General features: G+C 59.3%; 40 protein-coding genes and 1 pseudogene (1 of these 41 running past the window's edge). 22 read left to right on the forward strand and 19 right to left on the reverse strand.

The genetic code is table 11. The features are described 5' to 3' along the window. Together acnB and PMI35_RS13495 are read right to left on the reverse strand one after the other, a co-directional pair. On the reverse strand, positions 1-2410 hold a 2410-nt coding region (gene acnB, locus PMI35_RS13500; protein ID WP_008060908.1), incomplete at its 3' end, for a bifunctional aconitate hydratase 2/2-methylisocitrate dehydratase. 142 nt (positions 2411-2552) lie between these two features. Continuing rightward, positions 2553-3128 (reverse strand): DUF2889 domain-containing protein, encoded by a 576-nt coding sequence (locus tag PMI35_RS13495; protein ID WP_008060909.1) that lies wholly within the window; start codon positions 3126-3128, stop codon positions 2553-2555. A gap of 172 nt (positions 3129-3300) precedes the next feature. Here PMI35_RS13495 and PMI35_RS13490 point away from each other — a divergent pair, with 172 nt between their 5' ends. Further along, entirely contained in the window at positions 3301-4398 is a 1098-nt protein-coding gene (locus PMI35_RS13490; protein ID WP_008060910.1) for a CaiB/BaiF CoA transferase family protein, read from the forward strand. Beyond that, a complete protein-coding gene (locus PMI35_RS13485) occupies positions 4389-5288 on the forward strand; it encodes an MBL fold metallo-hydrolase (RefSeq protein ID WP_050562624.1) in 900 nt (299 codons plus the stop codon). The genes PMI35_RS13490 and PMI35_RS13485 overlap by 10 nt, the downstream gene beginning before the upstream one ends. Before the next feature lie 61 nt (positions 5289-5349). On the opposite strand, the gene PMI35_RS13480 is transcribed toward PMI35_RS13485, so the two are convergent. From PMI35_RS13480 to PMI35_RS13440, 9 genes are all read right to left on the reverse strand, one after another. Then, a complete protein-coding gene (locus tag PMI35_RS13480) occupies positions 5350-6498 on the reverse strand; it encodes an acyl-CoA dehydrogenase family protein (RefSeq protein WP_008060912.1) in 1149 nt (382 codons plus the stop codon). 33 nt (positions 6499-6531) lie between these two features. Continuing rightward, positions 6532-7347, reverse strand: coding sequence for an enoyl-CoA hydratase/isomerase family protein (locus PMI35_RS13475; protein ID WP_008060913.1), 816 nt, complete (start codon positions 7345-7347; stop codon positions 6532-6534). A gap of 108 nt (positions 7348-7455) precedes the next feature. Then, positions 7456-8895, reverse strand: a complete 1440-nt coding sequence (locus PMI35_RS13470) for a DUF1254 domain-containing protein (RefSeq protein ID WP_008060914.1) — start codon at positions 8893-8895, stop codon at positions 7456-7458. 68 nt (positions 8896-8963) lie between these two features. Then, the gene (locus PMI35_RS13465; protein ID WP_008060916.1) at positions 8964-10532 is read right to left on the reverse strand and encodes a long-chain-fatty-acid--CoA ligase; all 1569 of its coding nucleotides are present in this window, start codon (positions 10530-10532) and stop codon (positions 8964-8966) included. A 104-nt stretch (positions 10533-10636) separates the two neighbouring features. Next, positions 10637-11782 carry an acyl-CoA dehydrogenase family protein gene (locus PMI35_RS13460; protein WP_008060917.1) on the reverse strand — a complete coding sequence of 382 codons (1146 nt, stop codon included), beginning with the start codon at positions 11780-11782 and terminating at the stop codon, positions 10637-10639. 80 nt (positions 11783-11862) lie between these two features. Then, a complete protein-coding gene (locus PMI35_RS13455) occupies positions 11863-12693 on the reverse strand; it encodes an SDR family NAD(P)-dependent oxidoreductase (RefSeq protein WP_008060918.1) in 831 nt (276 codons plus the stop codon). Between the two features lie 39 nt (positions 12694-12732). Further along, positions 12733-13152 carry a MaoC family dehydratase gene (locus PMI35_RS13450; protein ID WP_008060919.1) on the reverse strand — a complete coding sequence of 140 codons (420 nt, stop codon included), beginning with the start codon at positions 13150-13152 and terminating at the stop codon, positions 12733-12735. A 10-nt stretch (positions 13153-13162) separates the two neighbouring features. Next, the gene (locus PMI35_RS13445) at positions 13163-13600 is read right to left on the reverse strand and encodes a MaoC family dehydratase N-terminal domain-containing protein (RefSeq protein ID WP_008060920.1); all 438 of its coding nucleotides are present in this window, start codon (positions 13598-13600) and stop codon (positions 13163-13165) included. A gap of 60 nt (positions 13601-13660) precedes the next feature. Further along, positions 13661-14848 (reverse strand): lipid-transfer protein, encoded by a 1188-nt coding sequence (locus tag PMI35_RS13440; protein ID WP_008060921.1) that lies wholly within the window; start codon positions 14846-14848, stop codon positions 13661-13663. Positions 14849-15102: 254 nt separating this feature from the next. On the opposite strand from PMI35_RS13440, the gene PMI35_RS13435 reads away from it, so the two are divergent. The 3 genes from PMI35_RS13435 to PMI35_RS13425 are packed head-to-tail and all read left to right on the forward strand — an operon-like array spanning position 15103 to position 17484. Continuing rightward, entirely contained in the window at positions 15103-15873 is a 771-nt protein-coding gene (locus PMI35_RS13435) for an SDR family NAD(P)-dependent oxidoreductase (RefSeq protein WP_008060922.1), read from the forward strand. Positions 15874-15916: 43 nt separating this feature from the next. Further along, on the forward strand, positions 15917-16672 hold the full coding sequence (locus PMI35_RS13430; RefSeq protein WP_008060923.1) for an SDR family NAD(P)-dependent oxidoreductase: 756 nt from the start codon (positions 15917-15919) through the stop codon (positions 16670-16672). 23 nt (positions 16673-16695) lie between these two features. After that, positions 16696-17484, forward strand: coding sequence for an enoyl-CoA hydratase/isomerase family protein (locus tag PMI35_RS13425; RefSeq protein WP_008060930.1), 789 nt, complete (start codon positions 16696-16698; stop codon positions 17482-17484). A gap of 268 nt (positions 17485-17752) precedes the next feature. On the opposite strand, the gene PMI35_RS13420 is transcribed toward PMI35_RS13425, so the two are convergent. Further along, positions 17753-20455: a LuxR C-terminal-related transcriptional regulator gene (locus PMI35_RS13420; protein ID WP_008060932.1), complete on the reverse strand. Its 2703-nt coding sequence runs from the start codon at positions 20453-20455 to the stop codon at positions 17753-17755. A 138-nt stretch (positions 20456-20593) separates the two neighbouring features. Between PMI35_RS13420 and PMI35_RS13415 the strand changes: the two genes are divergently transcribed. The 6 genes from PMI35_RS13415 (at position 20594) to PMI35_RS13390 (ending at position 30341) form a co-directional block, all read left to right on the forward strand. Continuing rightward, positions 20594-21688 carry an acyl-CoA dehydrogenase family protein gene (locus tag PMI35_RS13415; protein WP_008060934.1) on the forward strand — a complete coding sequence of 365 codons (1095 nt, stop codon included), beginning with the start codon at positions 20594-20596 and terminating at the stop codon, positions 21686-21688. 354 nt (positions 21689-22042) lie between these two features. After that, positions 22043-23710 (forward strand): DUF1302 domain-containing protein, encoded by a 1668-nt coding sequence (locus tag PMI35_RS13410; RefSeq protein ID WP_008060935.1) that lies wholly within the window; start codon positions 22043-22045, stop codon positions 23708-23710. A 15-nt stretch (positions 23711-23725) separates the two neighbouring features. Further along, positions 23726-25069, forward strand: coding sequence for a DUF1329 domain-containing protein (locus PMI35_RS13405; RefSeq protein WP_008060937.1), 1344 nt, complete (start codon positions 23726-23728; stop codon positions 25067-25069). 77 nt (positions 25070-25146) lie between these two features. Continuing rightward, complete coding sequence (locus tag PMI35_RS13400; RefSeq protein WP_008060939.1) at positions 25147-26163, forward strand: WD40/YVTN/BNR-like repeat-containing protein; 1017 nt, start codon at positions 25147-25149, stop codon at positions 26161-26163. A 50-nt stretch (positions 26164-26213) separates the two neighbouring features. Continuing rightward, positions 26214-28640 carry an efflux RND transporter permease subunit gene (locus PMI35_RS13395; protein ID WP_032831709.1) on the forward strand — a complete coding sequence of 809 codons (2427 nt, stop codon included), beginning with the start codon at positions 26214-26216 and terminating at the stop codon, positions 28638-28640. 36 nt (positions 28641-28676) lie between these two features. Beyond that, positions 28677-30341, forward strand: a complete 1665-nt coding sequence (locus tag PMI35_RS13390) for a hypothetical protein (protein WP_008060944.1) — start codon at positions 28677-28679, stop codon at positions 30339-30341. A 63-nt stretch (positions 30342-30404) separates the two neighbouring features. On the opposite strand, the gene PMI35_RS13385 is transcribed toward PMI35_RS13390, so the two are convergent. The 3 genes from PMI35_RS13385 to PMI35_RS33340 all read right to left on the reverse strand — a co-directional run bounded on the left by PMI35_RS13385 (position 30405) and on the right by PMI35_RS33340 (position 36779). Further along, the gene (locus PMI35_RS13385) at positions 30405-30629 is read right to left on the reverse strand and encodes a hypothetical protein (protein WP_008060946.1); all 225 of its coding nucleotides are present in this window, start codon (positions 30627-30629) and stop codon (positions 30405-30407) included. A gap of 382 nt (positions 30630-31011) precedes the next feature. Then, a complete protein-coding gene (locus PMI35_RS13380) occupies positions 31012-34962 on the reverse strand; it encodes an autotransporter outer membrane beta-barrel domain-containing protein (protein WP_008060948.1) in 3951 nt (1316 codons plus the stop codon). 113 nt (positions 34963-35075) lie between these two features. Further along, a complete protein-coding gene (locus PMI35_RS33340; RefSeq protein ID WP_008060950.1) occupies positions 35076-36779 on the reverse strand; it encodes a response regulator in 1704 nt (567 codons plus the stop codon). Positions 36780-36895: 116 nt separating this feature from the next. On the opposite strand from PMI35_RS33340, the gene PMI35_RS13375 reads away from it, so the two are divergent. Further along, the gene (locus tag PMI35_RS13375; RefSeq protein ID WP_008060952.1) at positions 36896-37969 is read left to right on the forward strand and encodes an NAD(P)-dependent alcohol dehydrogenase; all 1074 of its coding nucleotides are present in this window, start codon (positions 36896-36898) and stop codon (positions 37967-37969) included. 537 nt (positions 37970-38506) lie between these two features. Beyond that, a complete protein-coding gene (locus PMI35_RS13370; protein WP_008060954.1) occupies positions 38507-39361 on the forward strand; it encodes a DNA-binding protein in 855 nt (284 codons plus the stop codon). Between the two features lie 838 nt (positions 39362-40199). Here PMI35_RS13370 and PMI35_RS35370 read toward each other — a convergent pair. The 3 genes from PMI35_RS35370 to PMI35_RS13365 form a co-directional block, all read right to left on the reverse strand. After that, positions 40200-42434 carry a hypothetical protein gene (locus tag PMI35_RS35370; RefSeq protein WP_008060962.1) on the reverse strand — a complete coding sequence of 745 codons (2235 nt, stop codon included), beginning with the start codon at positions 42432-42434 and terminating at the stop codon, positions 40200-40202. A 99-nt stretch (positions 42435-42533) separates the two neighbouring features. Continuing rightward, positions 42534-44423 carry a hypothetical protein gene (locus PMI35_RS35375; RefSeq protein ID WP_008060964.1) on the reverse strand — a complete coding sequence of 630 codons (1890 nt, stop codon included), beginning with the start codon at positions 44421-44423 and terminating at the stop codon, positions 42534-42536. 369 nt (positions 44424-44792) lie between these two features. Next, complete coding sequence (locus PMI35_RS13365) at positions 44793-45719, reverse strand: hypothetical protein (protein WP_008060965.1); 927 nt, start codon at positions 45717-45719, stop codon at positions 44793-44795. Here PMI35_RS13365 and PMI35_RS35940 point away from each other — a divergent pair. Continuing rightward, positions 45705-45809 (forward strand): annotated as a pseudogene (locus PMI35_RS35940) (diguanylate cyclase domain-containing protein); the annotation flags it as partial. The gene PMI35_RS13365 and the pseudogene PMI35_RS35940 sit on opposite strands and share 15 nt — an antisense overlap. Positions 45810-46038: 229 nt before the next feature. Beyond that, on the forward strand, positions 46039-46230 hold the full coding sequence (locus tag PMI35_RS34675; protein WP_008155394.1) for a hypothetical protein: 192 nt from the start codon (positions 46039-46041) through the stop codon (positions 46228-46230). 307 nt (positions 46231-46537) lie between these two features. Here PMI35_RS34675 and PMI35_RS13355 read toward each other — a convergent pair whose 3' ends face one another. Beyond that, positions 46538-46918 (reverse strand): DUF1302 domain-containing protein, encoded by a 381-nt coding sequence (locus tag PMI35_RS13355; protein WP_274517855.1) that lies wholly within the window; start codon positions 46916-46918, stop codon positions 46538-46540. Between the two features lie 819 nt (positions 46919-47737). Here PMI35_RS13355 and PMI35_RS13350 point away from each other — a divergent pair. The 7 genes from PMI35_RS13350 to PMI35_RS13320 form a co-directional block, all read left to right on the forward strand. After that, positions 47738-49978, forward strand: a complete 2241-nt coding sequence (locus PMI35_RS13350) for a putative bifunctional diguanylate cyclase/phosphodiesterase (protein WP_008060970.1) — start codon at positions 47738-47740, stop codon at positions 49976-49978. Positions 49979-50110: 132 nt separating this feature from the next. Then, complete coding sequence (locus PMI35_RS13345; protein ID WP_008060972.1) at positions 50111-53110, forward strand: xanthine dehydrogenase family protein molybdopterin-binding subunit; 3000 nt, start codon at positions 50111-50113, stop codon at positions 53108-53110. Continuing rightward, positions 53107-53913 carry an FAD binding domain-containing protein gene (locus PMI35_RS13340; protein WP_008060974.1) on the forward strand — a complete coding sequence of 269 codons (807 nt, stop codon included), beginning with the start codon at positions 53107-53109 and terminating at the stop codon, positions 53911-53913. Before PMI35_RS13345 ends, PMI35_RS13340 begins: the two co-directional genes overlap by 4 nt. 2 nt (positions 53914-53915) lie before the next feature. Further along, positions 53916-54416: a (2Fe-2S)-binding protein gene (locus PMI35_RS13335; protein WP_008060977.1), complete on the forward strand. Its 501-nt coding sequence runs from the start codon at positions 53916-53918 to the stop codon at positions 54414-54416. 5 nt (positions 54417-54421) lie between these two features. Further along, positions 54422-55960 (forward strand): AMP-binding protein, encoded by a 1539-nt coding sequence (locus tag PMI35_RS13330; RefSeq protein WP_008060979.1) that lies wholly within the window; start codon positions 54422-54424, stop codon positions 55958-55960. A gap of 19 nt (positions 55961-55979) precedes the next feature. Next, positions 55980-56783 carry an enoyl-CoA hydratase/isomerase family protein gene (locus tag PMI35_RS13325; protein WP_008060981.1) on the forward strand — a complete coding sequence of 268 codons (804 nt, stop codon included), beginning with the start codon at positions 55980-55982 and terminating at the stop codon, positions 56781-56783. A 101-nt stretch (positions 56784-56884) separates the two neighbouring features. Continuing rightward, positions 56885-57671 carry the 5' portion of an MFS transporter gene (locus PMI35_RS13320; protein ID WP_008060983.1) on the forward strand. It continues 566 nt past the right edge of the window, so 787 of the gene's 1353 nt are visible here — the first part of the coding sequence; the start codon lies at positions 56885-56887; the stop codon falls past the right edge of the window.

A 57671-nucleotide genomic window follows, 5' to 3' on the forward strand; every position in this document is an offset into this window, starting at 1 on the left:
AGACGTTCGCGCCGTCACCCAGGCGGTTCGGGAAATTACGGGTCGACGTCGACACCACGGTCGAGTTTGGCGCAACACGGGCCTGGTTGCCCATGCACAGCGAACACCCCGGCATTTCCAGGCGCGCACCGGCTCTGCCGTAAATGCCGTAGTAACCTTCTTCGGTCAGCTGGTGAGCGTCCATCTTGGTCGGCGGCGACAGCCACAGACGGGTTGGCAGCTGACCCTTGACCTGCTCCAGCAACTTGCCGGCAGCGCGGAAGTGACCGATGTTGGTCATGCACGAACCGATGAACACTTCGTCGATCTGCTGGCCTTGAACGGACGAAAGCAGACAGGCATCGTCCGGGTCGTTTGGCGCACACAAGACCGGTTGCGTGATTTCGTCGAGGTTGATTTCAAGGACTTCGGCGTATTCGGCATCCTTGTCCGCTTCCAGCAGCTCGGGGTTGGTCAGCCAGGCTTCCATTGCTTGAGCACGACGCTCCAGCGCACGCGCGTCGCCGTAGCCTTCACCGATCATCCAGCGCAGCAAGGTGATGTTCGACTTCAAGTAATCAGCGATCGACTCTTTGGAGAGCTTGATGGTGCAACCGGCAGCTGAACGCTCGGCCGAGGCGTCGGACAGTTCGAACGCCTGCTCGACAGTCAGGGTTTCCAGACCTTCGATTTCCAGGATTCGGCCGGAGAAGGCGTTTTTCTTGCCTTTCTTCTCGACAGTCAGCAGACCTTTCTGGATGGCGTAGTAAGGGATGGCGTGAACCAGGTCGCGCAGGGTGACGCCCGGTTGCAGCTTGCCCTTGAATCGCACAAGAATCGATTCGGGCATGTCCAGCGGCATGACACCGGTGGCAGCGGCGAACGCAACCAGACCGGAGCCGGCCGGGAACGAGATGCCGATCGGAAAACGGGTGTGCGAGTCACCACCGGTGCCGACGGTATCCGGCAAAACCATGCGATTGATCCAGCTGTGGATGATGCCGTCGCCAGCCTTGAGCGACACGCCGCCGCGATTGCGCATGAAGTCCGGCAGGGTGTGATGGGTCTTGACGTCCACGGGTTTTGGATAGGCCGCGGTGTGGCAGAACGACTGCATCACCAGGTCAGCAGAGAAACCCAGGCACGCCAGGTCTTTCAGTTCGTCACGGGTCATCGGACCGGTGGTGTCCTGGGAACCCACGGTGGTCATCTTCGGTTCGCAGTAGGTGCCCGGACGGATGCCGGTCACGCCGCAAGCCTTGCCGACCATTTTCTGCGCCAGGGTGTAGCCCTTGGTGCTTTCAGCCGGTGCTTCAGGCTTCTTGAACAGGTCCGCAGGTGGCAGACCCAGCTCGGCGCGCGCCTTCTCGGTCAGGCCACGGCCGATGATCAGCGGAATACGGCCGCCAGCGCGAACTTCGTCCAGCAGGACCGGCGTCTTCATTTCGAAGGTGGTCAGGACTTCGTCGGTGCCGTGCTTGCAGACTTTGCCGGCATGCGGGTACAGGTCGATCACGTCGCCCATGTGCATGTTGGATACGTCGAATTCGATTGGCAGTGCGCCGGCATCTTCCATGGTGTTGTAGAAGATCGGAGCGATCTTGCTGCCGAAGCAGAAACCGCCGGCACGCTTGTTCGGCACGTAAGGAACGTCGTCGCCGAAGAACCACAGGACCGAATTGGTCGCCGATTTACGCGAAGAACCGGTACCGACCACGTCACCGACGTAGGCGATCGGGAAGCCGGAATTGCGCATTTCTTCGATCTGCTTCATCGGGCCGGTGACGCCTTGTGCGTCAGGCACGATGCCGTCGCGCGCCATTTTCAGCATGGCCAGGGCGTGCAGCGGGATGTCCGGGCGGGACCAGGCGTCCGGAGCAGGGGACAGGTCGTCGGTGTTGGTTTCGCCAGTCACCTTGAACACGCGCAGGCTGATCTTGTCGGCCAGGGTCGGGCGCTTGACGAACCACTCGCCGTCAGCCCAGGACTGCAGCACGCCTTTGGCGTGAACATTGCCGTTCTTGGCTTTTTCAGCCACGTCGTGGAAGGCGTCGAACATCAGCAGGGTGTGCTTGAGTTCTTCGGCCGCTACTGGTGCCAGTTCGGCATCGTCCAGCAGGTTGACCAGGGTCACAATGTTGTAGCCGCCCTGCATGGTGCCGAGCAATTCAACAGCGCGCTTCTTGTCGATCAGGGGGGATTTGGCTTCGCCCTTGGCGATGGCAGACAGGAAACCGGCCTTTACATAGGCTGCTTCGTCCACTCCTGGCGGAACGCGATGGGTGATCAGGTCAACGAGGAAAGCTTCTTCTCCAGCCGGGGGATTTTTCAGCAGCTCGACCAGGTCGACGGTTTGATCAGTATTCAGCGCCAGCGGTGGAAGGCCTTCCTCGGCGCGTGCGTTTACGTGTCGAACATAGGTTTCGAGCATAGGGGTTCTCCTGTTGAGATGGAGGGCGCAAAGTCCGCTCTGGAATAAAAAAGTAGGAGCAGTATTTTCAGCCGAGGAGGGTGACCGCCCACACCGCTAGAAAATCCGACCTGCTCCTACGAAAACTGTAAATCACCGAGAATCAGCCAACCGGTGAAGAAAGTGTCTGCGGCCAGATCAGACGCACGGCCTCTCCCTCTGCGCGATAGGCATGGCAGGTACCAATGACCCAAGGCCTGGGCATCTGATATGCAGGGTCATCGTTGCACTTTTTCTTCTGGGCGTCCCGCTGCAGGAAAAAAGTGGTCTGGAAGGCCGTGGTCGCCATCGGACCCAAAAGTTCGGTCAGATGCGTGCAGCCCAGGCTGCCGCCCACCCGCTCCAACACACGTTTTTTGAAACCCGAGCCAATCTTCATGCCCACCAACTTGGCGTACACCGGGTTGATTTCGGCACAGTAGGGCGTAGGGCCAACGTCGGTATGGGCGGTGAGCGCGTGAATCACCAGGTCCAGGTCGATCGTCATGGTCAGACGCATCTGGTGGAAAGGCTCACCAGCCTGGACATATTTGAAAAACATGTCGGAGTCATCGACCTTGGTGTCCACTAACGTTCCCACGATGTCATACAGGCCATCACTGCGCTCATAACCGCTGCATACCACGTTGCGGGTATGCAGGAGCCTGCGTGTCGCGCGTTCGTTTATCTGCACTGTCATTACCGAAACCTTGTCATCGTTGTGAAAGCGCCAAACCGGCATTCGCGTTCAATTATTGGCTGTCGTCAGGATGAAAAAAACCACCTCTAGTGGGTTGGGGTCAGGATGCTCCATATCACTTAACCTGCGTTCCCAATGCCTGAATCACGCCAAAAACAAGAGGAGAGTTCTCATGCTGTCGGGTATCAAGGTGGTTGAAATCTGTGGGATCGGTCCCGGTCCTTTTTGTGCGATGCACCTGGCCGATCTCGGTGCGGACGTCATTGCGGTTGAGCGCGTCGATCAGGGTGGCGGTCGGACGAACCTCGTCAACCGCGGCAAGCGATCCGTTGCCGCCGACCTGAAGACGGTCGAAGGTCGAGAACTGGTGTTGAAGCTGATCGAAGACGCGGACGTATTGATTGAGGGCATGCGCCCGGGAGTTATGGAGCGTCTGGGCCTTGGACCTGACGTGTGCCGCGCGCGTAATCCGCGCCTGGTATTTGGCCGCATGACCGGCTGGGGTCAAGGTGGCCCGATGGCGCAGGCCGCGGGGCACGACAACAATTACATCTCGTTATCCGGCGCGCTGTACCACAACGGCACCGCTGCTGAGCCACCGAGTACGGCAATCACCCTGCTCGGCGACATCGGCGGTGGCGCGCTTTATCTGGCTGTCGGTCTGTTGGCCGGTGTGCTCAATGCACGGCAGACTGGACAGGGGACGGTCGTCGACGCGGCGATCCTCGATGGTTCCGCGCACATGATGCAGTTGATGCTGTCGACCCGTAATGCCGGCTTCTTCGGCGAAGGTTTCAATCGCGGCAACAACCTGCATGACAGCTCGCATTTCTACTCGACCTATCGCTGCGCTGATGATGAATTCATCACCCTGGGTTCGATTGAGCCGCAGTTCTATGCGTTGTTGCTGCAGAAACTGGGTTTGCAAGACGACCCGCGTTTCGCTCGCCAATGGGACGGCAAGCGCTGGGGCGAAATGCATCAACATTTCACCGAACTGTTTCAGACCCGCACCCGCGACCAATGGTGTGAATTACTGGAATACACCGACGTTTGCTTCTCGCCGGTATTGAGTCCGGATGAAGCTGCAAAACACCCCCATAACGTGGCCCGTCAAGTGTATTTCGTGCGGGACAATATGCTACAAACAGTGGCCGCGCCGCGCTTTGATGACCAGGTTGTAGTACCTGGTCCGATTCCGCGATTTGGTGAGCACACCGATCAGGTAGTGGCCGCGCTCGACGACGCTGCTACATCGGTATGGCGTTGAATCTTGCACAGAAGGGGAGTGTCGCTTTGCAGCGACAACTCTCCAGTATCAACGGCGCGCCGCGCACAATTGATGGTGGCGTATTGTTTGGCAATACGCCTCGTCGTTTGTGGTCTCAGTGGATGCAACCCGATCAGGACAACCTGGTCAAGTTGGCTTCGCGCGTCCTGCTGGTTCAAGAGCAAAAGCGAAATATCCTGGTCATGGCGGGTAGCGAATCTCTGCTGGCGCCACTGCCACGCACCTGCAACTGCCAGCCTAATGCTCCCAGCCTTTTGCATAATCTGGCCCGTCTGGGCTTGGGCGAAAACGATATCGATGTCGTGTTTTTGACCCATCTGCACACATGGCCTTCCCAGGACCTGTTGCGGGTTATCGAAGATGGTTTGGTGCAGCGCGTGCTGTTTCCTCGTGCCCATTACTTGACGGGCAAGAATCATTGGCGTCGGGCGCAACATCCTCACCCACATGACCGCAACCTATTCGTTCGCTGGATTGTGCGCCAACTGGAGCACAGCGGGCGCTTGAAGCTGCTTCAAGCAGGGACGAATGCGGAGCTCGGCGCTGGGTGGCACTTGCATGCGAGTGACGGATACACCCTCGGCCAATTACTGCCGGAGATCAGCATGCCGGGTGGGCCGGTGTTGTTCGCTGGCGACCTGATCCCCGCGATCCGCTGGCTGGATCTATCCCTCACCGGTGGTTACGACCGTAATCCGGAATGCCTGATCGGCGAGAAAGAGCGCTTGCTTGATCATGTGATCGACCGTGGCGGTCGCTTGTTTCTGGCTCGCGACCAACAGGCTGCAGCGGTCAGGATTTTTCGTGATCGCCAATCGCGCTATTCCCCGTATGACCAACAATCTGCGTTGAGCCGCGAAGAGGTTTGACCGTCGAGGCCATCGGGTCGAAATCGTTCGACCCGATGGCCTCTCTGGACCGGCGCATCGCTTACAGCGCGCGCGCAATAATCTCTTTCATGATTTCACTGGTGCCGGCATAGATCCGCTGGACGCGGGCGTCGGCATACATGCGGGCGATCGGGTACTCCATCATGTAGCCGTAACCGCCGAACAGTTGCAGGCACTCGTCGATGACCTTGCCTTGGGTTTCGGTCGTCCACAACTTGGCCTTCGAGGCGGCGACCGTGTCCATGGTGCCGTCGAGCATGCGCTGGATGCAGTTGTCGGTGAAAACCCGGGCGAGGGTGGCCTGGGTATCGGCTTCGGCCAGTTTGAAGCGGGTGTTCTGCAGGTCCAGCAAGGGTTTGCCAAACGCTTTGCGTTCACGCACGTATTCCACGGTCAGGCGCACCGCTCGCTCAATGGCCGCCGTGGAGCCAACTGCGCAACCGACGCGCTCATAGGCCAGGTCGGACATCAACTGGCGCATGCCCAAACCTTCTTCACCGCCGAGCAGGTTGGTCACGGGCACCCGTACACCGGCGAACGACAATTCGGCGGTATCGGCGTTGTGCTGGCCGAGTTTCTCCAGGCGTCGACCGACACTGAAGCCTGCCTTATCCCGGGTCTCGACAATGATCAGCGACATGCCTTTGCTACCTGCATTCGGATCGGTCTTGGTCACGACCACCACCAGGTCTGCCATCGAGCCATTGGAGATAAACGTTTTGGCACCGTCAATCACGTACTCGTTGCCTTCGCGTATGGCACGGGTGCGGATGCCCTGTAAGTCGGAACCGGCACCCGGTTCGGTCATGGCGATGGCACCGATCATCTCGCCCGAGGCCATTTTGGGCAGGTACAGGCGTTTCTGGTCTTCGGTGCCGTGATTGAGAATGTAGTGAGAGACGATGTGGTGCACCTGCACGCCAAAACCCCAGTCACCGACCGCTGCCTGCTCTTCGAAAAACACCGCCAGGTGTGCAAAGGTGCCGCCGCTGCCGCCGTATTCCTCAGGCATGTCCAGAGCCAGCAAGCCCAGTTCACCGGCCTTGTACCAGAGCTCGCGGTCGACGTGATGTTGCTTGTACCAGAGCTCTTGATGGGGCACCACTTCTTCGGCGAAGAAGCGCCGCACGTTGTCGCGGAACAATTGCAGTTCAGGGTTCATCCAGGGAGAGGTATAGGTATGGCTCATTTAAAGGTCACCTGAGTGTGTTGTGGGGAGGAGTTACCGGCGCTTGCTGGCCTGTTCTTCGCTGAATCTGGCGAAAACCGTCTGCATCTCTTCCGAGCGCGCCGCCAGCGCCTGGGTCCGGTTTTCAAGTTCGATGGCGGCGTGCAGGGAGGTTGCGTCGACGTTCGTCTGCAATCCCTGTTTGGTCAGGCGCATGGCAAACGCCGAGTTGCGGGCAATTTCCCGAGCCAGCTGATAAGCGCTGTCGATCAGTTCATCGGCCGTCATTACGTGGTTGACCAGGCCGATGCGCGCGGCCGCCTGCGCGTCGATGATGCGTCCGGTGAGCATGAGTTCACTGGCGGCCCCCAGGCCAACGATACGAGGCAGCAGCCACGACATGCCGACATCGCACGAAGACAGCCCGAGACGAGTGAATGCCACGCCCATACGTGCCTGCTCGTTGGCCAGGCGGATATCGGCCACCAGTGCCAGGGCGAGTCCGCCGCCGGTTGCCGCGCCATTCACCGCCGCAATCAGCGGCTTGGGCATCAAGCGCAAGGCAGCGATCGTGCTGCCGGCCAACTCCTGGATATGCATGTACTGCTCAATGCTCAAGCCCGAGAGTTGTCCGGCTACCTCCAGGTCCAGACCCGCGCAGAATCCGCGGCCTGCTCCGGTCAGAATCATTACGCGGACCTGTGGATCCGCCTCGGCAACCACAGCCAGGCGCTTGAGTTCGGTGAACATTTCCAGGTCGATGCTGTTCAGGCTATCCGGGCGGGCCAGGGTGACGAGGGCAACGCCATCCACGTCCGGGCCGGTTATCTGCAGGCGTGTGAATAGCGTCCGGGCGAGTGATTCGCTCATGGCAGGTGTCTCCAATGGGATGATCGGCAGCGCAAAAAAAAGCATCGGCGGCGATCGCACACCGATGCAAAAGGGAACTCAGTGGGTTGTCAGCCCTTTGCCCGAGGTTTAGTCAATTTTGTCCACATCATTGAGCACCCAGCTGCGGTCAATCATTGCCTGCTGGGGACCGTAGATGCGGAAGAGGGTGAAGAAACGCTGACCCGTCTGGGTGCTGATCCAGTTGTTCTCATGGCCGGGCGGGGCTTCAGGCGCGAAGTACAGGTCCACCGAGCCATCGACGTTGCGCTTGAGTTGCTGGTCGTAGGAGTCGAGACCGACCACTCGGGCCTGGCGGATGAACCCACCGGTGCTGACGTCATAGGCATCCACCGACCAGAAATCATTCGCGGGTACATCGGCCGGCACCCGCAGGCGGTAGCTGTGATTGCCGTCCAGTGGTTGCCCGGTCGATGTCGCGTAGGACTTCATATAGACCTGGACACCCGGTGGCACGATGGGCCCGAACATCGCGAACCAGGCGTAGGCACGCTCATCGAGCAGGACGCTCTGCCCGGGCTGGACGAAACTCAGCCTGGTACCCAGCGTGGTTTTCGGATCGGCCAATGACCGCCATTTACGTTGCTCCCCCCAGATCGGCACCCCCGACTGCTCGTAACCGCTCATGAGGTAAAACTGCGCCTGTTTTGCTTGCTGACTGAGCAGTTGGCGCCGTTGGCTATCGGGGTTGTAAGACAGCCCTTTGCCAATGTCCAGGGAACGCAACTGCCCCATGATCGCCAGGTCTCGCTCCTGAACTGGCTCTTCGGCGACCATTCTGGCAATGGCGTCATAGAAGCTGTCGTCAAATTTGGCGATGCCTTCATAAACCTTGTCCGCCATGTCGATGTAGCGATTCGCCGGTTCATTCCCGGCGCTCGCCAATGGGTAGACTTTCAAGTTCTTGAGGTAGTCCACACCTTCAGCCAGGTCCTGTTTATCGGTGGTTTTGGTGATCACCCGAAGCAGGCTGTAGTTGTTGAAGGTATTGCTTTGCACAGGGATGTAGCCTGCGGGGACTTGCCCCTGGTAGCCCGGTGGCAGCATCAGGTATTTGCCGCCTTTTCCCTGGTCCTGGCCCTTGTTGCCAACATTCAGCAGGGGCGTCGTCCAGGCGTCGATTAATGTCCCGTACAGCCCCGCCTGACGGGTGGCCGGGATGTCTACGACCACCGGCCCGTCCTTGAGGTTGACAAAGAACATCACGTACAGCGTGGAATGGTTGGGCGTGGTGGTCTGGTTGCGCCAATCCGAAGGACGGGACCAGAACATGATGTCGTTGTACTGTGCACCGGCATCGCGGAAATAGGCCTGGCGCATGGCATCGAAATTCACCAGTGGCATGCCCCAGACCGCTGCTTCAAAGGCCCGCCCTGCAACGAACTGTGCCTCCAGTTGCTGCTTGTCGGAGGCTGGTGCCGTCTGCAATACGGCGATCAACAAGGCGCTCAACAACACCGCGGCACACAGCTTCACTTTGTTTGTTTCAGGCGTGTTTATTCTTGTCATGATTGGCATCGACCCAAAGATGATTGCATCTGCGATGAGCTGCCCCTTGGCGCGCCAGGGGCAGGGGATCAGGCGATGTTGCGCTTGCGGTCGCCCCAGAAAGGTTTGCGCAATTCGGTCTTGAGCACTTTGCCCACGCTGGACAGCGGCAGGGCATCACGGAACTCGACGCTGCGCGGGCATTTGTAGCCGGCGATGCGTTCGCGACAGTGGGCGATGATGTCTTCGCCGGTGGCAGCTTCACCTGGTTTGAGCACGATCACTGCATGCACCGTTTCGCCCCATTTGGAGCAGGGGATACCGATGGCGGCGATCTGCGCGACAGCGGGATGGCTGGCGATGGCGGTTTCGACTTCGGCCGAATAGATGTTTTCACCGCCGCTGACAATCATGTCCTTCAGGCGATCGCACACGTAGATGAAGCCGTCTTCGTCCATGTAGCCACCGTCGCCGGTGTGCATCCAGCCGTTGCGCAGCGCTTCAGCGGTCTCTTGCGGCTTGTTCAGGTAGCCGAGCATGACGTTCGGACCGCGCACGATGATTTCCCCCACGGTGCCGCGTGGAACCTCGTTGTCATGGACATCGACAATACGCACTTCGACGCAAATGGCAGGGCGACCTGCGGAGTACATCTTGCCGCTGTCGTGATGCGCTTGGCAGTGATACTCGGCCGAAAGGGAAGTGGCCATGGGCGCCAGTTCGGTCATGCCGTAACCCTGGAAGAAGCCGGCGGCGGGGAATGCCTCCCGGGCTCGATCAAGCAGGACAGGGGTAATGGGCGATGCGCCATAACCGATGGCCGTCAGCGAGCCGAGCTCAAGGCTCGCCAACTGCGGATGTTTGTCCCGGCAATCCAGAAGCATCTGGATCATGGTCGGGGCCAACAGGATTTCGCTGATGCGCTCCTGTTCGATGGTTTCCAGCACCGTTTGCGGAATGAAGGAGGGCAGGACGACGTGAGTGCCACCGCTGAAGAACAACGCCGTCATCGCGGCGAAGTCCGCAAGGTGAAACATGGGCATGACATGCAGGAACACCGCATCGGCGCCATAGGTCCCCATGTTCAAGGTGGCCATTGCGGAAAATGCAACGTTGCTGTGGCTAAGCATCACGCCCTTGGGAAATCCTGTCGTGCCGCCGGTATAGAAAATACCCAGCAGTTCATCACCGCAGCGCCGCGCATCTTCGATCGGATGGGCGGCTTCCAGCAGCGCCTCGTAGTTGAGCATCCCGCTCGGTGTCTCGCCCTCTCCAGCGTAAATCACCGTGCGGATGGTTTTGGCCTCGGCTGCGATTCTGCTGCCCAACGCCTTGAACGTATCGTCGACGATCAGCACCGTGGTCTCGGAATCGTCCAGCGAATAGATGATTTCTGCCGCGCTCCAGCGAATGTTCACCGGGTTGAGTACGGCATCGGCCCATGGCACACCCAGGTAGTACTCGATGTAGCGCTGTGAATTGAGCGATAGCATGGCAACGCGATCGCCGAGGTTCACACCCAGTCCTTGGAGGACGCACGCCAGGCGCGCAACGCGGTCGCCCAGTTGGGCGTAAGTGATGCTGCGACCCTCAAACCGTACGGCGGTCGCGTCCGGCCTGGCTTGCAGATGCCGATGCAATCCTTGAGTGATGTACATGGGGAGACTCCAGAATTTTGTTTTTATCGTTGGTCGTGTAGCCATGTCCGGTTCGGCGCGGCTACAGGCAGCCGCGCACGTACCGGCAAAAAATCTTCAGTGCTTCAGAGCGAACGCCCTACCAGCTCCCGCTGGATTTCGTTGGCGCCACCGTAGATACGCGCTACCCGGGCATCGGCCCACATGCGGGCAATCGGGTATTCGTTCATGTAGCCATAGCCGCCGAAGAACTGCAGGCAACGGTCCAGGACCTCACTGTTACGCTCGGTCAACCAGAATTTGCCCATGGACGCGGTGGCGGAATCGAGCTTGCCGTCGACCCATTGCTGGATCAGATAGTCGCAGAAGGTCCGCGAGGCCAGTACCGTGGCTTTGACGTCCGCGAGCGTGAAGCGGGTATTCTGGTAGTCCAGAACGGTCTTGCCGAACACGGTACGTTCCTTGGTGTATTCCAGGGTCAGCGCTAGGGCCCGTTCCATCTGTGCCGCCGCACAAATCGCGATTTGCGCGCGTTCGTAAGGCAGTTGCTTCATCAGTGTATAGAAACCCTTGCCTTCGACGCCGCCAAGTAGACATTCGGCTGATACCTCGACATCGTCGAAGAACATTTCCGAGGTGTCGGAGGACTGCAGGCCGACCTTGTCCAGGCACTTGCCGCGACGAAAACCCGGCAGTCTGGTATCGACCAGAAAGATCGAGATGCCCTTGGAACCGGCACTCAGGTCGGTTTTCGCCACCACGGCGACCATGTCGCTGAGCTGGCCGTTGGTGATGAAGGTCTTGACGCCGTTGATGATGTACTTGTCGCCTTGTTTGACCGCGCGCGTGCGAACCGCCTGCAAGTCGGAACCGGTGCCGGGTTCAGTCATGGCAACGGAGCAGATCACTTCACCCGAGGCGATTTTCGGCAACCAGTGCAGCTTCTGCTCTTCGGTGCCGTCATCGAGGATGTAGTGACCGACGATATGGTTGATGCCCAGGGAAATCCCGCTGACACCGGCGTAATTCAGCTCGTTGACCACGGCCGCGACGTGGGCGGCCGTGCCACCGGCACCACCGTATTCAACGGGCACGTCCGGCAGGATCATGCCCATTTCACCGCAGGCCAGCCATGACTCGCGGTCTGACTGATGCTGCTCGCGCCACTTTTCTTCGCGCGGGGCCAGGCTCTGGGTTACAAAGCGACGAATGCTGTCGGCGAAGGGTTGTACGTCTTCGTCCATCCACGGCGAACGATAATTTTCCAGCATGGCGTGTACCTCGGGTTCATCGAATGTTCAGGGTCCGTTCGCCCCCGCACCGGAGCAGGGGCGAACGGGAAACGGTGAGCTTAGAGGCTGCCCATGCCGCCGCCGCAGACCAGGGTCTGGCCGGAGACGTAGTTGGCTTCCGGCAGGCACAGCATCACTACCGAACCTGCGGCTTCGTCCGCGGTACCCGGTCGGCCCAGCGGGATGTTCTGGCTGGCGCCATCAATCATCGCCTGTTGCACGCCGACCTTGATTTCGCGCCCTTCGATGTTCACGGTCTTGCTCTCGGTACCGGCCAGCGCCTGGGTCAGGCGGGTATCGATAAAACCGAACGCCACGGAGTTGACGCAAACCTTCATACGACCCCACTCGCGGGCCAGGGTCTTGGTCATGCCGAGGATGCCGGCCTTGGCCGAGGAGTAGTTGGTCTGACCGGCGTTACCACCTGCGGCCACCGAGGAAATGTTGATAACCTTGCGGAACACTTCCTTGCCTTCGGCGGCTTCTTTCTTGGCCTGGGCACTGATGACTGGCTGGGCGGCACGCAGGATGCGGAAAGGTGCGGTCAAGTGGCAATCGAGGATGGCGTACCACTGCTCGTCGGTCATCTTCTGGATCACGTTGTCCCAGGTGTAACCGGCGTTGTTGATGATGATGTCGATGGCACCGTAGTTCTGAACGGCGGTTTGTACAAAACGATCGGCAAAATCGGCTGCGGTCACGCTCCCCACACACGCCACAGCTTCACCGCCGGCGTTGCGGATTTCTGCAACCACTTCCTCGGCTGGAGCGGCGTCGAGGTCATTGACCACCACGCGAGCGCCGTAGGCGGCCAGTTGCAGGGCGACGCTACGACCGATACCACGACCGGAACCGGTGACCAGGGCGACTTTACCTTCGAGCTTTTTCATTGTGCTTGACCTTCTATTGTTGTTGGTTGGAGGAGGGGATCAGTTCAGCGCGACGATGGCTTCGCCGACGAGTTTGTCTTCGCCGTATTGGTTGGCGCAGCGGATCGACAGGCGAACGCGTTTCTCGCCATCAGCTTCGAATTTCTCGACCACCTGGCCGGTGCAGGCCGGCACGTGGCCCAACTGAGTAATGCCGGTGAAACGGATCGACAGCTTGCGCACCTGCTGCTGCGGCACCCATTGGGTCAGGAGCCGGCCCAGGTAGGCGGCGGACAACATGCCGTGGGCGAACACATCGGGCATGCGCGCCTTGCGGGCGAAGTCGAGGTCGATGTGGATCGGGTTATGGTCGCCGGAAGCGCCGCAGTACAGCGCCAGCGTGGTGCGGTTGACCGGCTGCAGCTTGAGCAGCGGGATTTCATCGCCAACCTGAATATCGGAGTATTGAACGGTAGTCATCGACGGTTCCTTAACGCTGTACCAGAGAGCAACGGAGATCGGCGATGTGCTCGCCATCCTGGTTGGTGACGCGGACTTCGTTGACCACGAATTGCAGACGGCCGCCCGCTTTTTCGTAGACATCGACAATCTTGCTGTCGAAGGTCAACACGTCGCCTGCAACCGCTGGCTTGTGGTATTCGAACGACTGCTCGGCGTGGAGGATGCGGCCCAGGTCGAATTCATAGATCCGCAGTTGCGCTTCGATATCGCGGCCTTCGCCACTGAGGCACACCAGGAAGGTCGGCGGTACCGGCAGCGATTTGTAGCCGGCTGCCTTGGCGGCGGCTTCATCGGTGTACACCGGGTCGGTTTCGCCAATGGCCTTGGCGAAGAAACGCAGGCGGCCTTTTTCGACTTCGGCGGTGGTTACGCCGAGCGAACGACCGATCAGACTCTTGTCTGCCATCTCAGTTGATTCCTATCAGTAGTCGGGAAAACGCGCCGGAAACCCGACGCGCTTCATTTATCAGCCGCGGCCGAACAGGGTGACGATGCAGGCGCCGCCCAGGCCGAGGTTGTGTTGCAGGGCGAGGTTCACGCCCTCGACCTGGCGCGCTTCGGCGGTGCCGCGCAGCTGATGAGTCAGCTCGTAGCACTGCGCCAGGCCGGTTGCGCCCAGTGGGTGGCCCTTGGAAAGCAGACCGCCGGACGGGTTGGTGACGACCTGTCCGCCGTAGGTGTTGTTGCCATCGAGGATGAATTGCTCGGCTTCGCCGACCGGGCACAGGCCCAGGGATTCGTAGGTGAGCAATTCGTTGTGGGCAAAGCAGTCGTGCATTTCCGCCACACGGATGTCCCGTGGATCGACGCCGGCCTTTTCATAGACTTCTTTGGCCGCGCGCTGGGCCATGTCGAAACCGACCATCTGGATCATCGACGGCGGATCGAAAGCGACCGGCTTATCGGTGGTCAGCGATTGGGCCAGGATGACCACGTCAGTGCGCAGGCCATGTTTTTTCGCAAAGGCTTCGGTGCAGACGATTGCGGCAGCGGCGCCGCAAGTAGGTGGGCATGCCATGAGGCGAGTCATCACCCCTGGCCAGATCACCTGATCGTTCATCACGTCTTCGGTGGTTACGACCTTGCGGAACATCGCCAACGGGTTGTTCGCGGCGTGACGGCTGGCCTTGGCGCGAATGGCGGCGAAGGTGCTCATCTGCGTGCCGTACTTTTCCATGTGCTCGCGGCCCGCGCCGCCGAACATTTTCAAGGCCATCGGCAGTTCCGCCGCATCGGAGGCCAACTGGTCGACGATGGCGATGCTCTTGCCCATCGGGCCGGGGCGATCGTCCCAATGGCTCTTGAGCGCACCGGCCTGCATCTGTTCGAAGCCCATGGCCAATGCGCATTCCACCGCACCGCTTTCCACCGCCTGGCGTGCCAGGAACAACGCGCTGGAGCCAGTCGAACAGTTGTTGTTGACGTTGATCACCGGGATGCCGCTCATGCCGACGTCATACAACGCCGCCTGGCCACAGGTGGAATCGCCGTACACATAGCCCACGTAAGCCTGCTGGATCAGCCCGTAGTCCAGGCCGGCATCCTTGAGCGCCAGGCGCACCGCTTGCGAGCCCATTTCAATATAAGTCCCGCTGGTGCCCGGCTTGACGAAGGGAATCATGCCGACGCCGGCCACGTAGATTTTCTGCGACATCTCAAACTCCATGCTCAATTGATGATGCTTCGCCACGAACACTTGGCGAGGCGTCAGCGGCAGTGGATGCCGCCACACTTCAAATGTGACTGAACACGTCAGGGGCGTAACCCGGTCAGGATGGGTGGGGCGAGAGGGCGGGGAGCGCAGGTGGTGCCAATACGTAGTGGGTGGTTAGGTGGGCGAACGCCTTGTAATAACCTTTTTGCCGAGTGTCTGCGTGTACGGCGGGCGCATTCTTTATCGGAGCATCCATGACTCTTCTTCAAAGCACGCTTCTTCAAGACAAGGTCGCGATCATCACCGGCGGCGCCTCCGGCATCGGTCGCGTCACAGCTGAGCTGTTTGTGAAAGAGGGCGCCCGCGTGGTGATCGCCGACATGGCCAGGAAGGAAGGCAATGAACTGGTCGAACAGATCAAGGGGCAAGGTGGCGAGGCATTCTTTCAATACCTCGACGTGTGCAACGAACGCGATTGTGCGGCCTTGATCGACACCACGCTGCAGCGCTATGGGCAACTGGACATTGCCTTCAACAACGCCGGCATCTTTGCCACGCCGGCACTCACAGAGGATCAGGGACTGGGTCTCTGGCGGCGCGTCCTCGACGTCAACCTCACCGGGGTCTTCAACTGCATGGTCCATGAGCTACGCGCCATGAAGGGCCGTGGCGGCTCGATCATCAACACCGCGTCGATCGCCGGCCTCTCCGGCACACCGGGCAGTTCGGCTTATTGCGCCTCTAAGCATGGCGTGATCGGTCTGACCAAAAGTGCTGCGCTCGAATACGGCAAACAAGGGATCCGCATCAACGCCCTTTGCCCGGGCCTGGTGGTGACGCCCATGACCCAGGGCCCGGAAAGCAGCTTCAGCAACAGGATGATCGACATGGCCGTCAACAATGCCGCACTGCGTCGACAGGCCGAGCCTGAAGAACTGGCGCAGATGGCGCTGTGGCTCGCGTCGGACAAATCCTCCTACGTCACCGGTGCGCAGTTCGTCGTCGATGGCGGCGCCACCGCGTAAAGCAAATGGTTTCCCAACAAAAACAATTCGGAAGGAGCTTTAGATGAGCCTTTTGCAAGGCAAGGTCGCCATTGTCACCGGTGGTGCATCGGGTATCGGCAAAGCCACGGCGTTGAGGTTTGCCGATGAGGGTGCCCAGGTCATGGTCGCCGACACTAATGAGGCCTCGGGCCAGGCGGTGGTCAAGCTGATCACCCAGACGGGCGGACAGGCGTACTTCCAGCAGGTCGATGTACGCAGCGATGCGCAGTGCGCGCTTCTGGTCACTGCAACCCTGGCCCGTTTCGGCCAGCTCGATATCGCCTTCAACAACGCCGGCATCAGCGGCACCCCTGCATTGACGGAAGAGCAGGGCCTGGAGCAATGGCGGCTGGTGCTGGACGTGAATCTGACCGGGGTCTTCAACTGCATGGTGCATCAGTTGCGTGCGATGAAGGCCAAGGGTGGATCGATCATCAATACCGCCTCGATCATGGGCCTGCAGGGGACGCCGGGGGCTGCCGCCTACAGCGCTTCCAAGCACGGCGTGATCGGCCTGACCCGCAGTGCTGCGATGGAATATGGCAAGTACGGCATCCGCATCAACGCGCTATGCCCAGGCTATGTCACGACGCCAATGACCGTCGGCCCTGAAAGCGAATTCAACGGCAAAGTGCTCGAGCACGCCGTTAAGACCACGGCCTTGCGCCGTCTTGGCGAGCCACAGGAACAGGCCGAAATGGTGTTGTGGCTGGCTTCGGACGAGGCCTCCTATGTCACCGGTGCGCATTTTGTCGTCGATGGCGGCGCCACTGCTTAATTCCCATGCCTGACGGAGGTTTCATGCACTACGCACATTACAAATTCATCGCATTTGAACTGGACACTGGCGTGTTGACCATGCGTCTGAACCGGCCCGAGGCGATGAACGCCATCAACGCCGGCCTGCACGAAGAGTTGTCCCGGGTGTTTGCCGAGATCGCCAGCGACCGCGAGGTGCATGCCGTGGTCCTGACCGGCGAAGGACGCGGTTTCTGTGGCGGCGGCGACCTGAGCTGGTTCCGCGACATCACCCCCGAAGGGGTCGACAAGTTGTTCCGTGAAGCACGCAAGCTGATCATCGACCTGCTGGAACTGCCGCAGCCGATCATTGCCGCCATCAACGGTCCTGCGGCCGGGCTGGGTGCGACCCTTGCGTTGTTTTGCGACATCATCTATGCCGCCGAGTCAGCCAAAATCGCCGATCCGCATGTACGTATCGGTGTGGCCGCGGGGGATGGCGGTGCTGCGATCTGGCCGTGGCTGGTTGGTCCGGCACGGGCCAAGCAGTACCTGTTCACCGGTGACAGCCTGACGGCCACCGAAGCCGAGCGCATTGGTCTGATCAACGAGGTAGTGCCTGGCGATGCTATGCTGGAACGCGCCACGGCCATGGCCCGTCGCATGGCCGACGGTCCGCGCCTGGCCATCGCTGCCAGCAAGGCGTCGGTCAACAAGATCCTGCGCGATACGGTGAACCTGGTGCTGGACACCTCGCTGGCGCTGGAGAAGGAAAACTTCTACAGCGTCGATCACAAGGAAGCGATCAAGGCCTTCCTGGATAAACGTCCGCCGGTTTACCAGGGGCGCTGAGGTCATGCCCCGGTGGGGCTTGCCTTTCCACTGTGGGAGCGGGCTTGCCCGCGAAAGCAATGTGTCAGTCACCGATGATGCTGAATCTGCCGACGCCATCGCGGGCAAGCTCGCTCCCACAGGTTTGGGTTTGGCCGCGATTTTTGTGTTTGGCACAAATTCACTGTGGGAGCCAGCCTGCTGGCGAAAGCGGTGTGTCAGTCACCGATGATGTTGAATGTGCTGACGCCATCGCTGGCAGGCCAGCTCCCACAAGGTATTTCCTGCGTTATGAGGTTTCGGGTTTGTTAGAGCGCTTGCGGGCGATGATGATCGCTTCGTACCGGCTGGATACGCCGAACTTCATGAAGATATTGCGCAGGTTCCACTTGACCGTCTGATCGCTGATATTGAGCGTTCGGGCGATGCGTTTGTTGGGCATCGATTGCTCAAGCAAGGCGAGGATGTCTTCTTCTCGTTTGGTCAACGCGACCCCATCGGCGACAATGGTACCTGGCGCACCCGGACCCTCACAATCCGCAGATGTAAACTCCGTTTCCTGCACCTGAGCACAAAGCTGCTTCTGATAGGCTTCGATGGCTTTGCTTTCGAATGTTTCGAGCTTCGCCAGCGCCAGGCACAGCACCTCACCTTCGTCCAGGAACGTGCGCACCAGACCGAGACGGTAGCCCAGCGTCAGTGCTTCCTTAAGGCAGGACTGCGCTTGCGCTTCATCGTCAAGATCAATCAGCACCAATGCCTTGAGCAGGTGGGCCTTGACCAGCAGTTGACCGCGTCCCAGCAATTGCCCAACGCTGAATACCTCATCGAGCGCCTCAAGCGCCTGCTCGGGCAGGTGGCTGGCGCGTGTCATCCTTGCACGAGACATTGCCGCGATGGCACATATCTCTCGATCGCGAGCCTTTTCTCCCGAGTGCTGATCAGCGAGCTCATCGAGCTCCGCTTGCAGCATTTGCCCATGGCGCCAGTCACCCCGTTGCCAATCGTCGTTCATCAGTTCGATGCGAATCTGCTCCGCCAACATCAAGGCAATGCCACGATCGAGTTTGCGTGTGCGGAAGTGTTCGGCGCGCTTGCCCAGATAGTCCATGGCGGCGCGGGGTGTTTCCTGCAGCAACTGCAAGCGGGCGTAGATCACGGCGGCGCTGTAAGTGCATGCCGGTACGGAAAAGCTCAGGACGTCCAGTCGGTTGGCCAATGTTTCACGGGCATCATCAATGCGATCTTGCTCATATCGAACTTCTGCCATGAGCGCGGCACAGGTGCAGGCACTGATCGAGCGTCGGCCATAGGCGACTTCAGCTTGGGCGAGGAGGGGCGCCGCGTAGCGCTCGGTTTCCAGCACATTGCCTTCGAGCAACGTGGCGACGGCCATGGAACTGCGGGCGATCCACAGCGGTTCTTCAGTGCCGGTGAAATTGATCGACCTGTAGGTGGCGCGGGCCAGGGCATAGTTGCCGACCATGGCCTGGTTACCGATGATTAGGCCCAGGCGAAAGTGTTCCAGCAGCGGATTGCGCAAGGGCGAATCCATGATGGGCGCAATAGCTTGCAGGCTGCGCTCGGAATCGTCCTGCTGACCGGCGATCATGCCCTTCACCAGACAAATCTGCGCGGCGTACCGTTCCCCGCACGATGCTTCGAGCAGTTCGAGCCAGCGCACACTTTGATCGATACGAGCGGTCAATGCATAACCCCAGACACCGAACATCACCAGGCGCGGGTGGCGCATGAGCAAATCCTGCGGAACCTTTTCGATCCAGCGCAGGAATGTGCCGAGGTGGCTGATATTGCTCAACGGATGCAGAGAATGCTCCAACAACTGCACGACGGCGTCGAAATCCTCGCTGAGCAGGGCATGGCGCAGAGCCTCCATGACCAGCTCCTGATCACCGAACCACTGCGCCGCACGATGATGAAGCTTGCGCACATCGGTGCCACTTTGCAGGAGTTGCTGGTTGAGGAACTCTGCGAACATGGGGTGCAGGCGGTACCACTGGTATCGATCCTCCATGTCTACGGGGAGCAAGAACAGGTTCAGCGACTCAATCGTTGAAATCAGCTGCGCCGCGTCAGGGCACTCGGTCAGATGGGCGGCCAACTCGGCATTAAAGCGCCGCAGGATGGAGACCTTTTGCAGGAAGTCGATCAGGCCTTCGGGCAAGTTGGCGATGACGTCCTCTGACAGATAGGCGCTCAGGTCGGCGCTGTTGGGTGCCAGTGCACTCAATCCCGTGCGTTTGCGCGGTGCGGACTTGAGCGAGATCGATACCAGCTGCAAGCCGATCGGCCAGCCATCGGTCTGGGCATGGATGGCATGGGCGGCGTCGAGGTCGATTTCTGCATCGAGGTGTGTCTTGAGAAAGGCCAAGGACTCCCTGAAGTTGAATGACAGTTCGTTGCCGCCGATTTCACACAATTGCCCCATGGCCCTCAGCCGGCCGAGCAGCAGGGCAGGAGCAACCCGCGAAGCAATGATGAAATGCAGGTGGGTCGGCGCACTGTCGATCAGTGTTTGCATGAGCTGGTTGATACGCGGATCAGCGACATGATGAAAGTCGTCGATGATCAGGTACAGCTCGGTGTTTAACCTGGCCAGGGAGTTTATCAGTGCCGAGCCGATGGCCAGCAGGCCCTCGCTGCCACCGCTGTCGCCCAACAGCAACAGATCGTCCTCGAGCGGCAGCCCTACCTGCTGGAGGGCGCCGACCAGGCTGGCGGAAAACAGCGTGAAGGCACCGTCGTCGGGCGTCAGAGACAACCAGCAGACAATCGCGCCTTTCTTGATCAAATCCAGGCGCCACTGCGCCAGCAAGGTGGTTTTGCCGAATCCGGCACTGCCGCAAATGATCGAAACCTTGCTGTTAAGGCTCTGGTGACGATGTGTGCCAAGGTCTTCGCGCACCACGTTTTGGGCGGAGAGCCGCGGCGGGGCGAACTTTGTAGTAACCAGCAGAGAAGTCGACTTCATCTATTCAAGTATTCATTTGTTCTTGTTATCGGCAAGTATGGGGCACTGCCCCCCACCTTTCCCACCCCATTACGGGCGGGTTTTTTTAGCTGTTATATCGGTTACTTTTGAGCTTTCATCGATGCTCAAGAGCCCAAGTTGAAGATCCCACAACTCACCGACATTCAGCGACTGTCAATCGACAGCATGCGCACTTTTGTTCAGCAGGACGTCAAGCCGAACGAATCACTGCTTCGTTTTGGCACGCCTTCGCGCGAGCAGGTTCTGGAGCTGACCCAGGCGGTCGCCGAATTCGGACTGCCGGGGCTGGCCGTGCCCAAGGCGCTCGGCGGCTCGGGAATGGACTGGGTGATTCAGGCCAGGTTGTTCGAGGAACTGGTCAAAGGTAGTGTCGAACTGGCTACCGTGGTCCTGGTGAACATGGTTGCGGTGGAGCTGTTGCTGAGTCAGCCGGCGCTGTGCGGTCAGTATTTGCCAGATCTGCTTGCAGGTCGCAGCATCGCCGGCCTCGGCTCTATCCTGTCCGACAGCGGGCATGGCAAGACTCTGCAAGCACAACGCAAGGGCGGGCATCTGCTGCTCAACGGCAATATCGAAGCAGTGACCAATGGCCAATGGGCTGACTTCCTGTTCAGCGCCGTCGCGCTGGACAAGCACGAATCCTGCTTTGTCTTGCTGGACAGGCGCCGTGATCGTTATGAAACCCGCCATGTTTCCCGGGATAACGATGTGGTCAACGCGCGGGTTCAGGTGACCGGTACCCATCTGTCCGAGGATTTCCGTCTCGGGGAGGCCGGGGCCGGTTCGCAGTTGTCCCGCAGGTTGCTCGACTTTCTCAGGCTCCACGAGGGCATTGCCCGGGTCGCCCAAGGGCAGGCCATTCTGGACGCCGCACTGGCTGGACAGGCAAACCCGGTAACGGCGGCCAAACCCACCGCCGGTGAACAATTGATCAGCCTGCATCTGGCTGAAATGATCACCCAGTTGGAGTCAGCCCGTTTGATGTGTCATCACGGACTGGTCCTGGCCCAGGAGGGGCAAGACTGCGAAATGGAATCGAGCATGGCCAGGTTTCTGGCCCAGGGTGCGGTGGAGCGGGTCGAACGGCATGCCGCGTGGGTGCATGGCGGTGAAGGCGAGCGACGCCAAACGAGCCCCTTGCAGTTGCGTCCGCTGGCGTCCGACAGAGCCAGCGTGGATGTTCGCTCGATCGTAAGTCATTGGGTCCATTGAAACCTGCCTCGTAATACCGGTTTCTGATCTGTAGGAGCCGGCTTGCTGGAGATTTGGACGATGGTGTGCCAGACATGCGGCCATCCTTGCCAGCCAGCTTCCATCATCATTGCGCTCAATTCAAAAACTCGTGTCGTTCAGCCGGCTCCCGTAGCGGCAGGACGCTTTGTGCTGCCTGCCGGTTTTGCATGGGTTGGGTGTCACACCACCCATTTCTGGCTGGGCCCCACCTGCCGCTAGTGGGTGGTTTCAGCGCTGCCCCAAGCCCTTAGGCTGGGTTCAAGGGGATTGTCCCCTTGGCAAGGCCATTCCACACAACGAATAAGAAAGTGCACTGCACAACATGGAGGGGTAATGAAGTCTGCTCACCTTTGGGTACGAGAAGGCCAATTCCAGAAGGCTGTCCTCGGTATCGCTGTCACCGCCATTTCCTCGGGCATGCTGCAGAACGCCAGTGCGATTTCCATCGATACCGGCAACCCGGATATACAAGTGCGTTGGGATAACACCATCCGCTACAACCTCGGTTATCGGGTGGAATCCCAGGACGACACCATCATTGGCAACCCGAATTTCGATGACGGTGATCGCAATTTTGACAAAGGTCTGGTCAGCAATCGCCTGGACCTGTTGAGCGAAGCGGATATCGTCTTCAATCAGCGCTACGGTGCGCGCGTCAGCGCTGCAGCATGGTATGACCAAGCCTACGAGAACCTGGACAACGATAGCCTGGCGACCTCCAACCACATGACGTCCAACGGCCAGCCGGCGCTGGGCCTGAGTCGCTACGCAGATCGTTACTACCACGGTCCGTCGGGAGAAATCCTCGACGCCTTCGTGTTCGGCCAGTTCGATGTCAGCGACGTGCAGCTCAACGGCAAGCTGGGTCAACATTCCCTGGCCTGGGGTGAAGCACTGCTGACAGGCGGGGCGATCCATGGCGTGTCCTATAGCCAGAACTCGCTGGACCTGGGCAAGGCGCAAGCATCACCGGGTATCGAGGCCAAGGAGTTGTATCGCCCGCAACCGCAGATTTCGATGCAGGCGCAGTTGACTCCGGAATTCTCGCTGGCCGCACAGTACTTTTTTGACTGGGAACGCATGCAAATCCCGGAGGCCGGTACTTATTTCGGTGGTCAGGACATCGTCAACGAAGGCGCCGAAAGCCTGGTCGCCCGGACAGGTGTGCCGGGTGTGCGGCTGCTTCGTGGACCGGACATCATCAAGGAAGAGCATGGCGACTACGGCCTGGCCGCACGCTGGCGCCCCACGTGGCTGGACGGCACCCTGGGTTTCTACTACCGAAGTTTCACCGACAAATTGCCCCAGGTTTATCAGCAGGCCTCCACCCGCCGGTTCGGCCTGGCGTATGGCGACGATATCGATATGTATGGCCTGAGCCTGTCCACCGTGGTGGGTGGCCTGAGCATCGGTGCCGATCTCAACTATCGCAAGAACATGCCGTTGGTCAGCGGCGTAGCGGCACTGCCGGGCGGGGCCTTGCCTGACGATACGCCAGGTGCGCGGGGCAATACCGTGCACGGCCTGGTCAACGCCGTCGGCACCTTGTCGAACACGCCGTTGTTCGACTCCGCTTCCTACGCCGGCGAACTGACCTGGAACACCTGGACGTCGGTCACCGAGCACAAGGACCTGTTCAAAGGCAACGACGCCTACCACGCCGTCGACAAGCCAGACAAAAACGCCATCGCCATGGGACTGAACTTCACGCCGACCTGGTACCAGGTGTTCCCCGGCGGCGACCTTTCGCTGCCACTGAGCTATTCCCAGGGACTGCGTGGCAACTCGGTGGTGACTTTGGGCGGCAACGAAGGCACCGGCAGCTATTCGGTGGGCCTGGGCCTGGACTACCTCTCACAGTACCGGTTCGATCTGAAATACGTCGACTTCTTCGGCGACGTCGACAAGGACGCCAACAACGTGGTGTCCGTGGCCAATGGCACTTCGGCGATCCTCAAGGACCGCGGGCTCATCACTTTCACCTTCAAGACCACCATTTGAAGCGAGATCAATGACATGAACACATCACATAAAGTGCTCGTTGCCAGCCTGCTGTCGCTGGTCGGTAGTGTCGCCCTGGCGGCGCCCGACTACAGCCAGCTGGGCAAGAGCCTGACCGCCGTGGGCGCGCAACAAAGTGGAAATGCGGATGGCAGCATCCCGGCATACACCGGCGGCCTGACCAGCGCGCCTGCGGGCTTCGACAAAAACAGCTTCGTTCGCCCGGACCCCTTCGCCAACGAAAAGCCGCTGTTTTCGATCGATCAGAAGAACGTCAGCCAGTACGCCGACAAGCTCACGGCAGGCACGGTGGCCCTGATCAAGCGCTACCCGAGCTTCAGAATCGATATCTACCCGACTCACCGCACCGCAACGTCACCTCAGTGGGTGCTGGACAACACGATCAAGAACGCGGGGAAGGCGACGCTGGAGGCTGACGGAACGTCGGTGGCCGGAGTCCACGCGAGTATCCCGTTCCCGATTCCACAAAACGGCAACGAAGCCATGTGGAACCTGTTGATGCGATACAACGGCGACACGATGGACTTCCGCAATTTCAAGGCCTTCAACGTCAATTCCTCAGGCCAGATGAGCATGTCCACCCAAGGGCGGTTCCTGGTCGAGTCGGAGTATTACAACCCGGCCAAGGTTGACAGCAGTTTCCTGCAGCGTACCCGGCTGGATTACACCGGGCCGGCTCGCCGTGCAGGGGAGGTCGCCATGGTGCTCGAACCGGCCATGTACACCAAAACCGACCGCCGCGCCTTTCAGTACCTGCCCGGGCAGCGCAGAGTGAAGCTGGCTCCGGACCTTGCCTACGACACACCCAACACCTCCACGTCGGGCATGTCGACCATGGACGATGTCGGCCTGTTCAACGGCAAGCAGGATCGCTTCGACTTCAAGCTGGTGGGCAAGAAGGAAGTGTACGTGCCTTATAACGATTACCGCCTGGTGTATGCCGACAACCCGCAGGCGATATTCACGCCCAACCATATCAATCCTGACTATGTGCGCTGGGAGTTGCACCGGGTCTGGGTGGTCGAGGCGACACTCAAGCCGGGTGCACGACACATCTATAAAAAGCGTGAGTTCTATCTCGACGAAGACAGTTGGGCACCGTTGGCAGTGGACCAATACGATGCCCGCGACAGCCTGTGGCGTGTGGGTTTCAACTATCCGACCCAGAGCTACGATGCCTCGACGTTTTCCAGTTTCACCGTCGGGCACTATGACTTGATCGGCGGCAACTACTACATCCACCTCTGGCCGGGCACGCCTGGTTTGCGTATCGCTTCCGAACACCAGCCTGACAACTACTGGTCGCCTGACTCCATGGCCGGCAGCGGCATTCGCTAAGTCAACTGACTGCTGGACCGCGCGCAACCCCCAGGTGGCGCGCGGTCTGCCGATTTTTCCGAACGAGGATTTTCGCCATGTTCCAACAATGGCTTCGGCCTGTGATGGCTCTGGCTGCACTCAGTTGTTTGCCTGCGCTTGCCGAACCGGTATTCCAGGACCCGTTGGATACGCCCGCGATGCATAGCGTTCTGGCCACGTCGGCGCCACTCAATGCGGTGGCCAGGGCCGGTGATCGACTGGTGGCGGTCGGGTTGCGCGGGGTGATTCTGTACAGCGACGATCAAGGTACGTCCTGGGCGCAAGCCGAATCTCCCAGCAGTGTGGACCTGACTTCTGTTTATTTCGTGAACGCCCTGCAAGGCTGGGCGGTGGGGCATCAGGGTTTAGTGCTGCACAGCACGGACGGTGGCCGTACCTGGCTACGTCAGCTCGACAGCCTGCGCATTGGCGCACTGTTGAACCAACACTCAAACCGTGAAGCAGGTCAGGTGCCAACCGAGGGCAGTACGGATTTCCCTCTGCTGGACGTCTGGTTTGAAGATGCACTGCATGGTTTCGTCATTGGTGCGTTCAACCTTGTTTTCTACACCGAGGACGGCGGGCAAAACTGGAGCCCGTGGTCGGCGCACATGGACAACCCGCAGGGGTTGCATCTGTACGCCATTCGCCCAGCGGGCGACACGTTGTTCGTGGCGGGTGAGCAAGGGTTGCTGCTGCGATTGAATCGTAAAAAACAACGCTTTGAAGCGCTACCCACGCCTTACAACGGCAGTTACTTCAACCTGATTGGTACTCCGCAACTGATCCTGGCGATCGGCCTGCGCGGCAACGCCTACCGCAGCACCGACAAGGGGCAGACCTGGCAAAAGGTTAATACCGGCCTGGCGGCGAGCCTGGCCAGCGGCACAGTCCGCGCCGACGGTTCGATTGCCTTGGTCAGCCTGGCAGGGGATGTGCTGGTCAGTGATGACCAGGCGCAGTCCTTCAAACGCCTGAAAGTCGAGCGGTCCGCGCCCTTTTTTGGCGTGGCCGATATGGGCTCGGCCGGGCTTAGCCTGGTCGGCATGCGTGGCGTACGCGTAGCCCGATAACAAGAAAAACGGAGACTGCTGTGGTTACTGGCAAGAACACCCTTGATGACATGCCTGTCGTGCAACGCCTCGACGATTTCAACACCCATTCCGGTAACCGGCTCGAACGGTTGATCTTCAACTACCGTTGGGCAGTGATTGTATTTTGCGCCGTGATCAGCCTTGTGCTGGCGTATTCGGCAACGCGGCTGGTGCTCAATGCCAGCTTCGAAAAAACCATCCCGCAAAGTCATTCCTACGTTCAAAACTATCTGGAGCACCGCAGCGAGCTGCGGGGCCTGGGCAACGCCATCCGCATCGTGGTCGAAAATCCACAGGGCGATATTTTCGATCCGCATTATCTGGCGACCCTGCGCAAAATCAATGACGATCTGTTCCTGACCCCAGGCGTCGACCGCGCCTGGGTCAAGTCGTTGTGGATGCCGGCGGTGCGGTGGAACGAAGTCACTGAGGAAGGCTATTCGGGTGGTCCGGTGATGCCGGACTACTACGATGGCTCGGCCGCCAGCATCGACAGCCTGCGACAGAACATCGCCCGCGCGCAGCTGCAGGGCAACCTGGTGGCGGGCGATTTCAAGTCGAGCATGATTTTCCTGCCATTATTAGATAGGGATCCGGGCACTGGCCAGTCGCTGGATTACCGGCAGTTCTCCCGCGACCTGGAAAACCTGCGGGCCAAATACGAGCAGGGCGCGGAGACCGGCACGGTGCCGGTGCGCCTGCACATTGTCGGCTTCGCCAAAGTCATGGGCGAGCTGCTCGATGGCGTGCTCAAGGTCATGAGTTATTTTGCCGCTGCGGCGCTGATTGCTGCCCTGATCATCTACGGCTATACGCGTTGCGTGCGCAGCACCGTGCTGGTGCTGAGCTGTTCGTTGATCGCCGTGCTCTGGCAATTGGGCCTGGTGCAGGCCCTGGGTTACGAACTCGATCCCTACTCGATTCTGGTGCCGTTTCTGATCTTTGCCATCGGCGTATCCCACGGTGCACAAAAGATGAACGGCATCATGCAGGACATAGGCCGTGGCACCCATAAACTGGTCGCCGCGCGCTATACCTTCCGCCGACTCTTTCTCGCCGGCTTGACCGCGCTGCTCGCGGATGCCGTGGGTTTCGCCGTTCTGATCTTCGTTGACATCCCGGTGATCAAGGACCTGGCGATCACCGCCAGTATCGGTGTCGCGGTGTTGGTGTTCACCAACCTGATCCTGTTGCCGGTCATGCTGTCCTACTTCGGCGTGCGGTCTGCTGCGGCGCGGCGCGTATTGCGGCGCGAGGGTCGCGAATCGACGGTCTGGGCGCTGTTGGAGCGTTTTACCACCCGCCGCTGGGCCATCGTGACCATCGTGCTGTGGTTCGGCGTGGCCACGGTCGGCTTCGTCATCAGCCATCATTTGAAGATCGGCGACCTCGACCCCGGCGCACCCGAGCTGCGCCGGGATTCGCGCTACAACCTCGATAACGGCTACATCACCGATCACTACACGCTGTCCAGCGATCAGTTCGCGATCATCGTCAAGGCAGGCCCGGATGGTTGCCTCAAATACCCGACCATGATCGATATCGACCGACTCAGCTGGATGTTACAGAACACCCCTGGCGTTCAAACCACCAGTTCCTTCGCCGATGCCGCCCGGCGCATCACGGCGGGTTCTTTTGAGGGCAACAACAAGTGGCTGACTATTTCGCCGGTTCAGAACCTGCTCAACTACGCCGCGCGCTCCGCAGCGGCGAACAATCCTGATTTGTTCAACGAGGACTGCTCGGTGATCCCGGTGGTGGCTTATCTGACCGACCACAAGGCGGTGACCCTGGATGGCGTGGTCAAGGCCAGCGAGGAATTTGCCGCGGCACACAACAGCAACGACCGTCAGTTCCTGTTGGCCGCCGGGAGCGCCGGCATTGAAGCGGCCACCAACATCGTGGTCCGGGAGGCCAACCGCAGCATGCTGTTTTTCGTCTATGGCGCAGTCATCGTGCTTTGCTATGTGGCCTTTCGCAGCTGGCGAGCGGTGATCGTGGCGGTGGTGCCGCTGGTGATTACCTCGATCCTGTGCGAGGCGCTGATGGTGATTCTCGGCATGGGCGTGAAGGTGGCCACGCTTCCGGTCATCGCATTGGGCGTGGGCATTGGCGTCGACTACGCGCTGTATCTGCTCAGCGTGCAGCTGGGGCAACAACGGGCGGGTGCGACCTTGCGCGAAGCCTATCGGCATTCGGTGGATTTCACCGGCAGGGTGGTGGCATTGGTGGGCCTTACCCTGGCTGCGGGGGTTGTGACCTGGGCCTGGTCGCCGATCAAGTTCCAGGCTGACATGGGCATTCTGCTGACCTTCATGTTCGTGCTGAACATGGTGGGGGCCTTGGTGTTGATTCCGGCGATGTCGTATTTCCTGTTGCCGGATACCCGGTTTCATAAGGTTAGTCCGGTAAAGAACACGACTGGCTCGAAGGTTGAACAGAGCGCGTTGGTCTGAACTTCTGGAAAACAATGAAAACAAGAGGAGAGTTCGATGAATACACGGCGTGAATTTTTGCTGGGCAGCTTTACCGTTCTAGCGGCCGCGGTCGCGCTACCGTTGCTCCCCGGTGCAAGGGTGTTCGCGCAGTCCGCGATCCCACACATGCCTGGGCTCAACCCGTTCCTGGCAAAAGGCGCGTTTCCCATTTCACACAGCAACCCTGGGGCAACCGAGGCAGTGCCGCACGCTGGGCCGACCAAGGGGCGGCAGCTAACCGCGGCTGACGTGAAGACAATTCCCAATGTCTTCACCTCCCATCCGACTGTCAAGAACGTCGGTGGCCAGCGGATCATCATCGCATCGGGCGTCGACGGTATTCGCAAGATCCTGGCGACCGGCGACGCCTTTGAACTGATCGATTTCATTGCTTATCCGGGGCATGAGGACTATGTGGCGAAAGCCACGCCCGCCGCCATCGAAGCCGCCCTTGAGAAAGCCGATGCGGCCTACCGGGAGAAGGACGATACCGCCATCATGGCCCTGTCCGGACCGATGTCGGACATTGGCTTCAACCGGCGGCAAATAGCCGGGGGCGCTTACAACATGATCGACAAGGATGGTTTCCACTACGCGCCGTCCGGCGGGTTGACGATCGTCAAATCCACTGACGACAACCAGCCACGGGGCAAGCTGCGAATAGTGAAATCCAAGGATCTGGCTGCAGACGTACCTGCTGAGCTGAAAGCCAGCGTGACCTACATCGTCGGCATCACCATGAGCTATGCGGGGGATGTGATAGTGGCCGCCCACGGTGCAGTGTTCCTGCTTGACCGCGAGCTGGAGTTCAAAGCCCTGCTGCCGATTCCCGGCGAGGCTATTGAGAACAGTATTTGCGCGGATGAAAAGGGCATCTATGTCGTCACATCCAGGCGAATGCTCAAGGTTGTATGGACCGGTACCAAGCTTTCGTTCGACGAAACGGACGGCGGCTGGCAGTCGCCCTACAACACCATGAGCCCGGAAAAGGCGAAAGCCGCGGGCGCCCTGACGGTATCCGGTGGTTCGGGCACTACGCCTTCGCTGATGGGGTTTGGTGACGATCCGGACAAGCTCGTGGTTATTTCTGATGCCGATCCCGAGGGCGCACAGGTCGTAGCCTTCTGGCGCGATGAGATACCGGCCGATTTCAAGCAGCAACCCGGCACCCAATCGCGCCGTATCGCGGGCCAGATCAGGACCGATATTTCCAAGGTCACGATTGAACCCTCGTTCTCGGTACTTGGTTATGGGGTCGTGGTGCAGAACGGCGCCTATCCGCAACCCGTCCCCGACATCTGGAGCAACGCCTTCACTGCCGGTGTCACCCGGCCTGCGCCACAGGGCATACAAAAATTCACCTGGAACACTCAGACGCGAGCATTCGAGAAAAACTGGATCAATCAGGAAGTCGATAACACGGACGTGATGGTGCCCGTCATTGCCGCCGCCAATCGCATGATTTATCTGGCAAGCAAAAAGGATGGTATCTACGAATACCTCGGCGTCGATTGGGACACTGGCGAGACCAAAGCGCGCTGGCCGTTCCCCGACGACAGCCGCAAGTGGAACGCCTGGGGCGGCATCACAGCGCTGCTGGAAGACGGCGATCTGTTGATAGCCGGTGTATTCGCTATCAAGCGAGTCAACATCGGCGGTAATGGGCAATCGATCGCATAAGGAAGGAAATCAATGTACCGGGCAACTGAAGCATCGCCCGGTACATGATGTTCACCGTGACACTCAACACGACATCGCGTAGACAGGACGCGCAGCGACGTCCTTTGAAATCCTCCTCAACGATTCGGCCTCGTTCAACAACACCTCAATGATCCCGAGCACATTTTTACCCTCCGCAAGCGTCAGTTGATGAACGATACCCATCAAATCGAATGCGCAGTTTTTGTTGAGTGAAGCCGATCTGATGAGCTTCAGTTGCAGTTGTTGACTTTGAAGCAAGGCGTCCATCGATCATTTCCTCGTTAACGCGCCATAGGTTGTAGCCGTCTGGTTGTGCATCTGCACCACCCAGGCGAGGTTCTTTTCCTCTTCCTCTTCCACAGCTCGGGCAAGCGCCTCGCTGGCGCTACGCCGGCTCGCTCTCGTCGAGCTTGCTGCGCAGAAACTGCGACGGCGGTTGTGCCGGATCACTCGAACAAAAGGGTTCATGGTTTATCTCTGCGAAGGGGGCGGTGACGGCCTGAGAATTCAGGAAGATGCGCCCCTTTACCTGATGTTTGAACCATGTTCTCACTCAGCGGTGGCAGCGAGGTATCGGGGAATCACGAAAGTGCTGTAGTGCAATAACTACAAAAACGAGCCCCGATACTGGATCGGGGCTCGCGTCAGTTCAGAACTTGACCTTGATGCCAAGGATGCCTTCGTAGCTTCGGCTATCGCCTTCGAAAGCCTTCTGGTACCCCACCGACCCGGTCACGGAAGTGCGGTCGTTGATCTGGTAGTCGACACCGAGGTTGAGTTCACCCCAGGTACCGCGCATGTCATTGGTGAAGGGTACGTATCCGGCGGCCGAGGAGAATTCGGTTTTCGGCTGGCCCTTGAACTCATGCCAGACGCTTGGGCGCACCCAGGCGTTGATGCGTTGCAGCTCGCCTTTGTCGTCTTCACGGAACCAGTCCTTGTCGACCCGCACGCCCAGGCGGCCAGTCAGCGAGTCGACATCGTTGAAACGGACCTCGGCAGCACCGTCTTGGGCATTCTTGATGTTGGACTTCGAGTAGACCACTTGCGCCTGGGGTTCGATGTACATCTCCTTGTCGGCGTCGAGGATGAACGGCCGGCCGACTTCCACCGAAGCGGTCACGCCATGGCCACGGGTTTTCAGCTTGTCCGCGTCGCCGGGTTTGGCCTCGGCTTTGAACCGGTGCAACTGCAATACGCTGTCGACGTAGCTGCCCGTCGGGGTGTAGTGGGTCCAGTAGCCACCCAGACTGATGGCGCGCAGGCCATCAGAGCCGGCGAACTTGCCATCCGTACGATCGACGCTGCCGTCGATGCTGCCGATGCCAAGGGACAGGCCAGCCTGATTGGTGCGACCAAAGGCGTCCTCGCTGTGATAGAGGTCGATACCGACCTGGAAGGCGCGCACCGAGTAGTCGTGGTTGAAGCTGGCAGAGGAATCCTTGCCGTTGCTGTAGATCACTCGACCCCAACCCAGCGATGGGCCGGCAGTGCGTTCGTCTTCGTAGAGCAACGGGTCGACGGTGGCCCGGCGGCGTTCTTCGCCAACCCGTTCGTGCAGCGTGTCGACCATGGCCCGGCTGTAGTGCAGCGCCATGGCCGGGATGCCTTGGTACAGCGATGTTTCGGCGCGGTAGTTGGGCGCCTGTGGAAATACCGGCGCAGGGGAGACCGGCACCTCAGGATCAGTGGGTGTAATCGGATTTACAGGATCGGTCGGTATGATCGGATTTACCGGGTCAGTCGGTACGTCCCTGGTCGAGCGCAGATACCAGGCCTGTTCGTTGCTGTCGTCCTGGCTGGCGCGGTGCAGGGTGTACTCGTATGGGCCGGCCTTGACCTGGCTGAGCAGACGAAATGCTTCAGGTTGGGTGGTACCGCCGTTGACCGCATCGACCACCATGATGCCGTTGCCTGTGGTCAATGCACCGGCGCCGCCGGCGTTCTTGATCTGCAGGTTGGTGCTGCCGCTGGCCTGGCCACCGTCCACCACCAGCCGATCCGAGGGCGAGCCGTCATCGAACAGATAAGTGTTCAGAGCAATGGTGCCATTTTCGCCGTGATAGTTGTTCACGGTCAGTTGTTTGAAGGTGTTGCCCACGGGTGCACTGAAGTCGATCAGGCTGGCGTTGTTGCGCAGGTGGCTCAGGTTCGAAGGCCCTGTGAGTTGCCATATGCTGATATCACGCAGGGTCACATCGGACTGACTGCCCGCGGCCGTGGTGGCCGCGCCACTCACGACCGAGCCGGAGAGGTCGATGTGCGCGTTGCCGGCGGCGGTCGGCGAGGCCGCCGTGTCGAGCCACAGGCGGCTGCCGCCAACGCTTGAGTCAGTCAATTGCAGGGAGGCGGGTCCACGAGTGCTGATGGTGCCGCCATCGATGTTGCGCAGAATGCCGTTGTTGACGCTGGCTTGCGGCGTATAAAAATCGCTGCCGCTTAGCGCCAGGGCTGCCGAGCCTGCACCCGAGGCGCTCAGGGTGACGCGGTCGGCATCGATGCGTGCATCGTTTTCCGCCATTGCCGCGTGTGCTTTTGCGCCGGAGGTGGTCGTGCTGACATTTTCAAGGGCAATGACACTGGGAACGCCTGCGGTAAATTCACCGTTGCTCAGGCTGTACGCACCATGAGCGCTGGCGCCGGTGGTGTTGATCACGCTGTTGGTAGCGGCCAGCACACCACCGTTGACGGCATTCAGGCCTGGGGCATTGCTGCCGCTTGTGGAAACTGAAGCGTTGTTGAGTGTCAGGGTCGCCTTGCGTTCGCCGTGCGCCACGCTGTCTTGCTTGACCATGGCACCGGCCGCGCTGGCGCCGAAGGTGCGGACATTGACATTGTCGGCAAACAGACCCGCGACAATATGGTCCCCTGGCCATTCGACCAGCGAATACAAACCGTGGGCCGATTGGCCTTCAGTCGTGACCGACAGATTGTTCAGATAGGCCATACTGCCGTCATCCACGCCGACACCATGGGCCATGCGACCAAAGGTGTGGACGGCGGTACCGTCGGCCCACAACGTAGTGGGTTTGCTGGCGTCCCCGCTGGGTTTCAAGGCGATCCCGATGGCGCGGGTACCCGCGAGCAGATCCGCGTCGCCATGGGTGGTCACCGAGCCGCCTTCCAGCCGAGCATGCGCGCCGGTACTGAGCACCAGGCCTTCCGACTCACCTTTACCGAACGTCTCGATTTGCATATTGCGGGCGTTCAATGTGCTTGGCGGCAGGCCAGCATCCTGAACGACGCCATTGATGCGCACGCCTTGGGTGTTGTCCTTGAGTGCGGTGATCGAGCTATTGGTGACGTTCACTTCAGCCTGGGATTGAGCCAGGATGCCGTGCGCGCCGGCTTTCTCGGAAACAATTTCCGACTGGTCCAGGGTGAATCTGGCCCCGGCATCGTTAACGTTCACGCCCTTGCTGCCATTCCAGACATCTTCCTTGATGGTCAAACGGCTGTCGGACAGGCTGGCTGCAGCACCGCCACTGACCACCACACCGTGGGAGAGCCCGTTGACCGTACCGCCGGCCAGTCCGTGCATGACGATATCGGTGTTTTCCACGTCGATGTTCGAACCGGCGCCTTTGGCGAACAGGCCGTACATGCCGGCACCGGTGACATCCAGCGTGCTGTGTGCACCGCCTACTGACACGGAACCGCCGGACTCGGCATGCACGACACCCATGCCGAGGCTCTTCACGTTGTTTGGATTGCTATAGGTCAGCTCGCTGTTTTTCAGGGCGACGGCCGCACCGGACTCGACACGTACCGCGCTGGTGTTGGTTGCGGTCATATCCACTTTGACGCCGTTGCCATCGATGCGGCTGCCGTCATCCAATGCCAGCAGCCCGTGGCTGCCTGACCCGGTAGTAGCGACTTGAACATTGTTCAGTTGCACCTGGCCGCCGTCCAGGGCCACCGCGCCACGGGAGCCCTTGGCAACCGTGCTGACGTCGCCGCCCTTGAAGTCGATCCGACTACCGGCGCCGCGGGCGATCAGGCCGGTGTTGTTGCTGCCTGAGGCGCCACCCATGCTGATGGAAGCGTTGGTCAAGTCGATTTGGCCGCCATTCTCGGCAATGACGCCGGTCATGTTGCTGACATTGAGCGGTACGTTCGCCGTGTTCTTCGGAATCAGAATCACGTTGGCATTCCGCGCTTCGATACGGCCACCGTCGGCGGCGTGCAAACCACGCTGACCGTTGGCCGAGACCGTGCTGGTGGAGCCACTGTCCACCTTGCCGCGATCGAAGTTGATTGCGATGCCTGACAGCGCTTGCACGCCGGTGGCGTTCGCGGCACGTAGCGTGACCGATTCGTCGCTGTGGTCACCGTCAGTGGCGATGCCAACACCGCCGGCCGTGGTCACGGTGGCACCGAGCAGGAAAACCTGAGGCGCGTTGCGCAGCGCCTCCATGGCGATTGCAAGGTAGAAGGGTGGAGTGTCAGGGGTGCCGGGGATCGTCGCCCAATCTGCGGTTTGCGCCTCGGTGATATTGATGTTGAAAAGGCCGGCCAGGATCAGGCTCAGTGCAGTAGCCAGCTTGTTGCGACGCAGGTGGGTAAGGGCACCATGCGTGGTATTTGTGTAAGTAGTCATGGCGAAATCTCTGATGAATGGTGTTGCTCAGAGTTTTCGCCTCAGGGGTATTAGGGTCTGTCGTAGCTTCCTGTGTCTTCTGTAGTGCAATCCCTACAGGAATATCTTGCGCGTCAACCCGACTGGGTGAACCGCAGGGAGAGGAGGGCGAGCGGGAGCTCAGTCGCTGGCTGTTCGAGTTCCAGAGAACCGCCCATGAGTGCCGCAAGGTGGGAGCACAGCGCGCGTCGCGGGTTGATCGCATCCAGGTCCAGACCGTCGGCGAGTCCCTCGGCTCGCGACGTTGGGCCTGGTTCCACGCTCAACTCCCAGAGTAATTCGGCCTGGGTGGATGCAGTCATCCGACACACTACCGTGAGTTCCGGTAGTCCCAGGTCAATGCAATATTCCAGCAGCGCCCGCAGTAATTGCCGGTAACGGGACGCGTCAACCCAACACCTGGCGGGCGATGGAGCCAGGGTCAAAAGAACTGACCCCGGATACCGGCTGTTGAAGTCGGCGATTTCGAGATCGGTCTGTCGACCCAGCTCAGCGGCGCGGGGCATCAGCACGAGGGTTCCCCGTTCGATGCGCACCAGATCCAGCAACACCTCAAATTGTTCGTGCAGTGTCTGCAGTTGGGCCTGAGCCTTGATCACATTTTCGTTATCAGGCCATTGAACGGCCAGCGGGCGTACGGACTTCTGAATCGATCGGATCATGGTCAGCAGGTGCTCACCGGTATCGTGTAGGAACTGAGTGCGGGTGCGGCTGATTGCCTTGCCTGACTCGCGGGCCTGGGTCAGGGCGGTGATTTGCTGGTCCTGCTCGGAGAGATCTACCGTCGAGCAGAGCATGCCGATCAGGGTTCCCTGGTCGTCACGAAAAGGTACCTGCCAAGTTCGAATGGCAATACGTCGGCCTTGGTAGTCCAGGATTTCATCAGAACAGTAAGGTTGCTCCAGCGCTATGTTCTGCAAGTAACGGGTGTGGAGTTTGAGTGCTTGTTCCGGCGGCAGCATATCGCTGTCGATAATGCGCATACCCGTGGCCTGTTCCGGGCTGATGTCATGGAACTCCAGGAACCGGCCATTGCAGGCCAGCAAGTAGCCTTCGGTATCGCGTAGGGCAACAGGGAAGGGCATGGCATCAAACATGTGATGAAATTGCGCGTTATCCAGCCCGCCGGTTTCTGACTGCGTTGCAATACCCCCCAACAGGCCTTGTCGCCACGCGATCTCCAACAGTTGGGCCAGGGAGTCGACATTCAGCTTTTGCTGAAGGCGTGTCTTATAGGTACTGACCGTGCGATCACTGAGGGCCAGCTCATCGGCGATTTCCTTATTGCTACGGCCATTGGCCAGGTAGCGCAGCACAGTCAACTCGCGGGCGGACAGGCTGCGCAATTGCTCTGCTTCGGCCTTGAGACCAATCTGCGGCGCGACGCTGCCCACCCAGTGACTGGGGAAATAACTGTGACCGCGCAGCAGCGTGCGTACCGCTTCGCCCAGCTCATCGAAGTCATCCTGTTTGCTGATGAACCCGGTGCCGCCGGCCTGCAAGGTCAGCCCGGCGAAGTGTTCGCTGCTTTGCGCCGTCAGCACCAGGACGGGCACTTTGCTACCTTGCTGGCGCAAGCGCTGAATCACTTCCAGCCCGCCGAGGCGTGGCAGCACCAGGTCGAGGATCAGCAAGGACGGCTCAAGCCGCAATGTTTGTCGTAAGGCATCCGCGCCGTCATCCAGCTCGGCAACAATCGAATGCCCTTGTGCCTCCAGTACCTGGCGTATGGCGTGACGAATCAGCGGCTGTTCGTCGGCGATCACAATGTTGCTCATTCCGGGCCCTCCTGGCTGGAGTCTGGTCAGTTTAGTCGCAACCTTTGATCCGGCAATCGGGCAAACCCCGGATTTGGTGCTGAACTCAATCGCAGCACTGATCAGGAGGGATCACCATGGCGACCATGAAAGCTGCAATATTCGTCGAGAAAAACCGGATTGTTCTCGACGACAAACCCATTCCCGAAGTCGGGCCCCTGGATGCACTGGTGCGCATTACCACCACCACGATCTGTGGCACCGACGTGCACATCCTGCGCGGCGAATACACAGTGGCCAAGGGCCTAACTGTGGGCCACGAACCGGTGGGCGTGATCGAACGCTTGGGCTCGCAGGTACGCGGCTTTGTCGAAGGCCAGCGCGTGATTGCGGGTGCGATCACCCCCAGCGGCCAGAGTTACGCCTGCCTGTGCGGTTGTGGTTCGCAGGATGGCCCAGACACCCGCCATGGCTTCCGGGCCACCGGCGGCTGGAAGTTCGGCAACATCATCGATGGTTGCCAGGCTGAATACGTGTTGGTGCCGGATGCGCTGGCCAATCTGTGTCCGATTCCGGATGGTCTGAGCGACGAACAGGTGCTGATGTGCCCGGACATCATGTCCACCGGATTCTCCGGGGCCGAGCGAGGCGGGGTGGAGATCGGCGATACCGTCGCGGTGTTTGCCCTGGGGCCGATCGGGCTCTGTGCGGTGGCCGGTGCACGGCTTAAAGGCGCGACTACGATCATTGGCGTTGATGCTGTGGGTGAACGCATGAGCGTCGCCAAACAACTGGGAGCCACCCATGTCGTCAATTTCAAGGACGGCGACGTGGTTGAACAAATCATGGCCCTGACGGATGGGCGCGGCGTGGATGTGTCCATCGAGGCGCTGGGCACTCAGGGGACTTTCGAGTCGGCGCTGCGGATTCTGCGCCCCGGTGGCCGGCTCTCCAGCCTCGGCGTGTACTCTAGCGACCTGCGCATTCCTCTGGACGCATTTGCTGCCGGGTTGGGAGATTACAGCATCATCACGACGTTGTGCCCGGGTGGGAAAGAACGCATGCGAAGGTTGATGGCGGTGGTGGAGAGTGGCGGGGTGGATTTGTCGCCGTTGGTGACTCATCGGTACAAGCTGGATGACATAGAAGCGGCGTATGAGCTGTTTGCTCACCAAAGGGATGGCGTCATGAAGGTTGCAATTGCCCCATGAGGTTTTATGAAAAAATGAGACTCCATGTGGTTGGCTCTACTGGTCTTATATTCACCGGCTTGCAGTTGGGCTACTTACCGGTTTTGACCGATAGTTATCCTTCATGAAGGGTTTCTATTCCATGACTTGTCGACCGCCAGTCTGGATTCACTACGTACTCATCAAATTCAAGCCGCTTGCGCCCACCGATGCGTTTGAACCGTTGCCGGCATACGACTTATGGACACTCCGCACAACCAAGTATCTTTCAACTGCGCGGCAGCTGTCCTCAAAACTCTAAAACCGAAGTTTGCAGGGGCAAAACTGAATCTGTAATGCACCTGTGCCGTACCCAAGTCGCTTGCACAAGCCTGGGATAGGTACATTGCGGGACCGGCAAGCACAAATTGAACCGTTAGCTGGGGGCCGTCGACTGCAAGAGTTTCAGATTTGCAGATCTCTTTGCACGACAGTTTCAAATTTATCTTTCATTTGGGGGGCGTTACCGGCATTTCTGATGGAAAAGTTTCAAATTCATGAAGTCGCAAGGCAGTAGGGGTGCCGGAAAACGACGTGTTTGCCGCCGCGGATGCGGTGTTGGCCCGTGGGGAACGGCCAACGGTGGAACGTGTCCGCCTGGAACTGGGGCGCGGCAGTCCGGCGCGGGTCGGTGGCCTGCTCGATCAGTGGTGGGCACGCTTGGCCGAACGCCTGAGTGGCGAGATCCGCTTGCCGGCATTACCGAACGAGGTGTCACAAGCTTTTGTTGCGGTGTGGCAACAGGCAATCCTTCTCGCGCAAGGTGTCGCCGAACAGGCATTGGACAAACAACGACAGGTAGTCGCCGCAGAGCGTGAGCGGGTCGCTGCCGTCGAGGAGCAGGCGCGTCAGGATGCGGCGCAGTTTCGGCAGCAAACGGTGGAGGCAGTGGCGGGACGCCTAACCGTCGAGACGCGACTGGCTGACCTCGAGTTGTTGCTGGCGCAGCGTCAGACTCAGATCGAGGACCTGCAGCAACAGCGTGAAGACCTGTTGCGCGAGCGCGGCGAGGCTCAGCAACAAAGTCAGACACTCCAGCAGGAAATGCAGGCGCTGCGGCTAAAGATGGAGCAGGAGCGCATCGCCCAGGAAAGCTACGTCCGTGGCGTCGAAAATCGCGCTTACCGCGAGGTCGATCACGCTAGGGAGGAGGGCAAAGCGATGATGATCCAACTCAAAGCCACCGGGCGGCAGGTCGAGCAGTTACAACGGCGGCTGGAGTCGACTCAAAACGAGCTCAGTCAATCTAGGCAATTGACTGCGGCACAGCAGGCCCGCGCCGAAGCCCTAGAACAACAATTGACGAAGGTGCGTCAGGTTCCCGCCGTCAAGCGTAAGCCCAAATCCCGAAAATCCGTAGTATCGACCGATTGAATCCACAGCCATCAGCGGCCATTCCACACTCCGGCTTGCAGCCTGCGATCCCGATGCAGCAATCAGCTGAACTGAACCTGAGGTTCAGCTTCAGTCCATGAGCGACTGAATTGCCTTAACGGCCTCATTCCTTATTGGATAGGCATACGGATTATGCCAGTTGAGCCGCACCGACTGGATCAAGCCATGATCGCCGCAGCCCGTTTTCCGCTTCGTAGCGATCCGGCGAAGAGCCAGTTCTGCGGCTAAGAGCCCTCGGAACCGGGGGCTGAGGGATGATCGGGGGTGAATCTAGGTGGTGACAGCAGGATTGACACAGCGATTATGGATTGACTATTGTTCATCTGCGCCTAGGCGTGAACCACAGGGTGGTTACAGGGATCTTCGGATCGCACCCCTCTTCTGATGAAAGTCAGATGGCCCAGTGCCAGGTAACAGCGTCCTGCCCCGTCGAACGCATGCAATCGACGGCTGAGAATCCCGCCTAAAGCGGGATTCGTCGTTTCTGGCCTTTCAACTACCCGGAAGTAAATATCGAAATTTCTGGCATGTAAATATCCAAAACCGTGTAGCTCCTTCCGGTTTTGGATATTTACTTCCAACACGTCGCTGTGTGAAAACTGCATAAGCGTCCGGTAGCCGGACGCTTACGATCTTTCCAGTAATCCACGACCTTGAGGGCCATGCCAATTCTCCGGGGTGAGCTGCCGCTCGCTGGCGAAATCATCGAAGGATGGCGTGTCGATGAACCCTTCATGGGCGAAGGAAGACTGCACGCATAGGAGATCGGCCGACCATTTGAGTGGCGGCCACGATACCGGGCCGGCCCTCTGGATCCTCAGGCGTCCCGAAAGCTTCTCGGCGGTGTCGCGTCGATCCCGATCACTCGAATAAATCGCCTGCGATCCTGCCCTTCTAATTCAAGAGCCCGGGTCTGAAGCAATTTAATGAGCTCACTGAATGTCATTCGATCGGAACCTGTAGGGTAATGCCATTTTCGATCTTTCTCCTGCAGCACAATGACTAGGAAGCCTGTCGTTGCATTGCGGTTGCGCATGTACTGCCCCACCAACTGGTGCTCGAGTGCTTCCAAATACTGGGGCACGGTCCAGCGCATGGACATCTTGAGTTCGATGGAGGCGTAGTCTGAACCTTTCCGACAAAGCACATCCCGTCGCGTGGCCTCTGCTGTCTCGGACTCCCGAGTGACGGTATAACGAGCCCCCGCGAGGTGATTCATTTCACTCCCAAGCAAGGCCTGAAAATCGGCTTCCAACGCGAGGCCTTCCTTGTCGGTACTGATGCGAGAAAAGTTCACGGCGCTGAAGAACCGACGAAGACTGAACTCACCTTTTTCAATGCTGTACTTCACGGCCAGAAGGTCTTCCTGGACCGCCAGCGCCAGCGAAAGTGTGCCGGCGACTGGCTGCCTGAAGTCGTCATCGAACTTGTCAAAATCCCGTTGCAATACTGGCGAACGACTGAAGCGTGCTTCCTGCATGTCGAATAAAACACTGCTCAGGTACTGTACTTGCTCGTCGCCCGCAACCTTGCGAATTGCCTCAAGGGCTTCATAGGCTCTTGTCGACCCTGCTGCAGCAATGGCGGGTATGAGCGCATCACGCAGTTGCTCGGCAGCATCCCGATTACCTGGCGTATACACACTTCCTTCAGGATGCTCGATGTCGTTCTCAGGTCGGACGATACCGAAGGTCCATCTATAAAGGGCGGCCAGTGTGTCAACCCCGTCGTCACTCTGTTTGGCGAGCCCGATCACTTTCGACCCATAGTCCTTTCCGAGGTAGGCCGCCAGTTCGAAAACAAAACTCTGTGCTTGGGGACGGGCGTCAACCAGCCACCGCTCAAGATGGGATTTGAAGGAATCTGGATGGGTAGTAAGCCAGAAAGCCCCCCACATGACACTTTGTGCCACTGTTTCCAGTAGAGCGGGCTGAATGACGCTCTCGCCTGATTCAGTAAGCATGGCCGTGCTGAATGTCGCCTGAAGTCGGCTCGACGCCTGCGCCTCAATCACGTCTTGAGTTGTTGTGCCAGGAACATTGCTTACCAGATTGAGGAGCGACTCGGTCGTGTGATTTCTGCACCGTGGCTGTTTAAGAAGAAAGGACCAGGCCGCCGGCGCCAACGCTGTCTGAATGCTCTCCGGTGCGTTTTTTAATTCAACAAGCAACTCTTCTGCGTGTTCGAAGGAGGTTGGCCCCCGATCCGCGCGCGCGATCAGCTGCTGTAACTCGACAATCGCCACAGCCTGGTGTGCGTCGACCAATGGCCAGAACCATTTAGGAAATCCGTTGATTTCAAAGCAAGCGTATTGAATGGCCTGTCCTACCTGGCTCCCCGACAAGGTCGGCAAATCGGTGCCGTCGCGAAGCTCTTGGCATAGGCCCAGCAAGCCAGCCACGGTGATGTGGTACGTAGACCTTGGTTCATCCTCCTTAAACATTGGCAGTTGATCGCGCCAAAGCGTGGACAGCCCGGCCTTGAATGCGGTTGCCAGGTCAGCGCCAGCGACCGCCGCCACGGGCTCGATGCTAACGTCGCTGTAGCGGGACGACGTGTTTGCCTGCAAAAGCCAGCTAACCAACCAGGCAATTGTCTGACGTCCAGAGCCGTCACGGATCAGCTCAATCTCTTTGTGCAGGGTTGCCAGTGATGTGGCGTCCATGGTCAAGCGACTCTGTCGAATTTCCTTGGCCGTCGGCCGGGGCTTTTTGCCAGCCGTGGTGTTAGCTTGAGATTTCAGAATCGCGGACCGCAGCGGGTCTGACATGAGCGTCGTGGCGTCCTCCAAGGTGGGTTCACAGATAAAGCCAAAGCCAAAAATTGCTTGCATGAGCAATTCAGCATTTGGGACTGTTAGCTGTAGGATTTTCCGAAGGAGTTCCAAGCGTACCGCCGGGTTCTGGCCAAGCGCTGTGCGCAGAGCTGAAAAATCACTCGAACCATAAAAGCATTCGCGGAAAAACCGACGGATGATGAGGCAAAGGAGAACTACGCGGGCTTCATAGCGGATCCCTAAACGAGTGATAAGCGAGGCCAGTACATCGATCACAAAACTGATCCTACGATCGGAGAAGTCCGAATAGACTTTCTTTCGGGCGTCGGGCAGATGACGGTCCCGGACCAAGCGAATTACCAGCGAACGCGCCAGCTAATAGGCCTGCTGATCATCCGCAGCGTCGAGAACCGGACCAGTGATAGTGGAGGTCAGGCGGTAAGCTCCTTGACCCCGGTCAAACTGTCGTTCGACCAAGGTAACGATCTGGGCCACCGTCAGGTGCGACCAGGCCAGGCGGATAATCGAGGCGGAGATCAGGCTTTCATGTAGATCAGTTTCCTCCATCAGCGCGGTTGCGATGCCTTGAAGGTCCTCGTTGACGCCAAGGTCCAGCAGGTAATACAGGTCGAGGCCCTGTCGTTGTTTCATGAGCAGGGCGAGGTCACACTGACACGCCTTCAGCACCTGCTGGCGCAGAATGTCTGATTGGCTGTAGGTCGCAATATTGATCAGCGCACTTCGGGCGCGATGATTTGAACCATATTGCTCGAACAGCTCGCTGATCAATGGCAGGTTGCAGTCTGCGCCAACCTGCCAGTAGTTTTCGGGTGTGAGATCGTAATGTTTGCGCCCAAGGCGATCCCCTTGTGTGGCCACGAGTTGAATACTTCGCCTGATCGCCTCGTGGGCATCAGCCATAGGGATGTCCCGGTTACGTAAGTCACCAAAAAAGGCGACCACTTGCGGGTCGCGCGGCAAAAGTTCTGCCCGGCAGTAGGCGCTCAACGTCGCCAGCCAACCCAAAATCGGCAGCAGCCGACGCTGTACGCCACGCTCACCAGTAGGGGCGTCCCAGGAAAACGCATCGACCAGGCGTTTGGCATCTTCGGGTGATTGAACCCGCGAGGCGAAATGTTGCGCGGCAAGAAATGGAACAAGTTCCTCAGGGTAGAGCTTGACCTGGTGGTGGCCAGCATCAATGAATAGTTGCGATGTCAGCAATTGCTGCAAGCCCGACTCGGAGAGTTGGGTACCCGCAATCAGTCGCGCGGAAAGCACAGCGTCATCCACGCCGAACTGTTCCGAGGGCATCTCGATGTTTATCCGCTGACAAACCATTGAGGCTGCCGCAATTCTGCTTACAACCGCCACCTGTGCAGAGGGAGTGCCAGCAGTTGAAAGGCGATCGTCGCGTCCTTGTTGGAGTTCGACAGCCTGGACCACCCCCTTGTAGACGTCCGTTAGACACTCTGGTTGGCGGTTTGCCAGATCGAGGTGGGCAAGGATCGCAAGTCCGCCAGGGCTCTTCGTGAACCCAGGCAGGCCCTTGTTGTGGGCTACCTCGAGGAGTGTGGCTGCATCATCAACCCCTTGTACACGCTGTAGGTAGGTTTTGGCTTGGGTTGAGGTTAGCGAAGCAAGGGAGAAAATGGACAAGGCGGCCTGGCTGCTGCTTAGACGGGTGGTTATGGCCTTGTTCGCTTCATCATCAAACAGCCCTCCCAAGTCGGCCTCCTCCTTGGAGGTGACCTCAAGGGGAACATCCAGAATCTCTGAGAGCTGGCTCAAAACATCCTGAGAGAGTACGGCCGGGCGTGTAGAGATGATCCACTGGGTGTTACTGTTTGGCCATTGAACCGCCTTGAGGACCTTCTTCAGGGCATGATGCAGGTCGGCCCGCTGCTTGGGCGAAGCCTCATCCAAGGAATCGATGAACAGGGTGACTGGCGCATCAGGAACCTGCTGCCAGGCCTCGAAGGCATCGACCTCAGACGGGATCAGTGAGTCCTCAAAGGCACCCCGGTCAAGCACTTTGCGCAGTTCGATAAACACCGCGTATTTCCCCGCCGCGCGTTCACTCTTTGCCTGCTCTTTGAGTTCAGTGGTTTTCCCGAAGTTAGCCGGCGCGACGATAATCGCATAACGGCTTGCCAGAACCTCACCCCATGACAATTTACGACCGTTGAGGTCTGACCGCAGTAACTCCTCCTGGTCGTATTTCCTCCGTTGGACGAAGCGTCGGTCTAGATTGAGGTACGGCATAGGCAGGCGCTCCACGAAAACGGTGCGATACGTTAACCTCCAGGGCCCGGAGTTGAAAGCTCGCGATCAGAGGCTTGCTTGATATGAAACTACACTTGCAAGCCTGCGGGGGCACTCCATGATATGCGTGTGATGCTCAGGTTTGCGCCGAAACGGGCCGGCACGGTGATGTAAAGCGGCATGGGGTCCGATGTTCGGGCTCGGCAAGAAAGGTTGATTAGCCGTGGATGACGCCGGCCCCTCATCCACGGCCGCTTCCACAACGCATATTGGCGCATCGATAAGTAGGTCTTGCGGTCGCTTGCCACCAAGGTGGCTGTTCACTGATTGCAGCAATCCGCCAGAAGTGTGGGTTGGGGGAGAGGTGCATCAGTCAATCCGGCGTTGCCACAGTGCAAATATCGCGGCCCCTGTCGACAGGATCGCTATGAACTGAAACCCATCGAGATAACTCATGAAGATAGATTGGTCGGCAACCAGCTTCAAGATCTGCGAAAGCGCCAAATCATGGGCAGCCGATAGACTTTGGCCCGCCTGCTCGAAGTGATGGGTCAACTTCTCCATCGCGTGACCAAATACTGGATTGTTGGCGCTGACATTTGTCGACAGGTTGGTCTGATGAATAGCCACGCGATGTTGTTCGAAGACGATGATCGTGGCTGTCGAAAACGAGTAGGCCATTTGCTTGACGATATTTTTGATGCGATAGCTGTGGGGGTACAGCTCCATTGCGAAGCTCTGAAAGGCGATATTGGCCACCGGCAAGGCAACAAACATCAGCAGCAGACCGCGCAGGGTCAGAGGCAGCAATAGCCAGGAAGTACTGGCATACGGCGGCATGCTTGCCATCCATCCGCCGATAAAAGCGGTAAGCAGAAAACCTGGGACGAAGATCCATTTCTTGTGGCTGACAAGACCGGCGTAACGGAAATAGATCAGGGCTCCGCCGAGAGATGCGAGGGACGTCATACCCACCAGGTGTCCCGCATTTTCCACGGGATATCCAAGCCCTCCTTGCAGGAATCGGGAGATCAGGTACCCGAGGGCGTTGTTGATAAAATAATAAAGTGCATACAGCATCAAGCCGGTGCGAAAGGTCGCCTCTTTCAATCCGTGAAAACGCAACAACGGTCGCGGATGATTCCACTGCTGCCATACGAATACGCCGAGCAACAATAGGCCGCATGCGGTAAGCCCCTCCAGCAGGGGGGAATCGCTGAATTGGGCAAAGTTCAGTTGCTGCACCACGACTTGCAAGGCCCCGAGTGCCAATGCCGCTACGATTCGACCGGGCACTACTTCGGCGATCAGGTGCTGATCGAGGTGGCGCAGCGTATGACCCAGCAGGTTCGTCCCGGCGCTGTCTTGCTGGCGAATGATGGGGATCTAATCGCGAGCCTCGCCAGAACCGCACACCCTGCGACTTCTACAGGCGATCAGTGACAACATAGAGCATGCACCTCCGCCCAGTGAACCGTACGTTGTTGAGCGTTTGGGAGACCTACTTCCTCGCCATGCGGTTCTTGTGGCTCGAATTGCTACTCAACTTATTCAGCTGTGGCGAGACCGTCTTACAAATGTGGGATCTGCGCTCGTCTTTGCAGGAAGAGAAATCATGGACCTTGCAATCACGCTCCACCGAACGGAAGGAACAAAGCTTGAAGGTTTGCAGATGTTCGAGCAGCTTATCGAGATGGATGCCTATCAGGCTCGCGAAGTTCTGAACGAACTTGATCATCGTGTCAAATTGGGTGCCAATCCGCTGCGTCCTCGCTTGCCACGTAGAGTACGTCGAGGCGCTGCTTGAATGATCTGACTATCGAACTGCCAATCACCTGGTACGAAGCCGATTTCGCCCGGTGTCTCAATAGATCGCCCCCACGTTGTGGCAGTCATTCTTGAACGTGATGTCCAGTATCGCCGTGAGCAGGGGCGGGATGCCGTTTTGCTTTCGGGTGTCGGGATCCAGAAGGGGTGGATTCGACAAAGCAGCCACTTCACTTATAGGATCTTCTGCCGCCCCGCCCGTGATCCGCACCCGCTTCCCACAACTGCCTCTCGCCAAAGGACTGTCGACTTCGTTCCCATTCGTGGTTACCGCATCTATAAAGATTTCACCCAGGGCCGTTGAGCAGATAATCACTGGCTGCCAGGTAGGTGCCACCCTCCGCGTAGCGGGACGCTTCCCAATCCAGATAATACTGAGCCTGCAATGCAAGGTTGCTGTTGAGGTCTATCTGGGTCGAGATTTGTGACAGCGGCAGATAGAGCTCCTTGGCCTCAGTACCAGGGTTGGCCTGCGCTTTTGCCAGGTCCATGGGGCCCTGGGAGTAGGCAATGCCGTTGGTAGCATTAAAAAGCGACTCACCCCAATAGACGTTATGGCGGCCCGCTTTAACGCTCACAGTGATCTCGCCGGCATTGAATTGGTAAAACGCGAAAGCGTCGAGCAGTTCTCCGCGACTGAGCTTCCGAGGGAGCCTGCACCTATCAATAGATCTCTACGCCCGCACATCTCGTTCTCGGCAGCCCCCCTCGTTCGTAGTTGGTCGGAGGCCCAGTTGGCTGTTCGCTGCCACTTCAAGGGTTCCTTGGACGTAGCAATCTCAGCATCCCAGTAGCGATGGTTGCGCTCGCAGGACCTGAAACCCTTTCGCCGCGCTGTCTTGCTGGCGAATGATGGGGATCTAATCGCGAGCCAATGCCCCCGGGATGGTGCTAACCCGACCATTCCGCGATCGGGAACCCGAGAAGTAATACCCAGGGAGGGGCTCACCGAAGACTTCGCCTATACAAGTGGGCCATGTCATATGTTCATAGGCAGGCCGTTACTATGTTCTGCGGCACGTCCGAAGGCTATTGGCATGGAAATGTTCATCGGTCCAAGTTCATGGAAACCGGGCAGCAGCCTGCGAACTGTGCGGCTCAGCAGAACATCGAAACGGCCGTACACCCCAACCATTCACCCGTGCCCGAGTCACTTGGATTTGTGCGTCGGGCACAACGTGATCCTGTAGTTTCTCGAAAGCCTGCGGGCGGTCGGTGTCAACCATGTGGGTTTGAATTTCCAGTACAGCGAACGCGATGCTGTACAGGAGGTGGAGAATTGGTCGAGAAATTGCCGCGAGTCGAGAAAGCGAAGTCAGGCAAACGGCGGCCATCTGATACTGTTTTTTATGTTGGATCTGAGCCTTTTTTTGGTTAGTCAGTGCTCTATAGAGTGCGCGTCCGACGCACTAGCGGACAGTGATCGGCCGCCCACTTTTTCAGGCTCTCTGAAGACCGGACGACCTCGAGAGTCTTCAGGAATCACCGTGAATACTCGTCCCAGCTTTCACAGCAAGGCACTCCCCGAGTCTCAACGTGACATTCTCGGCATGATCGCGACCGACCATCATCTGAGCGAAATACTCAGCGCCATCTGCCAGATGCTTGACGATCAGGCCCCCGAAACCTTCTGCTCTATCCTGCTCACAGATGCCGAGGGCAAACGCTTGCTGAGCGGCGCGGCGCCCAGCCTGCCGGTGGAATACAGCGAGGCGATTCATGGCATGGCCATTGGTCCACACGAAGGAACCTGCGGCACCGCAGCGTTCCGGCGCGAACTGGTGGTCACCGAAGACATCGCCCGGGATCCGAACTGGGAGCGTTTCCGCAGCCTGGCGCTGGGGCATAACCTGCGTTCCTGCTGGTCGGTGCCGTTGCTCTCCCATCAAGGAAACGTGTTGGGCACATTTGCCCTGTACCAGAACCGCGCCCATGCGCCGGACGAGGCGCAGATTCAACGGCTGGCCTGCGCAGCACAACTGGCAGTCATCGCGATCCGCCATGAGCGTGACGGCCAACGTCTGGAGGAAAGCGAGCAACGTTTTCGTTCGTTGTTCACCTACAACCCCCACCCTGTGTTCGCTCTCGATCTAGGCGGCAACATCCAGAGTGTGAATCCAGCAGGCCTGAAGCTGAAACCGCACACCGCAACCGATTTCATTGGTCATCACTTTTCCCATCTGGTGCTTGAAGAAGACCTGCAACGGGTCAGTCAGCATTTTTCCGCAGCCCGCGCCGGAGAGCCTCAGCGCTTCGAGGCGCGGGTTCGCGACGAGAGTGAAAAGCTGTTGACCATGGACATCTCTAACCTGCCGATCATGGTCAACGGAGAGATCGTCGGGGTATTTGGCATTGCCCGGGACATCAGCGAGCAAAAGCATTTCGAGCGCCAATTGAGCTTCAACGCCAGCCATGACCGTCTGACCGGTTTGCTCAACCGTGTCTCGCTTGAAGACCGGCTTGTTCTGGATTGTCACATCAGTCGTCGGCGTAAGCGTCGTCTGGCGGTGATGTGCATAGATCTGGATGGATTCAAATCCATCAACGATTCGACCGGGCACTACTTCGGCGATCAGGTGCTGATCGAGGTGGCGCAGCGTATGACCCAGCAGGTTCGTCCCGGGGATACCATCGTGCGCATGGGCGGTGACGAATTTATCGTGCTATTGCCGGACCTGCTTCGTGATGAGGACGTTGTACCGGTGGCCGAGCGCTTGATGGCCAGCATTGCCAGACCCTACTGTGTCCAGGGCATTGACTTGCACGTGAGTGCCAGTATCGGCATCACCCTGAGCGATGGTCACATCGAGCAGCCGATGCAGCTGATCCAGCAGGCTGACATGGCCATGTACAAAGCCAAGCAGCAAGGGCGCAACAACTTTCAGTGGTACACCAGCGATCTTAATCAGCGCGTTTGTGAGCACGCGAGCCTGCGCAATGACCTGCAAAAGGCTATCGAAACTCAATCGTTACAGCTGCATTATCAACCGCAGATAGACGCGCGCACGGGGCGGGTGGTCGGGATCGAAGCGTTGCTGCGCTGGGAGCATCCGGAAAAAGGATTCATCTCTCCGGCGGTGTTTGTGCCAGTGGCAGAGGACAGTGGTCAGATCATCCCGCTAAGCCTTTGGGTTCTTGATACGGCTTGCGCGCAGTTGCGCCAGCTAGGCGAGCAGGGCATCACCGGCATCTCAATGGCCGTGAATATTTCGCCGATGCATTTTCAGCGTGGCCATTTCGTCCAGTGTATCCAGGCTACCCTGGACAAACATGGTCTGCTGGGTGAGCAGTTGGAGCTGGAGATCACCGAGTCGCTTCTGCTGCATAACGCTGAACAGGCGATCGACACGTTGCACCGGCTCAAGGCGTTGGGGGTGCGCATTGCTCTCGATGATTTCGGCACCGGTTTTTCCAGCCTCAGCTATCTCAAGCGTTTGCCCATCGACAAGATCAAGATTGACCGCTCGTTCATCCAGGAAATCGCCACCGACCATCACGATGCAGCGATCACCCAAGGCATCATTTCCATGGCCCATCACCTCAGCCTGACGGTGGTCGCCGAAGGCGTGGAAACGGCTGCCCAGGTGGATTTTCTGGAGGTCAGTCGCTGCGATATTTTTCAGGGGTATTACTTTGCCAAACCGATGCCCTTTGCAGAAATCGAAGCGTTCCTGAGCCATCCTGTTTCCCTCTCCCTGACCGGCAATTGTGTCGGGTCCCAGACCTGAAAATCAGACGCTAAGGCAAATTTTCAGACCCCAGCGCAGAACTCCCTCTCCCCAGGCAAGGCGCTCCATGCGCCTTTCTCACACACTCGGCTCTAACGCTATCGCGCTGCAAAACAACAAGAGCCGCGAAAAATGACTAGTTTCCAACCTGCTACCGAAAGCCAGACCGGCCACATCGGCGCCCGTCAGACCCGTGTCGAGGACGCCGCATTGTTGCGCGGCCTTGGCTGCTATGCCGATGACGCTGCGATCCCGCCGGGTACGCTACACGCGGCGATCATCCGTTCACCCCACGCTCATGCGCGGATCACCTCGGTGGACTTTTCCAAAGCGCTGCTGATGAAAGGCGTGCACGGCGTACTGGTCGGCGAAGACGTCAAACGCTGGGCGCTACCGTTCCCGGTGGGGGTGCGGCAGCCCATGGAGCACTGGTGCGTCGCCGTCGACAAGGTGCGTTACGTCGGAGAGCCTGTGGCCGTGGTGATCGCCGAGAGCCGCTATCTGGCCGAGGACGCCATCGAAGGTGTGCGCGTTGAATACGTGCCGCTGCCCCCGATCATCGACCCCGAACTGGCCACCGCCGAACAGGCGCCGATCCTGCACGAAGCCGTCGGCAGCAACGTGGTCAACGAACGGCGCTTTCGTTATGGCGAGCCGGAGCAGGCTTTCGAGCAGGCGCCGCACAAGGTCTCGCTCAAAGTGAAATTTCCGCGCAGTTCCTGCACACCCATTGAATGCTATGTGGTGCTGGCTCAGTACGAGCGCGCCACCGGCATTTATGACGTGTTGGCCAATTTCCAGGGTCCCTACGCGTTGCACACGGTCATGGCCCGTGCACTGAATGTGCCCGGCAACCGCTTGCGTTTGCGCACACCGAAAGATTCCGGCGGCAGCTTTGGCATCAAGCAAGGGGTTTTCCCTTACGTGGTGATGATGGGCCTGGCGTCACGCAAGGTCGGCGCACCGGTAAAGTGGGTCGAGGACCGTCTGGAACATTTGCAGGGGGCTTCTTCGGCGACCAATCGGGTGACCGAAATTGAAGCGGCGGTGGAAGCGGATGGCCGCATCACCGCTTTGCGTTATGACCAGATCGACGATTGTGGTGCCTACCTGAGAGCGCCTGAACCGGCGACGTTCTACCGCATGCACGGCAACCTGACGGGCGCCTACGCGATCCGCAATTTGCAAGTGCGCAACCGAGTGGTGCTGACCAACAAAACCCCATCCGGCCTGAACCGTGGTTTCGGTGGCCCGCAGGTGTATTTCGCCCTGGAGCGGCTGCTGCAACACATTGCCGTGCAATTGAACCTTGATCCGTTGGACGTGATCCGCCGCAACCTGGTGCCGGCCGATGCCTTCCCTTATCGCGCGGCCGCCGGTGCGTTGCTCGATTCCGGCAATTACCAGGCAGGCATTGCCTTGGCGGCGGCTGACGGTGGACTCGACGAGTTGCTCAAACGTCGTGATCAGGCCCGTGCCGAAGGCCGGATCTATGGCATTGGCTATGCCGCTGTCATCGAGCCTTCGATTTCCAACATGGGTTACATCACCACCGCGATGACGCCCGAAGAGCGGCGCAAGGCCGGTCCGAAAAACGGCGCTGTCGCAACCGCCACCATCAACGTCGGCCCGTTGGGTGACGTCAGTGTGCACGTGTCCTCGGCGCCGCAAGGGCAGGGCCATCAAACCACCGTCGCTCAGGTCGTCGCCGAAGTGCTAGGCGTCGCGCTGGAATCCATCGTGGTCAACGTCGAGCTGGATACCCAGAAGGACGCCTGGTCGATTGCCTCTGGCAACTATTCCAGCCGCTTCGCGGGCGCTGTGGCCGGTGCCGTCTATAAGGCCGCGCTGAAGATCCGCGATCGCCTCGCCGCGATTGCCGCCGAGCAATTGCAGGCCAGTCCCGAAGATATTCGTTTCGCCGGTGGCAAGATTTTTGTGGTCAATGGCGGGGCGGTGGCGCCATTCCATCGGATTGCTGGTGCGACCCACTGGTCGCCGGGCTTGCTGCCGGAAGGTGAAAGTGGCGGACTGCGCGAAACCGCCTTCTGGAGCCCGCCGCAATTGGTGGCCCCGGACGACCAGGATCAGGTCAACAGCTCGCTGTGCTACGGCTTTGTCTTCGACATCTGTGGTCTGGAAATCGACCGCATGACCGGCGAGATCCACATTGATCGCTACGTCACCTGCCATGACGCCGGCCGCCTGCTCAACCCGGCGCTGGTCGATGGCCAGATTCGTGGTGGCTTCACCCAAGGCCTCGGCGCGGCGCTGATGGAAGAGTTCGCCTATGGCGAGGACGGCAGTTTCCTCTCCGGGACCTTCGCCGATTATCTGGTGCCGACCGCACCGGAAGTGATCGAACCGGTGATCCTGCACATGGAAACGCCATCGCCATTCACCCCACTGGGCGCCAAGGGTGTGGGCGAGGGCAACAATATGAGCACGCCGGTGTGCATCGCCAACGCGGTGGCCGACGCCCTTGGCCGCTCGGACATCCGTCTGCCACTGACGCCATCGAAAGTACGCACGCTCATCGGGATCGACGAGCCGCCACGGCCCGCCGGTATGGAGCCCGATGAAAACCTGGACGCGGCAGCTGCCGGTGGACCGGCACTGCGGGCCAACGACTCGGTGGTGATTCCTGCTGCGCCGCAACAGGTCTTCGATACCTTGCTCGACCCGCAGACGCTGGCGGCAATCATTCCCGGTTGCCACGACCTCGTGCTTGAAGGCGAAAACCGTTACCGCGCAGACGTCACCGTCGGCGTCGGCATGATCCGTGCGCGCTTCGAGGCCAAGGTTGCCCTGAGTGATCTGGACCCGCCGCATTCATTGCGTCTGTCCGGTTCCGGCAGCAGCTCGATGGGTTCGGCCCAGGGTCAGGCCAAGGTTCGTTTCGTCCAACTGGAAAATGGCCACACACGTCTGGAATACCAATACCAGGTGGCGGTCAGCGGCAAAGTCGCTGCGGTCGGCGGCCGAATGTTGCAAGGGGCCTCGAAAGTGATCATCGGACAAATCTTTACTCGCCTGTCGCAACGGGTCAGCGGCCAAGCCATCTCCACCGGCTGGTGGGCGCGACTGCGGGCCTCGCTTGGCGCGCTGTTTGGCAAGGGAGGTGCGCAATGAAACCGGCTGCTTTCGATTACGTTCGGGCTGACACCCGTCGTCAGGTGGTTGAGTTGCTCGCCGAGTACGGCCAGGACGCTCGCATCATTGCCGGTGGCCAGTCGCTGATGGCGGTGCTGAACATGCGCCTGGCTCAACCCAAGTTGCTGATCGATATCAATCATGTGGCTGAGCTGACCTATATCGAACTGCGCAAGGATTGCCTGGCGGTAGGCGCTGGGGTACGCCAGGCGCAGCTGCTGGCGCGTTCGACCCTGATGGACGAGGTTCCTCTGTTGGCACTGGCGATGCCCTGGATCGGTCACTTCCAGACGCGCAATCGCGGCACCGTCTGCGGTTCGGTGGCTCACGCCGACCCCAGCGCCGAGTTGCCGCTGTGCCTGGTGACGCTGGGCGGCGAGATCGTTCTCGAGTCGAAAAAAGGCAAGCGCATCGTCAAGGCTGCCGACTTCTTCCAAGGCATTCTCACCACCGACAAGCGTGCCGATGAACTGGTCGTCGAGGTGCGTTTTCCGCTCAAGCGCGAAGGCATCACCTATCGCTTCCGCGAAATCGCCATGCGCCACGGCGACTTTGCCATTGTCTCCCTGGCCGCGGCCATCGGCGCGGACCAGGTCGAACTCGGCATCGGCGGGGTCGCCGACCGTCCGCAACGTCGCAGCCTGCCACGTGGTGCGGCGCTGCCGGACGCGCTCAATCAAACCGCCTGGTCGCTCGACGCTCAAGACGACGTGCAGGCCAGCGCTGCCTATCGCCGCCAACTGATTCGCGAGCTGGGTCATCAGCTGATCGAAGGAGTCTGAACATGCGTGTAACTGCCGACCAAACCTTTCCGATTCGCCTGGAACTCAATGGCCGCTCCCGCGAAGCGCTAGCCGAACCGCGGACCCAACTCTGCGACTTCCTGCGCCACGACCTCGGTGCCACCGGTGTCCATGTCGGATGCGAACACGGTGTCTGCGGTGCCTGCACGGTGCTGGTGGACGGAGTCGCCATGCGTTCCTGCCTGATGCTCGCAGTACAGGGACACGAGCGGCGTATCGAGACCGTCGAGTCCCTGGCCGACGACGACACTCTGAGCGACCTGCAACAAGCCTTTCGCCGTCATCACGCCTTGCAGTGCGGCTTTTGCACTGCGGGCATTCTCATGTCCTGCGTGGATTTCCTGGAACGGGTACCCAACCCGGACGAGACCCAGGTACGCGACATGCTTTCGGGGCATCTATGTCGCTGCACGGGCTACACCGGCATCGTCCAGGCCGTGCTCGAAGTCGCTGCCCAGCGCCAAACGAACAAAGGGGTATAACAATAATGTTCGATCTCGGACGCAGTTTCCTCGCTGCTGTTGAACGCCGGCCGCACGCCGTGGCGGTCAGTGACGGTGCGTTGAAGAAAACCTATGAAGACTGGTTCGTCGATATCCAGAGCGCCGCTTGGGGCATGCAATGCCTTGGGCTGCAACGCGGTGATCGACTGCTGGTAGCAATGCAAAACCGCTGGCAGATGGCAACCTTGCATTGGGCCTGTCAGTTTACGGGCATCGTCATGACCCCTTTGAACTGGCGTTCGACGGCCGATGAACTGGGTTACTGCATCGAAGATGCGCAAATCCGGGCAGTGGCTTACGACGACGCTACCGTGACCGCCGTGGCCGGTTGCAGCGCCGCCACAAGGCTGCCTCGGATCGCCGCCGGACTTCGTGCCGCCAACACCGACCTGAGTTTCGAGGAACTGTGTTCGCAGACCCCCTCCGGCATCATTTTGCAGGCCGACGCCGAAGACTATTCACTGCTGCTTTACACCTCCGGAACCACCAGCAAGCCCAAGGGCGTGCCCCGTCGGCACCGTTGCGAACGCGCCGCGGCGGTTGCCCACGTGGCGCAAAACCTCTACCGCCAGAGCGAGTGCACGCTGGGTGTCATGCCGCTTTACCACACCATGGGCGTGCGTTCGTTGCTGTCCATGGCGCTGATTGACGGACATTTCGTCTGTGTGCCGAAGTTCGACGTGGAAGCCACGCTGCAGGCCATCGAGCGGGAAAAAGTCAGCAACCTTTACCTGGTGCCGACGCTCTACCACATGCTCATCGAACACCCGGCCTTTGCTCGCGAGCGAGTTGCCAGTGTGGAGAAAATCGGCTTTGCCGGTGCGCCGATGAGCGACGGCTTGATGCGTCGTGTCGAGCAGGCGTTCCAGCCGCAATTGTTCGTCAATCATTACGGCAGCTCGGAGATCTACACCTTCACCATCGACCAGCAAGCCAACCGCAAACCCGGTTCGTCAGGGCGCAGTGCAATGAACCAGCGCGTGCGCGTGGTGCCGATCGATGCTGAAACGGCGGATGTGCAGGTCAACCCATTGGAGGAGGGCCAGATCATCGCCGACCTGGCGAGTGACGAGGCGTTCGAAGGCTACCTGAACCGCCCCGAAGCGACCGCCAAGGCATTACGTGACGGATGGTATTTCACCGGTGACATCGGCTACTTCGATCTGGAGGGCGATCTGTTCGTCACGGGGCGTGTCGATGACTTGATCATCACCGGCGGCGAAAACGTCAGCCCGGCGGAAATCGAAAACATGCTCTCTCTGCACCCGGCAGTGGAAGAAGTGGTGGTGGTCGGTCTGCCCGACGAGCAGTGGGGCAAGATCATTGCCGCGTTTATCAAGCCGCGCGCCGAGGTCTCGGAAGGAGACCTCGATGCCCATTGCATCGCTTCGGGCCTGGCCAAATTCAAGCGGCCACGGCGTTACCAGTTCATCGATCAGATTCCCAAGTCTCCAGTGGGCAAGGTGCTGCGGCGCGTGCTGCTCGCCCAATTCCAGGAACAGGCCTTGAAGGCCATCAGCTAATCATCCAGAGGACACTCTCATGCAACAACAAGCGATCCAGCAATTTCTCGACACTCAGTTCGATGGCTTCCAGGTTGAAGTCGATGTGTCCCGCGAGCGCGCCGACATCATCCTCAACCGGGCGCCATTGAACGTCATTTCCATGGGGCAGCGCGATCAATTGCGCCTGGTCTTCGAAGCCCTCGATGCACACAAAGACGTGCGCGTCATCGTGCTGCGCTCGGTGGGTGAACACTTCTCCAGCGGCGGCGACATCAAGGGTTTCCTCGAAGCCTCGCCCGAGCACGTTTCGAAGCTGGCCTGGAACGTCGCGGCACCGGCACGTTGCGAAAAACCGGTGATCGTCGCCAACCGTGGTTACACCTTCGGCGTCGGTTTCGAACTGTCCCTGGCCTGCGATTTCCGTATTGCTTCGCAAACCACTCGCTACGCCTTGCCTGAGCAGAACCTGGGTCAGATCCCGGGCTCGGGTGGCTCCGCGCGCTTGCAGAAAATCATCGGCATCACCCGCACCAAGCACATGGTGATGCGCGCCAAACGCATCACCGGCGACCAGGCCTATGCCTGGGGTATCGCTACCGAGGTCGTGCCGGATGCCGAACTGGAAAGCACCGTCGATGCATTGGTCGATGAACTGCGGCGATTCTCGCCGCTGGCTCAGCGCACGGCGAAAAAACTGATCAACGACAACGAAGATGCGCCGCTGACCGTCGCGATCGAAATGGAAGGTCACTGCTATAGCCGTCTGCGCAGTTCCAAGGACTTCAAGGAAGGCGTCGAAGCGTTTCACAGCAAGCGTGAAGCCGTGTTTATCGGCGAGTAAATCGTACCGGCGAACAGGCCCGGGAGTATGTTGGTAACGGCGTACGCCTTACGGAGCAGGGCCTGCCGCTCCTTTTGATTCACCGCTTGTGTGAGGCAACCATGACTACGACAACAACAATAACTGCATCACCCACCAGCGCCGCTATCGATACACCGCAGATTCCACCGGGTAAGGCTTTGCTCGCGGCATTTGCCTCGACATTCGGCTGGGCGCTGGATTTGTTTGACCTGTTCATTCTGCTCTATGTGGCGCCGATCATTGGCCGCCTGTTCTTCCCCTCGGACACCCCGACACTGTCGCTGGCCGCCGTGTACGCCTCGTTCGCCGTGGCCTTGCTGGTGCGTCCACTGGGCTCGGCGATCTTTGGCGCGTATGCCGACAAACACGGTCGCAAGCGTGCGCTGATGGTATCGATGGTCGGCGTCGGTATTTCCACGGCACTGTTTGGCGTGTTGCCAACCATTCACCAGGTCGGGGTGTTGGCCCCGATACTGTTTTTGGTATTGCGGGTGATTCAGGGCATTTTCGTTGGCGGCATCGTCGCTTCCACTCACACCATCGGCACCGAATCCATCTCGCCGCGCTATCGCGGCTTGATGTCCGGGTTGATCGGTGGCGCCGGTGCCGGCATGGGCGCGTTGTTGGCGTCAGCCACTTATCTGGTGTTGTCGCAGATCTTTCCCGGAGGTGAATTTGATGTCTGGGGCTGGCGCTGCATGTTCTTCTGCGGTCTGCTCAGCACCTTTTTCGGGCTGGTGATGTTCCGTTACCTGGAAGAAACCCCGGTCTGGCAGCAACTGCAACAAGCGCGTAAAAACAAGGGGCCGACGGTCGTGGTCGTGTCGCCACTCAAGCGTCTGTTCGGTCGTGAGTACCGCGCCGTGA

Origin of the sequence: Pseudomonas sp. GM78 (assembly GCF_000282475.1) — a bacterium.
Lineage (GTDB): Bacteria > Pseudomonadota > Gammaproteobacteria > Pseudomonadales > Pseudomonadaceae > Aquipseudomonas.

What these genes read in the sequence shown, in the direction of transcription:
- PMI35_RS13335 (WP_008060977.1), top strand. Translation starts at nt 53,916, where the DNA reads ATGCGTGTAACTGCCGACCAAACCTTTCCGATTCGCCTGGAACTCAAT.
- PMI35_RS13380 (WP_008060948.1), bottom strand. Translation starts at nt 34,962, where the DNA reads ATGACTACTTACACAAATACCACGCATGGTGCCCTTACCCACCTGCGT.
- PMI35_RS13395 (WP_032831709.1), top strand. Translation starts at nt 26,214, where the DNA reads ATGCCTGTCGTGCAACGCCTCGACGATTTCAACACCCATTCCGGTAAC.
- PMI35_RS13460 (WP_008060917.1), bottom strand. Translation starts at nt 11,782, where the DNA reads ATGCTGGAAAATTATCGTTCGCCGTGGATGGACGAAGACGTACAACCC.
- PMI35_RS13490 (WP_008060910.1), top strand. Translation starts at nt 3,301, where the DNA reads ATGCTGTCGGGTATCAAGGTGGTTGAAATCTGTGGGATCGGTCCCGGT.
- PMI35_RS13445 (WP_008060920.1), bottom strand. Translation starts at nt 13,600, where the DNA reads ATGGCAGACAAGAGTCTGATCGGTCGTTCGCTCGGCGTAACCACCGCC.
- PMI35_RS13470 (WP_008060914.1), bottom strand. Translation starts at nt 8,895, where the DNA reads ATGACAAGAATAAACACGCCTGAAACAAACAAAGTGAAGCTGTGTGCC.
- PMI35_RS13410 (WP_008060935.1), top strand. Translation starts at nt 22,043, where the DNA reads ATGAAGTCTGCTCACCTTTGGGTACGAGAAGGCCAATTCCAGAAGGCT.
- PMI35_RS13375 (WP_008060952.1), top strand. Translation starts at nt 36,896, where the DNA reads ATGGCGACCATGAAAGCTGCAATATTCGTCGAGAAAAACCGGATTGTT.
- PMI35_RS13405 (WP_008060937.1), top strand. Translation starts at nt 23,726, where the DNA reads ATGAACACATCACATAAAGTGCTCGTTGCCAGCCTGCTGTCGCTGGTC.
- PMI35_RS13450 (WP_008060919.1), bottom strand. Translation starts at nt 13,152, where the DNA reads ATGACTACCGTTCAATACTCCGATATTCAGGTTGGCGATGAAATCCCG.
- PMI35_RS13425 (WP_008060930.1), top strand. Translation starts at nt 16,696, where the DNA reads ATGCACTACGCACATTACAAATTCATCGCATTTGAACTGGACACTGGC.
- PMI35_RS13390 (WP_008060944.1), top strand. Translation starts at nt 28,677, where the DNA reads ATGAATACACGGCGTGAATTTTTGCTGGGCAGCTTTACCGTTCTAGCG.
- PMI35_RS13325 (WP_008060981.1), top strand. Translation starts at nt 55,980, where the DNA reads ATGCAACAACAAGCGATCCAGCAATTTCTCGACACTCAGTTCGATGGC.
- PMI35_RS13495 (WP_008060909.1), bottom strand. Translation starts at nt 3,128, where the DNA reads ATGACAGTGCAGATAAACGAACGCGCGACACGCAGGCTCCTGCATACC.
- PMI35_RS13340 (WP_008060974.1), top strand. Translation starts at nt 53,107, where the DNA reads ATGAAACCGGCTGCTTTCGATTACGTTCGGGCTGACACCCGTCGTCAG.
- PMI35_RS13430 (WP_008060923.1), top strand. Translation starts at nt 15,917, where the DNA reads ATGAGCCTTTTGCAAGGCAAGGTCGCCATTGTCACCGGTGGTGCATCG.
- PMI35_RS13435 (WP_008060922.1), top strand. Translation starts at nt 15,103, where the DNA reads ATGACTCTTCTTCAAAGCACGCTTCTTCAAGACAAGGTCGCGATCATC.
- PMI35_RS13485 (WP_050562624.1), top strand. Translation starts at nt 4,389, where the DNA reads ATGGCGTTGAATCTTGCACAGAAGGGGAGTGTCGCTTTGCAGCGACAA.
- PMI35_RS13385 (WP_008060946.1), bottom strand. Translation starts at nt 30,629, where the DNA reads ATGGACGCCTTGCTTCAAAGTCAACAACTGCAACTGAAGCTCATCAGA.
- PMI35_RS13455 (WP_008060918.1), bottom strand. Translation starts at nt 12,693, where the DNA reads ATGAAAAAGCTCGAAGGTAAAGTCGCCCTGGTCACCGGTTCCGGTCGT.
- PMI35_RS35375 (WP_008060964.1), bottom strand. Translation starts at nt 44,423, where the DNA reads ATGCCGTACCTCAATCTAGACCGACGCTTCGTCCAACGGAGGAAATAC.
- PMI35_RS13480 (WP_008060912.1), bottom strand. Translation starts at nt 6,498, where the DNA reads ATGAGCCATACCTATACCTCTCCCTGGATGAACCCTGAACTGCAATTG.
- PMI35_RS33340 (WP_008060950.1), bottom strand. Translation starts at nt 36,779, where the DNA reads ATGAGCAACATTGTGATCGCCGACGAACAGCCGCTGATTCGTCACGCC.
- PMI35_RS13420 (WP_008060932.1), bottom strand. Translation starts at nt 20,455, where the DNA reads ATGAAGTCGACTTCTCTGCTGGTTACTACAAAGTTCGCCCCGCCGCGG.
- PMI35_RS13345 (WP_008060972.1), top strand. Translation starts at nt 50,111, where the DNA reads ATGACTAGTTTCCAACCTGCTACCGAAAGCCAGACCGGCCACATCGGC.
- PMI35_RS13475 (WP_008060913.1), bottom strand. Translation starts at nt 7,347, where the DNA reads ATGAGCGAATCACTCGCCCGGACGCTATTCACACGCCTGCAGATAACC.
- PMI35_RS13400 (WP_008060939.1), top strand. Translation starts at nt 25,147, where the DNA reads ATGTTCCAACAATGGCTTCGGCCTGTGATGGCTCTGGCTGCACTCAGT.
- PMI35_RS13440 (WP_008060921.1), bottom strand. Translation starts at nt 14,848, where the DNA reads ATGTCGCAGAAAATCTACGTGGCCGGCGTCGGCATGATTCCCTTCGTC.
- PMI35_RS34675 (WP_008155394.1), top strand. Translation starts at nt 46,039, where the DNA reads ATGGACCTTGCAATCACGCTCCACCGAACGGAAGGAACAAAGCTTGAA.
- PMI35_RS13465 (WP_008060916.1), bottom strand. Translation starts at nt 10,532, where the DNA reads ATGTACATCACTCAAGGATTGCATCGGCATCTGCAAGCCAGGCCGGAC.
- PMI35_RS13330 (WP_008060979.1), top strand. Translation starts at nt 54,422, where the DNA reads ATGTTCGATCTCGGACGCAGTTTCCTCGCTGCTGTTGAACGCCGGCCG.